This window comes from Streptomyces sp. NPDC014764 (assembly GCF_043082785.1).
GTDB lineage: Bacteria > Actinomycetota > Actinomycetes > Streptomycetales > Streptomycetaceae > Streptomyces > Streptomyces althioticus.
This window is the reverse complement of sequence record NZ_JBIBXY010000018.1, coordinates 55,670-112,245: the sequence shown is the minus strand read 5'-3', so window position 1 is coordinate 112,245 and position 56,576 is coordinate 55,670. Positions and strand designations below refer to the sequence as shown.

Genomic DNA, 56,576 nt, shown 5'->3' with positions numbered 1-56,576 from the left:
TGGAGCGCCAGACCCAGCGTGTCGGCGTACTCGGAGGCGCGTTCCACGCCGCGCGCGCCGGGCTCGGTGCCGAACACGCCGAGGGAGAGCCGACCGATGGCGCCGGCGACACACCGGCAGTAGACCTTCAGGTCGTCCCAGGTCTCGTACGTCTCGCCGCGCAGGTCCATCTGGACGCCGTCGATGAGTTCGTCCAGGCCGCCGAGCGGGATCGGGAACTGCGCCGCGGCGTGCGAGAGGGCGACGGCGACCGGGTCGGTGTCGTCCTCCTCGACCGCGCCCTCCCGGATCCGGGTGAGCAGCGCCCGGGTCTCCTCGAGGCGGGTGACCTTGACGTCCTCGGGGAGCGTGCCGTCCCCGATGTCGTCGACCCGCCGGGAGAACGCGTACAGGGCCGACATGGCGCGCCGCTTGGGCGTCGGCAGCAGCCGGATGCCGTAGGCGAAGTTGCGCGCCTGCTGGCCGGTGACCGTCTCGCAGTAGCTGTAGGCGGCGAGTACCGGTGCGGACGCGGATGGCTGGGACTCCACGGTCCGGATCACCCCTTTCCTCGCAGAGTCACGCCCGCCTCGCGCAGCAGCTGCAGCGTGCCGGGCTTGGGCGGGCCGGGAAGTACGTCGTGGTCGGCGGCCGCGATCGCGCGGACGGCCGCCCTTCCTCCCGCCACGAACCCCGCGAGCAGGAGTCTGAGCCGGCCCCGGACGCTGCCCACCAGGGGTGCGCCCTCGTCCAGCAGGTCGAGGGCGCGCTGCGCCTGGAACGCGACGAGTGCGCGCACCGAGGCGCCGGCGGTGGGCGCGGCGAGGTCGGCCTCCTGGACGTGGAAGCGCTTCATGTCCGCGGCGGGCACGTAGATGCGGTCGCGGCCGAGATCCTCGGCGACGTCCTGAAGGTGCTCGACGATCTGCAGGGCGGTGCAGATCGCGTCGGAGCGGCGGATGCGCTCCGGTGTGGCGGTCCCGGTGACGGCGAGCACGAGGCGGCCGACCGGATTGGCCGACAGCTCGCAGTAGGCGAGCAGGTCGTCGTAGGTCTCGTAGCGCGTGACCAGCTGGTCCTGGCGGTTCGCGGCGATCAGCCCGAGGAACGGCTCGGGGGTCAGCGCACGGCGGAGGACCGTGGGCTCCAGGCGGAGCAGCAGGGGGTGACGGGGGGCCGGCCCTGTCGGGTCGAACACGCGGTGGAGATCGGCTTCCAGGGCGTCGAGGAGGGTGAGGCGGTCGCCGGCCTCGTCGTCGGGGACGCCGAGGGCGCGGGCGTCGGCCCCGCCGGGGGCGAGGTCGCCGTCACCGATGTCGTCGACCAGACGGGCGAAGCCGTAGACGGCCATGAGGTCGTCGCGCCAGGCCCTGGGGAGGAAGAAGGGCGCCACCGGGAAGTTCTCGGCGGCGGCCTTGTCGAGGGTGGCCCGTTCGAGGTCGCCGGGGCGCGCCCGGTCTGCGGCCGTCATCGCGGACTGCCCGGGGAGAGGACGGCGCATGCTGAGTCCAGCCGGGGAGTCTCCGAAGCCATTGCCGTCACATCTCCCGTTCTACACTGCTGACCCAATTCACACTATTTCGGACACGCCGCCCAGGCGTCCACCCGACGGCGCCGAGGAATGGTGTCGGGCAGTATGGCCCTGATTGCCGCCTTTCGGGGACCCGTACAGCTTACGTTGTACAACGCGCCGTTCCTCGACGGGGGTCTTCCGCGCTCCACGACAACACATCGACGGGCGTCAAGATTCCACCGTGCACGAGGAGTTGACGCATCTTTTGCAGACGCGGGGCCCCGCCGGACCGTTCCGGCGGGGCCCAGGGCCGAGCGGGCTACTTGCCCGTGAACTTCTCGTACTCGCGCAGCACCTCGTCCGTCGGCCCGTCCATGCGCAGCTCGCCGCGCTCCAGCCACAGCACCCGGTCGCAGGTGTCGCGGATGGACTTGTTGTTGTGGCTGACCAGGAACACCGTGCCGGCGTGCTTGCGCAGCTCGCGGATGCGGGCCTCGGAGCGCTTCTGGAACTTCCGGTCACCGGTGGCCAGCGCCTCGTCGATCATCAGGACGTCGTGGTCCTTGGCGGCCGCGATGGAGAACCGCAGGCGGGCGGCCATGCCGGAGGAGTAGGTCCGCATCGGCAGCGTGATGAAGTCGCCCTTCTCGTTGATCCCGGAGAAGTCGACGATGTCCTCGTAGCGCTCCCTGATCTCCTCGCGGGACATGCCCATCGCGAGCCCGCCGAGGATGATGTTCCGCTCGCCGGTGAGGTCGTTCATCAGGGCCGCGTTCACGCCGAGCAGGGACGGCTGGCCGTCGGTGTAGACCTTGCCCCGCTCGGCGGGCAGCAGTCCGGCGACGGCGCGCAGCAGGGTCGACTTGCCGGAGCCGTTGGAACCGATCAGGCCGATGGCCTCGCCGCGGTACGCCACGAAGGACACTCCGCGCACGGCGTGCACCTTGCGCACGCCCCGCTCCTCGCCGCCGCGCTTGAGGATCCGGCTGAGCGCCGCGGTGGCGCTGCCCTTGCCCGACCGGGCGCCGTTCACGCGGTAGACGATGTGGAGGTCGTCCGCGATGACGGTGGGCACCCGGGCGCCCGTCTTGTCGTCAGCCACGGCCGTACCTCTCCTCTGCCTTCCAGAAGTAGACGAAGCCGACCAGTCCGGCGAGCACCGCCCATCCCAGCGCGAACGCCCAGATGTGCGGTGGCAGGTAGGACGAGTCGTACTTGTCGATCAGCGCGTACCGCACCAGGTCCATGTAGACCGCGGCCGGGTTCCACTGGAGCACGTCCGCCACCCAGGACGGCACGTTCTTGTCCTCCAGCATCGCGGGGATGGAGAACATCACCCCGGACGCGTACATCCAGGTCCGTAGCACGAACGGCATCAGCTGCGCCAGGTCGGGGGTCTTGCTGCCCATCCGCGCGAAGATCAGCGCGAGGCCGGTGTTGAAGACGAACTGCAGCGCCAGCGCCGGCACCACCAGCAGCCACGACAGGTCCGGATAGCTGCGGAACGCCACCATGACGACGACCAGGACGATCATCGAGAACAACAGCTGCTGGAGCTGCTGGAGCGCGAACGAGACCGGCAGCGACGCCCGGGGGAAGTGCAGCGCCCGCACCAGGCCGAGGTTGCCCGAGATCGCCCGGACACCGGCCAGCACGGAGCTCTGCGTGAAGGTGAACACGAACACGCCGGTCACCAGGAACGGCACGTAGACGTCGCTCGGGATGCCGCGCCGGGCGCCGAGCAGCAGGCCGAAGATGAAGAAGTACACGGCCGCGTTCAGCAGCGGTGTCGCCACCTGCCACAGCTGGCCCAGCTTCGCCTTGCTGTACTGGGCCGTCAGCTTGGCCTGGGAGAAGGCCAGGATGAAGTGCCGCCGCCCCCACAGCTGACGGACGTACTCGCCGAGGGACGGGCGGGCGCCGCTGACGGACAGCCCGTACTTGGCGGCCAGCTCGGCCGCCGTAAGGCCCTCGTCGGGCGACACGGGCGCGCCGACCGCGACCGTGCCGTCGTGCGTAGTCTCACTCACGGGTGGATCGTCTTTCGTCCTCGATGTGCGTGGCCCGCGCGGGCCTTCCGGGAGCCGGGGACCGGGTGGGGCCGGATCCCCGGACTCGAAGCTTGTCAGATCACCGGAGGCCGGCCCAGTCGGGTCAGCCGCCACACCGTACGCCACTTCATGGGGCGGCGGGGTCCGCAGGGCGAGGTCCAGCCCTCCTTGAAGCCGCCGAACCACGCCTTGAGGGCGGGGCCCGAGGGACGGCGCAGGAGGGTGAGGAGCAGCCACACGCCCAGGTACACCGGGACGAGCGGGGCGGGCAGGTTGCGCCGGGCGAGCCAGACGCGGTTGCGGGCCACCATGCGGTGGTACACCGCGTGCCGCGAGGGGGCGGTCGTCGGGTGGTACAGCACCATGTCGGACCGGTAGTCGATCATCCAGCCGGCGTCGAGGGCGCGCCAGGCCAGATCGGTCTCCTCGTGTGCGTAGAAGAACTCGCCGGGCAGGCCGCCGACCTCGGCGATGACCTGGGTGCGCACCGCGTTGGCGCCGCCGAGGAATGTGGTCACGCGGGAGGAGCGCATCGGGTCGGAGGCGCGCAGCCGGGGCACGTGCCGGCGCTGGGTGACGCCGGTGTCCGGGTCGGCGATGCGGAAGCTGATGATGCCGAGCGAGGGGTCCTCGGTGAACGCCTTCCGGCACAGTTCGGCGGTGTCGGTGTGCGCGAGCAGGCCGTCGTCGTCGAGGAAGAGCAGGATGTCCACGTCGCGGCCGCTGGGGCCGAACGCCTCGATGCCGACGTTGCGTCCGCCGGGGATGCCGAGGTTCTCGGGCAGCTCGACGGTCCTGACGCCCTCGGGGACGTCGGGCACGGGCGAGCCGTTGCCGACGACCACGACCTGGACCGGGTCGCCGTCCTGCTTGGCGACCGAGTCGAGCAGGGCCCGCAGTTCGTCGGGGCGGTTGCCCATGGTGATGATGACCGCGCCGACCTTCATGCCCGCGCTCACTTCAGCCTGCTCGAGACGAGGACGGACACGAGGTGCAGCAGGGTCTGCAGCAGGGCGATCCCGGCCAGGACGGCGGTGCCGAGGCGGGTGAAGAACAGGTCGCCCCGGGCGGAGTCGAGGATCGCGAGGAGCAGGATCAGCAGGGACGCCTCTATGCCCAGGATCAGCCGGTGGAACTTCAGGGCGGCGGCGGCCTTGCGGGCGAGCGCCATGCCGGAGGAGCGCGGCTCGGAGGCGGACTCCTTCACCGGGGGCATGCCGTTCTGGTGGCGGGCGACTCCGACCAGGTCGGTCTCCGCCTTGATGAGTATCGCGCCCAGCGCGGCGAGGGTGCCGAGGAAGGCCCACAGCCAGCCGATGCGGCCGGTGCCCCACAGGTCGGCGGCGCGCAGGCCGAGGCCGACCAGCACGGCGGCGTCGGTCAGGTAGGCGCCGACGCGGTCCATGTAGACGCCGGCGAGGGAGTACTGCTTGCGCCAGCGGGCGATCTCGCCGTCGACGCAGTCGAGCAGCAGGTAGAGCTGGACCGCGACCACCCCGAGGACCGCGCCCGTGATGCCGGGCACCAGGAGGGCGGGGGCCGCGAGGACACCGCAGAGGGTCATCAGATACGTGAGCTGGTTGGGGGTGACCCGGGTGTTCACCAGGTAGCGGTCGACCCGCAGGGACACCTCGCGCATGTAGAGGCGTCCCATCCAGTGCTCACCGCTGCGCCGGTCCTTGACCCCCGCGGGGTGCACGACCGGACGGAGTTCAGCTACCGATGGCCTTGACATAGTCGGCGTAGACGTCCTTGATCTGTTCGGTGGTCAGGGCGAGGTGTTCGAGGATGGTGAAGCGGCCGGGGCGGGTCTCGGGGGCGTACTCGACGACGCGGACGAACTCGTCGACGGAGAACCCGATCTCCTCGGGGAGCACCGGCAGCCCGTGCCGGCGCAGCACCTCGGCCATGGCCGCCGACTCCTCGTGCGCGCCGCGCAGGTACATCGCGAAGGCGGCGCCCAGTCCGCACTGCTCGCCGTGGGCGGCGGCGCGCTGCGGGTAGAGCAGGTCGAAGGCGTGGTTGATCTCGTGGCAGGCGCCGGAGGAGGGCCGGGAGTCGCCGGACACGGACATCGAGATGCCGGTGAGGACCAGGGCCTCGGCGAGCACCTGGAGGAAGCTGTCGTCGTCGACGCCGCCCGGGTGCCGCAGCACGGCCTCGCCGGCCTGGCGGGCCATGGCGGCGGCGAGTCCGTCGACCTTCTCGCCGTTGACGCGGTGGGACAGCTCCCAGTCCGCGACGGCGGAGATGTTGGAGACGACGTCGCCGATGCCCGAGCGGACGAACCGGACCGGGGCCTCACGGATGACGTTGAGGTCGATCACGACCGCGATCGGGTTCGGCACGCCGTAGGAGCCGCGGCCGGCGTCGTTGTCGAGGGTGGCGACCGGCGAGCACAGGCCGTCGTGCGCCAGGTTGGTGGCGACCGCGACCAGGGGCAGGCCGACGCGCGCCGAGGCGAACTTGGCGCAGTCGATGATCTTCCCGCCGCCGAGGCCGACGACCGCGTCGTAGCGGCCGCCCTGGATGGCGCCGGCCAGCCGGACCGCGTCGTCGATGGTGCCGCCGCCGACCTCGAACCAGTCGGCGCCGGGCAGCGACGGCGCGACGCGGTCGCGCAGCCGGGCGCCGGAGCCGCCGCTGACGGCGATGGCGAGCCGGCCGGACTGCGAGATGCGCTCGTCGGCGAGGACGCAGGCCAGGTCGTCGAGGGCGCCGGGACGGATGTCGACGACGACCGGCGAGGGGATGAGCCGGGTCAGTACTGGCACGCGATCTCCCGTCCGCGGGCGAGGTCGTCGTGGTTGTCGATCTCGACCCACGGGACGTCGCCGATCGGCGCCACGTCGATCCGGAAGCCCCGGTTGACCAGCTCCTGGTAGCCGTCCTCGTAGTACAGCTGCGGGTCCCGCTCGAAGGTCGCCCTCAGAGCGTCCGCCAGCGCCTCGGCGGCCCCGCCCTCGATCAGCGTCACGCCGATGTACTCGCCCGTCGCCTCGGCCGGGTCCATCAGCTTCGTGATCCGCCGCATCCCCTTCTCCGGGTCCACGACGACCTTCATCTCCTCGTCGGCGAGCCGCTTCACCGTGTCCAGCGCCAGGATGATCTGCTTGCCGTCACCCCGCGCCTGAAGCAGCGTCCGCTCCACCGACACCGGGTGCACCGTGTCGCCGTTCGCGAGGATCACACCGTCCTTCAGGGCGTCCCGCGCGCACCACAGCGAGTAGGCGTTGTTCCACTCCTCCGCCTTGTCGTTGTCGATGAGCGTCAGCTTCAGCCCGTACTTCGCCTCCAGCGCCGCCTGCCGCTCGTACACGGCCTCCTTGCGGTACCCGACCACGACACCGACCTCGGACAGCCCGATCTCCGCGAAATTGGCGAGCGTCAGGTCCAGGACCGTGGGCTCCCCTTCTATGCCCGCGGGCCCCACCGGCACCAACGCCTTGGGCAGCGTGTCGGTGTAGGGGCGCAGACGCCGGCCGGCGCCGGCCGCCAGCACGAGGCCGATCATGCGGGTTCTCCTTCGTCGTGTACGGCGGGCGCGCCACCCCGGTGGGCGGCGACCCAGAAGCGGATGCTCTCGGCGAGCACCACGAGAGCCACGGCCACGGCGAGGGCCGTGAGCGCGACGGTGAATCCGGACGCGGTGAGCACGGCCGCCAGGACGGCGACCGCCAGCGTGCGACCTTCGTGCCCCCCGATCGCCCGCACCAGCAGGCGCGGGGGCGCGCCCGCGTCGCCGCGGATGCGGTAGACCGTGTCGTAGTGATGGTAGGCGACCGCGGACACCAGTCCGTAGGCCGCGGGAAGGGCTCCGTTCACCTCCGCGTCGGCCGCCAGGACCAGGACGGTTCCGTACTCGGCGGCGCGGAACAGCGGGGGGACGAGCCAGTCGAGACGGCCGGTGAGGGGGCGGGCGACGGCGGCGGCGGAGCAGATCACGTAGGCGACGGCGGCCAGGACGGTCTGCCATCCGGCGCCCCACACGAGGGCGGAGCCCGTCACCAGCACCGCGCCGAGCGCGGCGACGGCCGCACCGCCGCGGGCCCAGGGGCGGCGGAGCAGTTCGGAGAGCGGTCCGCCGTCGGCGAGGTCGGCCAGGGCCCGGGCGGCCCGGTCCTCCGACCGGCCGCCGCGCAGGGAACGCAGGACGCGTCCGGCGGTGGTGTACGCGGCGGCGAAGGCGCAGCCGGCGAGCAGCACCCAGAAGGTGACGCGGGGGGTGGTGGCCGCGGTGAGGACGGCGATCAGCGCCCAGCGCTCGCCGATCGGCAGGACGATCATGCGGCGCACCCAGACCGTCCACCCGACGCGGTCCAGGCGGCCCGACAGGGAGGCGGCAGGGCCCCCCGCGGCGCCGGCCCCGGCCTCGGTGAAGGAGAAGTCGACGACGTGCCGGCAGGACTGGAGGATTATGGCGCCGAGCGCCAGGGCCCAGACGTCGTCGCCGGTACGGGCCGCGCCGAGGGCGAGGCCCGCGTAGAAGGCGTACTCCTTGGCCCGGTCGAACGTGGCGTCGAGCCAGGCGCCGAGCGTGGAGTACTGCAGCGAGTAGCGGGCGAGCTGGCCGTCGGCGCAGTCCAGTACGAACGAGCCGAGGAGCAGCACGGCGGCGGCGACGAACCCCGCGCGGGTGCCGGTGGCGGCGCAGCCGGCCGCGATCAGCGCGGTGAGCAGGGACGCGGTGGTGACCTGGTTGGGGGTCAGTCCGCGGCGGGCGCACCAGCGCGCGAGGTGGCGCGAGTAGGGGCTGACACAGAACGTGGTGAAGAAGCCGTCGCGGGCCTTGACGGCGGACCTGAGGCGTACGGCCTCCTCGTCCACGGCCGCGACGGCCTGCCGGGCCTCGTTGCGGGCCTGCGGGTCGGCGGGCACGGCGGCGACGAGGCTGCCGAGCTCGGGGCGGTGCACGTCGGTGTCGAGGGCGGCGGTGACCCGGTCCGGGAGGCCCTCGACGAGGGTGCCGTTGCCCGCGCCCTGCCCGGTCGCGGAGTTCTCGCGGGCCATCGCGCGGGTCAGGGCCTGACGGCCGGTCCGCTGGGCGGCGACGGCTCCGGGAACGGCGGAGAGCGGGAAGCGGGGGTCGGTCAGACCGAGCCGCAGGGCGTGCACGTGTCCGACGAACCGGGTGTCGACCAGGGCTACGCGTTCCTCCCCGGGGACCTCGGCGAGCAGCGTCTCGGCCTCCGCGGCGCCGGCGGCGGTCCGCACGTCGAAGCCGAGGGAGCGCAGGTCGCCCTCGAGTGACGAGCCGGGGACCGGGGGGCCGGTGACGATGGCGGTCGGCAACCGAAAACTCACTCCCTGGGGGGCGACGCGTCCACGCCGGTGATGTACACGGTGATGCGCCCGTACGGAGGCCCTGCGGGCGGCATGTCGGCAGAGGCTATCGGATACACGGAAGCCCGCGTTCACCGCCTGTTCGGCGGCCGGACCGACGCGGTTGGCCCGCTCCTGCCGCGCTCATCATCGGGGATACCGGCCCCGGCTCACAAACCGCGCCGGTGGCTCGCCTTAGGGTGGACCACCATGACGTGGCTGATCACCGGCGGAGCCGGATACATCGGGGCCCATGTGGTGCGGGCCATGACGGACGCCGGGGAGCGGGTCGTCGTGCTGGACGACCTCTCCGCCGGGGTCCCGGCGCGGCTGCCCGAGGGCGTCCCTCTGGTCCGGGGCTCGGCGCTGGACGGCGAGCTGCTGACCAAGGTGCTCGCCGAGCACGGCGCGACCGGCGTGCTGCACCTCGCCGCGCGCAAGCAGCCCGGGGAGTCGGTGGCCCAGCCGACCCGGTACTACCGGGAGAACCTGGGCGGTCTGGCGGCCCTGCTGGACGCCGTCGCGGAGGCGGGCGTGCGGCGCTTCGTCTTCTCCTCGTCCGCGGCCGTCTACGGCGACCCGCACGTGGACCTCATCACGGAGGACACGCCCTGCGCCCCCGTGAACCCCTACGGCGAGACCAAGCTCGCCGGGGAGTGGCTGGTGCGGGCGGCGGGCCGCGCGCACGGCATCGACACGGTGTGCCTGCGCTACTTCAACGTCGCGGGCGCGGCGGCCCCCGAGCTGGCCGACACCGGCGTCTTCAACATCGTGCCGATGGTCTTCGACCGGCTCACCCGCGACGAGGCCCCGCGCATCTTCGGCGACGACTACCCCACCCCGGACGGCACCTGCATCCGGGACTACATCCACGTGGCGGACCTCGCGGACGCGCACCTCGCGGCGGTGCGCGCGCTGGCGGAGGGCGGCGTCGACGGCGATCTGACGCTGAACGTCGGACGCGGCGAGGGCGTCTCCGTCCGGGAGCTGATCACGGTCGTCGGAGAGGTCACCGGCGACACCCGCACTCCGGTGGTCGAGGCGCGGCGCCCCGGCGACCCGCCCCGCGCGGTGGCCTCGGCCGCCCTCGCGAGCGAGCGCCTGGGCTGGACGGCACGCCGTTCGGTGCGCGAGATGGTCGAGTCGGCCTGGCAGGGCTGGCAGCTTCTCCAGGGCGCGCCGCAGGCCTGACCTGCGGATCGTTTCCGCAGGTCAGGGCACATGACAACGGTGTTCAGTGCCGCGTTGCCTGATACCCCTGCCCCGTAGTTCACTGTGCTCCGGAAGGGCAGCGGCACGGGCGCGACGGAAGGGCGGCGGCAGGTATGGGGGCAGGCCACGGTCACGGGCACGCGCACGGGGCGCCGCCCGGTGGCACGGTCAGCGCGGCCTATCGGGGGAGACTGCGGATCGCGCTGGCGATCACGGTCTTCGTCATGGTCGTGCAGATCGTCGGCGGCATGCTGGCCGACTCGCTCGCCCTGGTCGCGGACGCCGCCCACATGGCGACCGACGCCCTGGGGCTGGGCATGGCGCTGCTCGCCATCCACTTCGCGGGCCGCCCGCCGAGCGAGCGGCGCACCTTCGGGCTGGCCCGCGCGGAGATCCTCGCGGCGCTGGCCAACTGCCTGCTGCTGCTCGGCGCCGGCGGCTACGTGCTGTACGAGGCGGTGCAGCGGTTCATCACGCCCGCGGCCACCGAGGGCGGCCTGGCGATGGTGTTCGGCGCTATCGGCCTGGCCGCCAACCTGGTGTCGCTCTCGCTGCTGATGCGGGGGCAGAAGGAGAGCCTGAACGTGCGCGGCGCCTTCCTGGAGGTGGCGGCGGACGCGCTCGGCTCGGTCACGGTGATCGTGGCCGCGCTGGTGATCGTCACCACCGGCTGGACGGCCGCCGACCCGATCGCCTCCCTGGTCATCGCGCTGATGATCGTGCCGCGCACGCTGAAGCTGCTGCGGGAGACGCTCGACGTGCTGCTGGAGGCGGCGCCCAAGGGCGTGGACATGGCCGAGGTGCGGGCGCACATCCTGAACACGCCGGGGGTGGAGGACGTGCACGACCTGCACGCCTGGACGATCACCTCGGGGATGCCGGTGCTCTCCGCGCACGTGGTGGTCAGCGCGGACACGCTGAACGCGATAGGGCACGAGAAGATGCTGCACGAACTGCAGGACTGCCTGGGCGACCACTTCGACGTGCAGCACTGCACCTTCCAGCTGGAGCCCAGCGGGCACGCGGAGCACGAGGCGCGGCTGTGCCACTGAGGCGCCCGGATCCTCCCGATCCACCGGTGTCACTCGGCACCTAGGTGTCGCGCGGGGGGCCGCGCACGCCCCCGAGTGCGCCCACGCGCCGGGGAACGCAGCCTTCCGCCCCGGTGACGGCGTCTCCCTGTTCCGACAGGCGCCGGCGAGTGCCGTGCACGCGCGTTTTCGACGCCCGTCACGGGCACGATGAACGCGGGTCCGGTGCCGTCCCCACCGCCCGTCGCGCCGGGGGCGGGACATGCGGGAGGGGACCGGAGTGCCGGGAGTGCCGGATTCGTGCGGCAGACTGGGGCGCGAACACCGAGTGAAGGATGGGTATGCCGATCACACCTGCCACCGCGACGAACAGCCCGTCGAGCGGCACCGCCGAGCCGATTTTGCTGGAACTGGTCGACGAGGACGGCGTGACGGTCGGCACCGCGGAGAAGCTCTCCGCCCATCAGCCGCCGGGGAAGCTGCACCGGGCCTTCTCGGTGTTCCTGTTCGACGAGCGCGGCCGGCTGCTGCTCCAGCAGCGGGCGCTCGGCAAGTACCACTCCCCCGGCGTGTGGTCGAACACCTGCTGCGGCCACCCGTACCCGGGCGAGGCGCCGTTCGCGGCGGCGGCCCGGCGGACGTACGAGGAGCTGGGGGTGTCGCCGTCGCTGATGGCGGAGGCCGGCACGGTCCGCTACAACCACCCGGACCCGGCCTCGGGCCTGGTGGAGCAGGAGTACAACCACCTTTTCGTCGGCATGGTGCAGTCGTCGGTGCGGCCCGACGGGAACGAGGTCGCCGCCACGGCGTTCGTGACGCCGGAGGACCTGGCGGAGCGGCACGCGAAGGACGCCTTCTCGGCATGGTTCATGACCGTGCTGGACGCGGCGCGGCCCGCCGTGCGGGAGCTGACGGGCCCGTCGGCCGGGTGGTGACGGCGGCGCCGTAGGGCGCGTCCCGTCCCGTGCGGGACGGGACGCGGTGCGGCGGGGTCAGTAGGTCTGCGCGGGCTTGAGGGGCAGGGCGGCCCAGATCACCTTTCCGCCGGTCGAGGTGTGCTCCACCTCGCAGGCCCCGCCGGCCTCGCGGGTGATCTCGCGCACCAGCAGCAGTCCCCGGCCGCCGGTGCGGCCGTAGTCGTTCTCCAGGGCGGTGGGGCGGTACGGATGGTTGTCCTCCACGGACACCCGGATCCACTCGGCGCCCACCGCGACCTCGACGGCGAGCATCGGGGAGAGCAGCGCGGCGTGTTTGACCGCGTTGGTGACCAGCTCGGAGACGATCAGCAGCAGCCCCTGCACCACGTCGTCGGCGACCGGCACCCCCTGCCGAAGCAGCAGGTCCCGCACGGCGTGCCGGGCCTGTGGCACCGAGGCGTCCACGGCAGGGGCGGTGAACCGCCAGACACCTTCGTACGGCAGCGGGTCGCCACCCTCACGCTCGATTGTCACCACACGTCGAGTGTTGGGACCGATCGCCTCCGTCCTTCCACACTGAACACAAGTCAGCAGATATCGAGCGCTTCCCGACCGTTCGCGCCCGACTCGGTCGAACGTGGGACCGTTCGAGTCCGGTCTGTTCCGTTCCGGTTCCTCTCTCCCCGTTCTCCGCGTTCTCGCGCTCTCCGTGTTCTCCGCGTTCTCGCTGTCCCGCTGTCCCGCCACCCGCTACTTGCCGGCGACCATGCCCACGATGCGCCGGCCGCCGTAACCGGTGGCGATCAGTCCCAGCCCGTCGAACAGCAGGGACAGCGAGAAGAACGTGCCGATGACGTACTGGCTGCTGCTCGGCCAGGTGGCCAGAACCAGGATGCCGAGGAGGAGACCGAAGGCGCCCTGCAGCAGCGTCCAGCCGAACTGCGGGCCTCGCACCACCAGACTGCCCACCAGCCGGAACACCCCACCGGTCAGGAACAGCAGCGCCGCGAACATGGTCAGGGCCTCGGCCGCGGCCCCCGGGATCTTGATGATCACCACCCCGGCCGCGATGTTCAGGGCGGCGACGACCACGCCCAGCCAGAAGAAGTTCGTCTGCCGCGCCTGCACCGCGTGCAGCAGCCCGACGATGCCGCCGACCAGCAGCAGCCAGCCGAAGAGCAGCATCGTGGTGAGCGTGGCGGCGGCCGTGTAGATCAGGCCGATCAGCCCGGCGACGACGAGGATCACCCCGAGCACGGCGAGCATGCCGAAGCCTCGGTTCAGCTTCGCCGTGTCGCCTCGCCGGCCCGCGGCTCCCGTGGACCTGGTCATGGCTGCCTCCCGGGTCTGGTCCCAGCTTCCAAGACGCTCCCGCTCCCCCCGTGTCCCCCTCCCTCGGCCGTCGTAACGCCGGGTCCCGCCCACCGTCCGGGGCCGTGACCGGGGCGGATAGCATCCGGCGCATGGAGGAGCCGCAACTGCTGCACAGCGTCACCGACTCGGTCGCCACGGTCGTCATCCGTCATCCCGCGAAGCGCAACGCCATGACGGCCGCGATGTGGGCGGCGCTCCCGCCGCTGCTCGGCACGCTGGCGGAGGACCCCGCCGTGCGGGTGCTGGTGCTCACCGGGGACGGCGGCACCTTCTGCGCCGGGGCGGACATCTCCACGCTCCAGGGCTCGCCGCTCGAGGCGCAGCGGCTGGCCGTCGCCGCCGAGGAGGCCCTCGCGGCCTTCCCCAAGCCGACCCTGGCCGCCGTGCGCGGGCACTGCGTGGGCGGCGGGGCGCAGCTCGCGGCAGCCTGCGATCTTCGGTTCGCGGAGGAAGGCGCGCTCTTCGGGGTGACCCCGGCGAAGCTCGGCATCGTCTACCCGTCCTCGGCGACCCGGCGGCTGGTGTCGCTGGTGGGTCCGGCGACCGCGAAGTACCTCCTCTTCTCGGGCGAACTGATCGGCACGGAGCGGGCGCTGCGCACAGGGCTGGTGGACGAGGTGCTGCCCGCCGGCGCGCTGGACGGGCGGGTCACGGAGTTCACCCGGGTCCTGGCGTCCCGGTCGCTGCTGACGCAGGCGGCGGCGAAGGAGTTCGCCGACGGCCGCACCGACCGCGACGACCACTGGCACAAGGCGGCCGCCGCGGGCGAGGACACCGCGGAGGGGGTGGCGGCGTTCCTGGAGCGACGAGCGCCGCGCTTCACCTGGAACCTCTCCTCCTAGAACGCGTCCGCCGCGCGTGCATGTTGAAGCGTGCACGAGGTACCCGCAAGTTGTCCGGCCGGAGTGGCCGGACGGCGAAAGGGGAGATACGTGTTCCGTGCCATCGCAGACGTCCTGCGCCAGATCGGCGGCGCCGTCGCCACCGTCGTGACCCTGCCGTTCCGGGCGCTCGCCCGGCTGTTCGGAGGCGCGTCCTCCTCCGCGCGCGGGCGTCGCGCCTGAGTCCGCCCGGGGGGTCTCGGGGCGCGTCGCCGCCCTGATCCCCGATTGTCGTCGTCACCTGCCACAATTGCCGCGCAACCTCAGTGGAGAAGGCGGTACGGGAACGTGACGACACCCCTCGCAGGGTCCATCGAAGGCAGGATCGCCGAGGAACTCGGCGTACGGGAGCGGCAGGTCAGGGCCGCCGTGGAACTGCTCGACGGCGGTTCGACGGTGCCCTTCGTCGCCCGCTACCGCAAGGAAGCGACCGAGATGCTCGACGATGCGCAGCTGCGCACGATCGAGGAGCGGCTGCGCTATCTGCGGGAGCTGGAGGAGCGCCGCACGGCGATTCTCGACTCGGTGCGTGAGCAGGGCAAGCTCACCGAGGAGCTCGAGGCCCGCATCCGGGGCGCGGAGACCAAGGCGCGCCTGGAGGACGTCTACCTGCCGTTCAAGCCCAAGCGGCGCACCAAGGCGCAGATCGCCCGCGAGGCGGGTCTGGAGCCGCTGGCGGAGGGGCTGCTCGCCGATCCCGGTGTCGAGCCCCTCGCCGCGGCCGCCGCGTTCGTGGACGCCGACAAGGGCGTGGCCGATCCGCAGGCCGCGCTGGACGGCGCGCGGGCCATCCTCACCGAGCGCTTCTCCGAGGACGCCGACCTGATCGGCGAGGTGCGCGAGCGCATGTGGGTGCGCGGGCGGCTGGCGGCGAAGGTGCGGGACGGCAAGGAGGAGGCGGGCGCCAAGTTCGCCGACTACTTCGACTTCTCCGAGCCGTTCACCGAGCTGCCCTCGCACCGGGTGCTGGCGATGCTGCGCGGCGAGAAGGAGGAGGTCCTCGACCTCGTCCTGGAGCCGGAGGAGCCCACCGACGGCCCCTCCTCGTACGAGGGCATCGTCGCCCACCGGTTCGGGATCGCCGACCGGGGCCGACCGGGCGACAAGTGGCTGCTGGACACGGTCCGCTGGGCCTGGCGCACGCGCATCCTGGTGCACCTGGGCATCGACCTCCGCCTGCGGCTGCGCACCGCCGCCGAGGACGAGGCGGTGCGGGTCTTCGCCGCCAACCTGCGCGACCTGCTCCTCGCCGCCCCGGCCGGGACGCGCGCGACGCTCGGTCTCGACCCCGGTTTCCGCACGGGCGTGAAGGTCGCCGTGGTCGACGCGACCGGCAAGGTCGTCGCCACGGACGTCATCCACCCGCACGTCCCGGCGAACCGCTGGGACGAGGCGATCGCGAAGCTGGCCCGGCTGGCGAAGGAGCACGCGGTCGAGCTGATCGCCATCGGCAACGGCACGGCGTCCCGCGAGACCGACAAGCTCGCCGGTGAGCTCATCGCCAAGCACCCCGAGCTGAAGCTGACGAAGGTGATGGTGTCCGAGGCGGGCGCCTCCGTGTACTCGGCGTCCGCGTTCGCCTCGCAGGAGCTGCCGGACATGGACGTGTCGCTGCGTGGCGCGGTGTCCATCGCCCGCCGCCTCCAGGACCCGCTGGCGGAGCTGGTGAAGATCGACCCGAAGTCGATCGGCGTGGGCCAGTACCAGCACGACCTGTCCGAGGTGAAGCTGTCGCGGTCGCTGGACGCGGTCGTGGAGGACTGTGTGAACGGCGTGGGCGTGGACGTCAACACCGCGTCCGCCCCGCTGCTCGCCCGGGTGTCCGGCATCTCCTCCGGTCTCGCGGAGAACATCGTGGCGCACCGCGACTCCAACGGCCCGTTCAAGTCCCGCTCCGAGCTGAAGAAGGTGGCCCGCCTCGGCCCGAAGGCGTACGAGCAGTGCGCGGGCTTCCTGCGGATCCGCGGCGGCGACGACCCGCTGGACGCTTCCAGCGTGCACCCCGAGGCTTACCCGGTGGTCCGGAGGATGGTGAGGACCACCGGGCAGGAGGTGACCTCGCTCGTCGGCAACACGGCCGTGCTGCGCTCGCTGCGCCCGCAGGACTTCGTGGACGACTCCTTCGGTCTGCCGACCGTGTCCGACATCCTCAAGGAGTTGGAGAAGCCGGGCCGCGACCCGCGTCCGGCGTTCAGGACGGCGGCCTTCAAGGAGGGCGTGGAGAAGATCTCCGACCTGTCCTCCGGGATGATCCTGGAGGGCGTGGTGACGAATGTGGCCGCCTTCGGCGCGTTCGTCGACGTCGGCGTCCACCAGGACGGCCTGGTCCATGTGTCCGCGATGTCGAAGACGTACGTCAAGGACCCACGGGACGTGGTGAAGCCGGGTGACATCGTCAAGGTGAAGGTGCTGGACGTCGACATCCCGCGCAAGCGGATCTCGCTGACGCTGCGGCTGGACGACGAGGCGGCCCCGCAGAGCGGGCAGGAGGGCGGCGAGCGCCGGCAGCGCGGCGGGCGGCCCCCGCAGCAGCGCCAGGGCGGCCGGCAGCGCCAGGACGGCCGCGGTGGCGGCGGCAACCGTACGCGTCAGGCGCCCGCCCCGGCCAACAGCGCGATGGCGGACGCCCTGCGCCGAGCGGGTCTGGTGGACCCGAAGAGCGGCCGCCGCTGAGCGGTGGAGCGTGGTTCCGGGTCCCGGTGCGGGGCCCGGGACCCGCTCAGCGTTCGGTCACGGTGCCGTCGGTGACGTGCAGACGACGGGTCACGTGGATGGCGTCCAGCATGCGGCGGTCGTGGGTGACCAGCAGCAGCGTGCCCTCGTAGGCGTCGAGGGCGGACTCCAGCTGCTCGATGGCGGGCAGGTCGAGGTGGTTGGTCGGCTCGTCCAGGACGAGGAGGTTGACGCCCCGTCCCTGGAGCAGGGCGAGCGCGGCGCGGGTGCGCTCCCCCGGTGACAAGGTCGCCGCGGGACGCAGCACGTGCTCCGCCTTCAGACCGAACTTGGCGAGCAGCGTGCGGATGTCCGCCGGCTCCAGCTCCGGCACCGAGGGCCGGAAAGCGTCCAGCAGGGTCTCCGGACCGTGGAACAGCGCACGGGCCTGGTCGACCTCCCCCAGCAGCACGCCCGAGCCCAGGGCGGCGTGGCCCGCGTCGAGCGGCACGCGGCCCAGCAGCGCGCCGAGCAGGGTGGACTTGCCGGCGCCGTTCGCGCCGGTCACCGCGACCCGGTCGGCCCAGTCGATCTGGAGGGTCACCGGGCCGAGGGTGAAGCCGCCCCGGTGCAGGACGGCGTCCCGCAGGCTCGCGACCACAGCGCCGGAGCGCGGGGCCGCCGCGATCTCCATGCGCAGCTCCCACTCCTTGCGCGGCTCCTCGACGACCTCCAGGCGCTCGATCATCCGCTGGGTCTGGCGCGCCTTGGCGGCCTGCTTCTCGCTGGCCTCGCTGCGGAACTTGCGGCCGATCTTGTCGTTGTCGTTGCCCGCCTTGCGGCGTGCGTTCTTCACGCCCTTGTCCATCCAGGCGCGCTGCGTCTGCGCCCGGTCCTGGAGGGCGGTGCGCTTGTCCGCGTACTCCTCGTACTCGTCGCGGGCGTGACGGCGGGCCACCTCGCGCTCCTCCAGATAGGCGTCGTAGCCGCCGCCGTAGAGGTTGATCTGCCGCTGCGCCAGGTCGAGTTCCAGGACCTTGGTCACCGTGCGGGAGAGGAACTCGCGGTCGTGGCTGACGACGACCGTGCCGGCGCGCAGGCCGCTCACGAACCGTTCGAGGCGTTCGAGCCCGTCCAGGTCGAGGTCGTTGGTCGGCTCGTCGAGCAGGAAGACGTCGTAGCGGGACAGCAGCAGGGAGGCGAGTCCGGCGCGGGCCGCCTGGCCGCCCGAGAGGGCGGTCATCTGCTGGTCGAGGCCGACGTCCAGGCCGAGCGTGGCGGCGACCTCCTCGGCGCGCTCGTCGAGGTCGGCGCCGCCCAGCGCGAGCCAGCGTTCGAGGGCGGTGGCGTAGGCGTCGTCCGCGCCGGGAGCGCCGTCGACCAGACCCTGGGTCGCCTCGTCCATGGCGTGCTGCGCCTCGGCGACTCCGGTGCGGCGGGCCAGGAAGGCGCGCACGCTCTCGCCGGGCCTGCGCTCCGGCTCCTGCGGGAGGTGGCCGACCGTGGCGGTGGGCGGGGAGAGGCGCAGCTCTCCCTCCTCGGGCGCGGCGAGCCCGGCGAGCAGGCGCAGCAGCGTGGACTTGCCGGCGCCGTTGGCCCCGACCAGGCCGATCACGTCACCGGGCGCGACAACGAGGTCGAGCCCGGCGAACAGGGAGCGGTCGCCGTGTCCTGCGGCGAGGTTCTTGGCGACGAGGGTGGCAGTCATCAGACCGCCGATCCTAGAGCCTCCGCCGTACGGCTGAGGCTCAGGGGCGGACGGCGGTGACCAGCACCGTTCCGGCGGTACGGGCCACCAGGTACGCCTCGCCCTTCACCGCCGGCGGGTCCAGCGGGACGCGGTGCCGGCCGGGTTCGAGGACCGCGTCGAAGAGGTCCCGGCTGCGGGCGCGGGAGAGGCGGTCGACACGGTGCGCGGTGAGCCGGACACGGCAGGCGGAGACCACCTCGAACTCGGCGGCGCCGTCCGCCACGGTCAGGTCCGTGAGCCGCCGGTGGTCGTCCCGGCCCGCCTCCAGGGCCTGTTCGGCCTGCGCGACCAGCAGCGGGACGACGGGCGCGAGCGCGTCGACGCAGGGCACGTCCGCCCCCGCGTCGGCCAGCGCACGGCGCACGGCGTCCCGCTCGCGCGGGGGGACCGAGCGGTCGAACAACACCGCGCCGTAGGAGCGCAGTTCGTCGGCGGGGACGCCGGCGACGCTCTGGGTGGTGTCGGCGCCGATGCCGATGGCACGCAGGGCGGCGGCCGGGCGGGCGAGCAGGGCCACGCGCGCGCCGATGAACAGGACGCGGCGGCGGCTGCCGGGGAGGTCGCCGTCCAGGAGGGCTGTCAGGGCCGCGCGGTACTCGTCGCCACGGAAACGGAACGGGCCCATCCCGTGGTAGCCGTCGCGTTCCAGGTCGGCCCGGTCGCCGGTCTGCCAGGCGAAGTCCCGCCAGATGACGTCCTTCCCTTCCCGCTCGATGACGGCGGTCACGGCGCCGCAGGCGAGGTCCTCGCACTCCGGGCAGCCGTAGACGACGTACCGGCCGTCGGGCAGGGGCGCGCCGGTCTGCAGCAGCAGGCCGCGGACCTGGGCGGTGAAGAGGGACGGCGGCACGTCGGAGGCGAGCGGGGAGACGGCGTCCAGGTCGGACAGCCGGTACAGCAGCGGGCGTCCGTCGACGACGAAGTCGACGAAGTCCCGGTGCACTTGGAAGTCGCCGCCGGCGAGGAGCCCTCCGGGGCGGGTCGCCGGCGCCAGGCCGAAGGTCGCGTACTCGGCAGACATGCCGTGAGTATTCCCATCCCGGGCCGGACCCGAGCACGCGCGCGGGCATCCGCTACCGTCCGCCGGATGGGAAGCGAAACGGACAACGGTGTCGTGGTGGTCGGCGGCGGGGTGACCGGGCTGACCACGGCGGTGGTCCTCGCCGAGCGGGGCGTACGGGTGCGGCTGTGGACGCGGGACCCCGTCGGGGCGACCACCTCGGCGGTCGCGGGCGCCCTGTGGTGGCCGTACCGCATCGATCCGCCCGAGGCGGCGCAGGCGTGGGCGCTGGAATCCCTCGGCGTGTACGAGGAGATGGCGCTGCGGCCGGAGACCACAGGCGTACGGATGGTCGAGGGAGTACTGGGCGAGACGCCGATGGACGAGGTCGGCGGGTGGGCCGCGGCGCGGCTGCCGGGGCTGCGTCCGGCGACGGAGGCCGAGTACCCGGGCGGGTGGGGGCTGTGGGCGCGGCTGCCGTTGCTCGACATGACGGCCCATCTGCCCTATCTGCGGGACCGGTTGACGGCGGCGGGCGGCTCGGTGGAGACGCGCGCGGTGGCGGGTCTCGCGGAGGCCGACGCGCCGGTGGTGGTCAACTGCACGGGACTGGCGGCGCGGGAGCTGGTGCCTGACCCGTCGGTGCGGCCGGTGCGGGGGCAGCTGGTGGTCGTGGAGAATCCGGGGATCCGTACCTGGATGGTCACCGAGGGCGCGGACGGGTCGATGGCGTACTTCTTCCCGCAGCCGGGGCGGCTGCTGCTGGGCGGCACGGCCGAGGAGGACGTGTGGTCCGACCGGCCGGACCCGGCGACGGCCGAGGCGATCGTGCGGCGGTGCGCGGCGCTGCGCCCGGAGATCGCCGGCGCCCGTGTGCTGGAACACCGGGTGGGGCTGCGGCCCGCGCGGGACGCGGTCCGGCTCGAGCGCACCCGGCTGCCCGACGGGCGTGTGCTGGTGCACAACTACGGCCACGGCGGCGCGGGCGTCACCGTGGCCTGGGGGTGTGCGCGGGAGGCGGCGGGGCTGGCCGCGGCGTGAGGCGCGGGGCGGGCGTCCGGCGCCCGCCCCGCGTCACGGCATGCCCCGAGCGGGTCAGTGCTTGCCGATGGGGTCGCCCTCGACGTCCGGTCCGCGGCCGGGTCCGACGCGCAGCTCGAACTCGCCGTCGTACTTCTTGTGGCCCTCGATGACCGCGAGTTCGACCGCCTCGCTGCCCATCTTGTCGCGGACGACGAGCGGGTCGTGACGCAGGTCGCGCATGAGTGCCACGCACATGAAGATCATGACGACGACGAACGGCGCCGCGGCGAGGATGGTGAGGTTCTGCAGACCGGTCAGGGCGTCGCCCTGGCCGCTGCCGACGAGGAGCATGATGGCCGCCACCGCACCGGTCACCACGCCCCAGAACACCACGGCCCAACGGCTGGGTTCGAGGGAGCCCTTCTGCGAGAGGGTGCCCATCACGACGGAGGCCGCGTCGGCGCCCGAGACGAAGAAGATGCCCACGAGGACCATCACCAGCAGGCTGGTGGCGGTGGCGATGGGGAACTCCTGGAGCACGGCGAACAGCCGGCCCTCGGGGGTGGTCTCGTCGCCGAGCCGGTTCTGCTCCTGGAGGCGCATGGCCGAGCCGCCGAAGATGGCGAACCAGACCAGGCTGACCGCGCTGGGCACGAGGATGACGCCGCCGATGAACTGACGGATGGTCCGGCCGCGGCTGATGCGGGCGATGAACATGCCGACGAACGGCGTCCAGGAGATCCACCACGCCCAGTAGAAGACGGTCCAGCTGCCCAGCCAGGCGGGGACGCCCTCGCCGCCGCTGATCTCGGTGCGGCCGGCCATCTCCGGCAGGTCGCCGAGGTAGGTGAAGACGGAGGTCGGCAGCAGGTCCAGGACGAGGACGGTGGGGCCCGCGACGAACACGAACACGGCGAGGAGCAGCGCCAGCACCATGTTGATGTTGGACAGCCACTGGATGCCCTTCTCCACGCCGGACACCGCGGACGCCACGAACGCCACGGTCAGGACGGCGATGATGGAGACCAGCAGGCCGGTGCCGACCTTTTCCAGCCAGTTGAGCTTCTCCACACCGGAGCCGATCTGCAGCGCGCCGAGGCCGAGGGAGGCCGCCGAGCCGAAGACGGTCGCGATGATGGCGAGCACGTCGATGACCCGGCCGCCGACGCCGCTCGCGTTCTTCTCGCCGATGAGCGGGGTGAACACGGCGCTGACGGTCTGCCGGCGGCGGCGCCGGAAGGTGCTGTAGGCGATGGCGAGGCCGACCACGGCGTAGATGGCCCACGGGTGGAGTGTCCAGTGGAACAGCGTGGTGGCCATGGCCGTCGCCATCCGGTCGCCCGAGTCCTCCGGGCTGGTGCCGGGCGGCGGGGTGTCGAAGTGCGCGAGCGGTTCGCTCACGCCCCAGAACATCAGGCCGATGCCCATGCCGGCGCTGAACATCATGGCGATCCAGGACACGGTCCTGAACTCCGGCTCCTCGCCCTCGGCGCCGAGCGTGATGCGGCCGTAGCGGCTGGCGGCCAGCCACAGGGCGAAGACGACGAAGCCGGAGGCGGCCAGGACGAAGCCCCAGCCGCCGTTGTGCATCAGGCCGCCCAGCAGATCGGCGGAGACGTCCTCCAGCGAGTCCGTCCAGACGGCTCCCCACAGGACGAAGGCCAGGGTGAGCCCGGCGGTGACGCCGAACACCACCCAGTCGGTACGCGGCCTGTCCCGGCCGGGCAGGCCCGCCTCGGAGCCGGGCAGCGGGCCTGCCGTGGAGTCCTTGTCGCTTTGGTGGTCCTGCGTCACAGGCGGAACCTTTCGTCCGAGCCTTCGGGCGGAGAGCCCTCCTCCCGATAGGCCCTTACCACCGATGGCGCAAAATTCACCTCACCGACAGGACGTGATCGCCTCGCCTTCGGTCAGGTGGTACGCCGCCCGGCCGTCCAGGAGCAGCGGGACGAGCGCCCGCAACGACTGCCGCAGCGGTACGAGGACACCGTCGCCGCGTTTCTGGACGCGTACGCCGTGCAGGGCCAGCTCGTCGCCCACGTCCGCGTACTGACCTGCGGTGAGGCGGTATCCGCAGGGCGGGTCGGCGAGCACCTGGCCGGGGTCGGGCGTCTCGTTGTCGGCGCCGCCGAGGTAGACCGGGCCGCGGTCCGCGTGACCGGCGGCGCGGGCCCGGGCGGTGACCGCCTCGACCGTCCCGCGCTGCTCCGAGGAGAAACGGATCAGGCCGTTCAGCGCGGCGAGATGGGAGTCGACCCTGCGCCGGTTGTTGAGCGCCTCGTCGGCCTCCTCCTCGTCGGTGAGCGGGTCGACGCGGCTTTCGATGAGCAGGCCGACGGCGTGCTTGACGCCGGACAGGTTGCGCAGGATGCGTTCGTGGCCGTCGCCGGCGGTCTGCCGGATCGGGTCGCCGGTGGCGGGGTCGGTCCAGATGCCGTAGGTGCCGGTGGAGTATCCGGCGGCGCCGGCGGCGGGCCGGACGTGGTCCTGGGACAGCGACCGGGCGGTGGCGTGGACGGCGGGGTCGGTGTTGAGGTTGCGCGGCCACAGGTCGAACAGGTCCTTGTCGTAGTACGGCGGGGTGGCGCCGTACTCGTGCAGGTCGTAGATCACGTCGGGCCGCTCGTCGCGGATCACGGCGGCCAGCGCGCGGCCCTCGGCGGTCTTCAGGGCGACGTGGTCGCGGTTGATGTCGACGCCCTCGCTGTTGCCCCGGGTGTCGGCGGCCCGCCCGTCGGGGTTGGCGTTGGGGACGACGAGCACCGTGGTGCGGTCCAGGAAACGCTTCGTCCTCCGGTCCTCGGCGTACGCCAGGTCGCGGACGGTGGTGAGGCACGCCTCCCGGCCGGAGGGTTCGTCGCCGTGCTGACTGCACACCAGGAGGACCTTGTTGGGGGTCCGTTCGGCGCCGATGCGGACGAGCCGCAGCGGGCGCTGCTGGGCGGTGGTGCCGATGCGGGTGACGTGGACGCGGCCGCTCGCGCGGTCGACGGTTTCCAGGAGGCGCTGTTCCTCGGGCTGGGTGGTCCAGCGGGCGCCGTGGCTGAGTTCGAAGCCGGTGCGCGGCGGGGCGGCGCTGTGGTGCGCCGCCCCGGCGGCGGGGGCGGTGACGAGGGTGGCGGTGAGGCCGGTGAGGGCGGCGGCGGTGAGGAGCGTGGCGCGTCGTTTCATCGGGTCTCCCCCGGGACTCGGTGGGCCGTGGCGGCGGGCGGACGGACGCCGTCCGGTGCGGTGCGCGGGGCCGTGATCGGGGGTCCGGAGGTGGCGCGGGCGAACGCGGCGGCGCCGCCGGCGAACGGGACCCGGGCCGAGGTGCGGGCCAGGTCGAGGGTGAGCGTCGGGGTGTCGGCCGGCGGGTCGATCAGGCCGCGGTCGGTGCCGGCGACGATCAGCGCGAGGCGGTGGCCGCGGGGGACGACGTGATCGGTGGCGGCCAGGTCGAGGGCGACGGTGTAGCGCTTGCCGGGGACGAGGGGTTCACCCCGGCCGGTGCCTGCGTGTTCGCCGAGGTCGGCCCAGCCGCGGCTGACGACGGTGTGGCCCACGTCGGCGGTCTTCGCGCGGGTCTCCCGGTAGCAGGAGCTGTCGCCCTCGGTGCTCGGTCCCCAGCACGTGCTCCCGGGCAGGGTGTCGATGCCTTCCCCGGCGTCGGCGTAGTCGCGGATCGTGTCGGGGCCGAGGTCGACCAGGACGGCGGAGAGATGGGCCGTCGGGGTGCTGGGTGTGACGGTGACGGTCACTCGGGAGGATCCGGCGAGGCGCAGGTCGCGGGTGAGCGGCCGGGTGACGAAGCCCGCCTTCTCCGGGGTGGGGGTGTCGATCCGGGCCGCCCAGTCGGTCTCGTCCAGCGCGGGGTCGTCGGTGAAGGAGGCGGTGCCCCGGCCGGGGCGCAGGCCGAGCGTGCCGACGCCGTCCTGGGCGCCGTGTGCGGGGCGCAGGGTGACGGTGCGGGTGCCGCGCGGGGGCCAGGCGGTGGAGGTGACCCACTCGTCGGGCGCGCGCTCGATGTCGGCGACCGGTTCGCGGTCGATGCCGTTGTCGATGCCCTTGAGTTCGTGGTCGAACCAGCGGTGCAGGGTGCGCACCCACTCGGCGCGGCGGAAGTCGAAGGGGTCGACGTGGCCGGTCTGCGACAGCCAGATCTTGCGCCGCACACCGTTCTTGCCGAGGGCGTCCCACCAGGGGCCGACGTGCTGCATGCGGACGTTGAGGTCCTGCATGCCGTGCACCAGGAAGACGCTGGCGCGGACCTTCTTCGCGGCGCGGACGTAGTCGCGTTCGGTCCACAGCGGGGTGCGGTCGCCGGTGCGCGGGGCGCCGTCGGTGAGCTTCCGGGCGACCTCCGTGCAGTTCTCGCGGGCCTCGGGTGTCTGCACGTAGCGGGCGAGCCAGTCGGGGCCGGAGTCGTAGAGCGGGGCGCCCTGGGAGAAGTAGTAGTCGTACCAGGTGGAGATGGCGGCGATGGGGACGATGGTCTTCAGTCCCTCGACGCCGGTGGCGGCCACGCCGTTGGCGATGGTGCCGTCCCAGCTCTTGCCGATCATGCCGGTGCTGCCGTCGGTCCAGTCGGCGCGGACCCGCTCGCCGCCGGTGCGGCTGGAGTACGCCTTCGCCCGGCCGTTCAGCCAGTCGACGACCGCCTTGGCCGACCGGATGTCGGAGCGGCCGCCGACGTCGACGCAGCCGTCGGAGCGGCTGGTGCCGGCGAGGTCGACGCCGACCACGGCGTAACCCCGTGGCACGAACCAGTTGTCGTAGAACAGCGGCATCCGCACGATGTCGCCGTCTCCGTCGTAGGTCTTGGTCTGGCTCTCGTTGCCCCGCCCGCAGCAGGAGTAGTACGGGCTGGCGTCCATGATGACGGGGACCTTGCGGCCCTTCCGGTCGGCCTCGCGGGGCCGGACGATGTCGACGGCTACCCGGTCTGTGCGTCCGTCGCGGTCCTCGTCGAGGCCTGTGTCCACCCAGACGGCCTCGCGGATCGCGTCGGCGTAGGAGTGGACGGGGCGGCTCTCCCGGGGAGCGGCGGCGTCCGCCGCGGCGGGGGTGAGCAGGGTGGCCGTCAGGGCGGCGGTGGCCGCCGTCGCGAGCGTTCTCCAGGTCGTGGGGCGCGTGCGTATCGGCATGCGCCGGACGGTACCCCGGTGAACTCCGGTGCAGAAGAGGGCGTTTGACGGCGCGTGGGCCCGAGGGGGTGTCAGTCGTGGTCGTACACCGTGACCGTTACCCCCCGCTCGACCAGCCGTTCCTCGACGAGCGGCTCGACGCGGGACCACCTGCCTCCGGCCAGACCGCAGCCGATGCGCGGCATGTGGACCGACGCGCCGAGCTCCAGCGCGTGCCCGGCGAGGCGGTCCAGGGCCGTGTCGACGGCCTCGTAACGGACCGGGACGCCCTTGCTGCCGGTACGGACGCCTCGCTGGCCGATCATGTTGGCCACCCACACGTACCGCTCGGCCTGGACGAGCTGGACCGCGCCCAGGCCGAAGTCGTTCGCGGCGCGGCCGCGGTGCCAGGCGCGGTACGCCGCCTCCGGCTCGGGCCAGCGGCGGGACAGGGCGAGGACGAAGCCCTTGCCCCACCCGCCGATGTCGTTGCAGACGTGGGCGATGACCTTGACGCCCTTCACCGGAGGAGCGGTGGCGTCACCCCGTACGTACCTGATCTCGGCCATGACGGCACCGTACCGGCGGCCACCGACAACGGCCGCCGGTGATTCACCGGCCGGCGCCGGCCTTGCGGCGGACGCCGCCGCACCAGCCGGCGACCAGGGCCACCGCGATGACCGGGACGAGCAGCAGCGTCTTGCGGCCCACCTCCGGGTCGTTCCACATGAGGACGATCACCGACGCAAGGAAGGCGATGGTGACGATCTCGGTGACCGGGCTGCCGGGCAGCCGGAACGAGGGCCGGGTGAGCAGACCCGCGCGGGCACGGCGGACGAACACCAGGTGACAGATCATGATGATCACCCAGGTGCTGATGATGCCGAGCGAGGCGACGTTCAGCACGATCTCGAACGCCTGCGCCGGCACGAGGAAGTTGAGGCCGACGCCGAGCACGCACACCGCGCAGGTCAGCAGGATGCCGCCGTAGGGCACCTGGCTGCGGTTCATGCGGGCGGTGAACGCGGGCGCGGAGCCCGCCGACGCCATGGAGCGCAGGATGCGGCCGGTGGAGTACAGGCCGGAGTTCAGCGAAGACATGGCGGCCGTGAGGACCACCAGGTTCATCACGTCACCGGCGGCCGGGACGCCGATCTTCGACAGCACGGTGACGAAGGGACTCTCCCCCGCCGAGTACATCGAGCCCGGCAGCAGGAGCGCCAGCAGGGCGACGGAGCCGACGTAGAAGAGGCCGACGCGCCACATGATCGAGTTCACCGCTCGCGGGACGACCTTCTCCGGCTCGGCGGTCTCGCCCGCGGCGACGCCGACGAGTTCCAGGGCCGCGTAGGCGAAGATCACGCCCTGCATCACCAGGACGACCGGCAGCACACCGTGCGGGAGGACGCCCCCGTGGTCGGTGATCATGCTCAGGCCGGGCGTGCCGCCGCCCACCTCGTGCCGGGTGGCGAGCAGGAAGACGCCGACCAGCATGAAGGCGACGAGGGTGGCGACCTTGACGATCGCGAACCAGAACTCCATCTCGCCGAAGATCTTCACCGAGATCAGGTTCACGGCCAGCACCACCGCGAGGGCGATCAGCGCCAGCACCCATTGCGGGATGTCGGTGAACGCGCTCCAGTAGTGCGTGTAGAGCGCGATCGCGGTGATGTCGGCGATACCGGTGGTCGACCAGTTCAGGAAGTACATCCAGCCGGCGACGTAGGCGCCCTTCTCGCCGAGGAACTCGCGCGCGTACGACACGAAGGAGCCCGAGGACGGGCGGTACAGGACCAGCTCGCCGAGGGCGCGGACCACGAAGAAGGCGAAGACGCCGCAGACCAGGTAGGCCAGCGCCAGGGCGGGGCCCGCGTCGCGCAGGCGTCCTCCCGCGCCCAGGAACAGGCCGGTGCCGATCGCGCCGCCGATGGCGATCATGTTGACGTGGCGGGCCTTGAGGTCCTTGCTGTAACCGGCGTCGCCCGCGTCGGCGGGCGATCCGGCCGCGGTGGGTGGTGCGGCCGTTGCCGTGGTGACGGCGTCCTTGCTCACGCGTGGTTCCACTCTCTGGTGCGCCCGGGCGGATCGCGCCCGGTTGTCCGAACTGCTTTCGGCCTGCGCGCTGTGATCACGGCACGGACCGACGGGGCACCTTTCCTGATGTGCGGGTGCGCATGCGATGGTCTGCGTCACACCGTGGACCTCCTCACACGCCGCCGCCCGCGCGGCTTGACTGACAGCAGAGATGTCACAGCGGCGGTGGGACAGCGATACTGCTGCACATGACGACCGAGACCGAGGCCCTGACGATCGACGAACTGGCGGCCCGGGCCGGGGTCACCGTGCGCACGGTCCGCTTCTACGGCACCAAGGGCCTGCTGCCGCCCCCGGTGCTCGGTCCCCGGCGGGTCGGCCGCTACGGCAGGGAGCACCTGGCGCGCCTCGAGCTGATCGAGGAGCTGCAGAGCCGGGGCATGACCCTGGCCGCGATCGAACGCTATCTGGCGCAGCTGCCGCCTGACCTGAGCGTGCGGGACCTGGCCCTGCAGCGGGCGGTGGTCGCGTCCTGGGCGCCGGGCACGGTGGAGACGGTGTCCCGCGCGGAGCTGGAGCGCAGGGCGGGGCGCGCGCTGGGCGAGGAGGAGCTGAAGCGGCTGGCGGCGATGGACGTCGTGGAGCGGACCGGCGATGCGGGGGCCGCCCCGGAGGAGGAGCGCTTCCGGGTGGACGCCGGGCTGCTGCGGCTCGGGGTGGAGCTGCTGGACGTGCCGCTGTCGCACGAGTCGGTGCTGGCCGCCCGCGCGGTGCTCACCGAGCACTCCCGCGCGGCGGCCCAGGAGTTGTCGCGGCTGCTGCGCGACGCGGTGGCGGACGGGGACGCGCGCGACCGGCGGACCCTGTCGGCGCGGATGCATCCGCTGGTGGTGCAGGCGCTGCTCACCACCTTCCAGCGGTCGCTGAAGGAGGAGCTGCGGGAGTGGCTCGACGAGGACGGCTGAGCCGCCGCCCGTCGAGCCACCGCCGCGGGGTTCAGCGGGCGTCGGTGAAGACCTCGCCCTTCTCCGCCTTCTCCACCAGCAGGGCGGGCGGGGTAAACCGCTCGCCGTAGCGCTCTGCCAGCTCGCGGGCGCGGGCGACGAAGCCGGGCAGGCCACCCTCGTAGCCGTTGATGTACTGCAGGACGCCGCCGGTCCAGCCGGGGAAGCCGATGCCGAGGATGGAGCCGATGTTGGCGTCGGCGACGGAGGTCAGGACGCCCTCCTCCAGCAGCCGGACGGTGTCCAGCGCCTCCGAGAACAGCATCCGCTCCTGCATGTCGCGGAACGGGACGGTGTGCCCCGGCTTGGTGAAGTGCTCGCGCAGCCCCGGCCACAGCAGGCCGCGCCTGCCCGTCTCGTCGTAGTCGTAGAAGCCGGCGCCGCCGGAGCGGCCGGTGCGGCCGAACTCGTCGACCATGCGGTCCACGACCGCCTCGGCCGGGTGCGGGGTCCAGGCGCCGCCGGCCTCCTCGACGGCCCGCTGGGTCTCGCGGCGGATCTTGCGCGGGAGGGTGAGGGTGAGCTCGTCCATCAGGGAGAGCACCTTCGCCGGGTAGCCCGCCTGGGCCGCCGCCTGCTCGACCGACGCGGGCTCGACGCCCTCGCCGACCATCGCCACGCCCTCGTTGATGAAGTGGCCGATGACCCGGGAGGTGAAGAAGCCGCGGGAGTCGTTCACCACGATCGGGGTCTTGTTGATCTGGCGGACCAGGTCGAAGGCGCGGGCGAGCGCCTCCTCGCCGGTGCGCCGCCCCTTGATGATCTCGACGAGCGGCATCTTGTCGACGGGCGAGAAGAAGTGCAGTCCGATGAAGTCCTCCTGCCGCTCGACGCCGTCGGCGAGCGCGGTGATGGGCAGGGTGGAGGTGTTGGAGCAGAGCAGCGCGTCGGGTGCGACGACGTTCTGCACCTCCTGGAAGACCTTGTGCTTGAGGGAGGTGTCCTCGAAGACGGCCTCGATCACCGCGTCGCAGCCGGCGAGGTCGGACACCTCGGCGGTGGGCGTGATCCGCGCGAGGAGCGCGTCGGCCTTGTCCTGGCTGGTGCGGCCGCGCGAGACGGCCTTGGCGCACAGCTTCTCGGAGTAGGCCTTGCCCTTGAGCGCGGATTCGAGGGTGACGTCCTTGAGGACGACGTCGATGCCGGCGCGGGCGCAGGAGTAGGCGATGCCGGCGCCCATCATCCCGGCGCCGAGGACGGCGACCTTGGTGACCTTGTGGGCGGGAACGTCCTTCGGGCGTCCGGCACCGGAGTTGACGGCCTGGAGGTCGAAGAAGAACGCCTGGATCATGTTCTTCGAGGTCTGTCCGGCGGCCAGCTCCACGAAGTAGCGCGCCTCGATGACCTGGGCGGTCTCGAAGTCGACCTGGGCGCCCTCGACGGCGGCGGCCATGATGTTGCGCGGGGCCGGGTAGGGGGCGCCGCCGGTCTGCTTGCGCAGGCTCGCCGGGAAGGCGGGCAGGTTGGCGGCGAACTTGGGGTGCGACGGGGTGCCGCCGGGGATGCGGTAGCCGGGGCGGTCCCAGGGCTGCGCCGACTCGGGGTGGGCGTCGATGAAGGCGCGGGCCTTGGCGAGCATCTCCTCGCGGGTCTCGGCGACCTCGTCGACCAGGCCGTTCTCCAGGGCGCGGCGCGGGTTGTACTGGGTGCCCTGGAGGAGCACCTTCAGCAGCGCGTCGGTGATGCCGAGCAGACGCACGGTGCGGACGACGCCGCCGCCTCCGGGCAGCAGGCCCAGGGTGACCTCGGGGCAGCCGATCTTGGAGCCGGGGGCGTCCAGGGCGATGCGGTGGTGGCAGGCGAGGGCGATCTCGTAACCGCCGCCGAGAGCCGCGCCGTTGATGGCGGCGACGACCGGCTTGCCGAGGGTCTCCATGCGGCGCAGCTGGCGCTTGAAGGCCAGTCCGCCGTCGAACAGGTCCTGGGCGGTGTCGGGGGTGACGCGGATCAGGTCGCGCAGGTCGCCGCCGGCGAAGAAGGTCTTCTTGGCGGAGGTGAGGATGACGCCGCGGATGGAGTCCTTCTCCGCCTCCAGACGGTCGGTGATCGCGGCGAAGGACTCGCGGAACGCCTTGTTGACGGTGTTCGCGGACTGGTCGGGGTCGTCGAGGACGAGGGTGACGACGCCGGTGTCGTCCTGCTCCCAGCGGATGGTGGTGGACTCGCTGCTCATGAGGGTGTGCTCCAGGTGATCCGTCGGGAGGGGGTCAGATGCGCTCGACGATGGTGGCGATGCCCATGCCGCCGCCCACGCAGAGCGTGGCGAGCCCGTAGCGCTTGTCCTGGCGCTCCAGTTCGTCGACGAGGGTGCCGAGGATCATCGCGCCGGTGGCACCGAGCGGGTGGCCCAGGGCGATGGCGCCGCCGTTGACGTTGACCTTGTCCAGCGACAGGCCCATGTCCTTCACGAAGCGGAGCACGACGGCGGCGAACGCCTCGTTGATCTCCACGAGGTCGATGTCGTCGACGGTCAGTCCGGCCTTGGCGAGCGCCTTGCGGGTGGCGGGCGCGGGGCCGGTGAGCATGATGGTCGGCTCGGAGCCGGAGACGGCGGCGGAGACGATGCGGGCGCGCGGGGTGAGGCCGTAGCGCTCGCCGACCTCCTTGGAGCCGATCGCGACGAGGGCGGCGCCGTCGACGATGCCGGAGGAGTTGCCCGCGTGGTGGACGTGGTCGATCTTCTCGACCCAGTGGTACTCCTGGAGCGCGACGGCGTCGAAGCCGCCCAGCTCGCCGATGTCCGCGAAGGACGGCTTGAGCTTGCCGAGGGAGTCGGCGGTGGTGCCGGGGCGCATGTGCTCGTCGTGGTCGAGGACGACGAGGCCGCTGCGGTCCTTCACCGGGACGACGGACCGCTCGAAGCGGTTCTCCTTCCAGGCGTTGGCGGCGCGCTCCTGGGAGAGGGCGGCGTACTCGTCGACGTCTCGGCGGGAGAAGCCCTCGATGGTGGCGATGAGGTCGGCGCCGATGCCCTGCGGCACGAAGTTGACGTCGAGGTTGGTCATCGGGTCGTTGAACCAGGCGCCGCCGTCCGAGGCCATCGGCACGCGGGACATGGACTCCACGCCGCCCGCCAGGACCAGGTCCTCCCAGCCCGAACGGACCTTCATCGCGGCCATGTTGACGGCTTCGAGTCCGGAGGCGCAGAAGCGGTTCTCCTGGACGCCGGCCACCGTGTCGGGCAGGCCCGCGGCGATGGCGGCGATCCGGGCGATGTCGGAGCCCTGGTCGCCGACCGGGCCGACGACGCCGAGCACGATGTCGTCGACGGCGGCCGGGTCGAGTCCCGGGAACCGGGCGCGGATCTCGTGGATCAGCCCGACGACCAGGTCGATGGGCTTGGTGCCGTGCAGGGCGCCGTTCGCCTTGCCGCGCCCGCGCGGGGTGCGGATCGCGTCGTACACATACGCTTCGGTGCTCACGAGGAGGCCTTTCGCTGAGGGTTCGGGGGCGGGGACACCAGGCCGGGTACGTCCCAGTCGCGGGCCACGTCCTCGGTGTCGGCGCCCGGCCGGGCGGGCCCGGTGCGGACGGTGGCGGGCGTCGCGGAGAACCGCGGCGCCGGGGCGGGCTGGGTGATGCCCGCGTGGTCGGTGAAGGTGGTGCGGGCGGCGAGGTGCGGGTGGTGCGGCGCCTCCCGCAGCGACAGCACCGGCGCCACGCACGCGTCGGTGCCCTCGAAGACGGCCGTCCAGGCGTCGCGGGGGCGGGAGGCGAACCGCTCGGCGACCCGGGCGCGCAGCTCGGGCCAGCGGGAGACGTCGGCGTGCGCCCCTTCGAGGCCGGGGAGGTCCAGCAGGCGCAGGAACTCGGCGTAGAAGCGCGGCTCCAGGGCGCCGACGGCCATGTGCCCGCCGTCGGAGGTCTCGTAGGTGCCGTAGTAGGGGCAGCCGCCGTCGAGGAGGTTCGCCCCGCGGCGGTCCTGCCAGGCGCCGGCGGCGAGCATGCCGTGGATCATCGACGTGAGATGGGCGGTGCCGTCGACGATGGCGGCGTCGACGACCTGTCCGGTGCCGGTGGCGCGGGCGTGGTGGAGGGCGGCGAGGACGCCCACGACCAGGTAGAGGGAGCCGCCGGCGTAGTCGCCGAGGAGGTTGGCGGGGGCGACCGGGGGCCTGCCGGGCTCGCCGGTCATGCCGAGGGCGCCGGTGACGGCGATGTAGCCGATGTCGTGTCCGGCGCGGTCGGCGAGGGGGCCTTCCTGTCCCCAGCCGGTCATCCGGCCGTAGACCAGGCGCGGGTTGCGGGCCCGGCAGTCCTCGGGGCCGACACCGAGGCGCTCGGCGACGCCGGGGCGGTAGCCCTCGATCAGGATGTCGGCGCGCCCGGCGAGGTCCAGGACGTGCTGCACGCCGTCGGACGTCTTGAGGTCGACGACCACCGAGCGCTTGTTGCGGTTGGTGATGTCGCGGGCGGGGTCGATACCGAGTCCGGGGCCGCCGGGGCGGTCGACGCGTACGACGTCGGCGCCCAGGTCGGCGAGAAGCATGGCCGCGAACGGGCCGGGGCCGATGCCGGCCAGCTCGACCACGCGCACGCCGCTGAGCGGGCCGTGGTCCGGCGCCGTCGCCTCCGTCATCGAGCCCCCATCGGCTGTGACACTTCTGGTGTAACACTTGCGATGTTAGGAACACCGCGCACCCGGCACAAGGGCGGGCGAGCAAGCGCTTGGCCACAGTAGCGGGGGCGGTCGGCGGGGCGGTCCGCGGCACGGACGCCGGGCCGACGGCCGACCGCGGCCGGGGGGTCACCTCCGCACCGGCGTCCCGACAGGTCTGCGAGCCGGAAAACGGCCTTGACCCGGCCGGGGGACGGCCGGCCGACCGCGGGGTCGGCCGCGGCAAGGACGCCGAGCCGACGGCCGACCGCGACCGGGGTCTCGCCCCCGCACCGGCGTCCCGCCCGGTCTGCGAGCCGGAAAACGGCCTTGACCCGGCCGGGGGACGGCCCTGCGCCGGCCAGGGTGCATCCATCGCACCGGGCGCGGCCTCCTGCGGGCCGGTCACCGAGGCGTTCGAGCCACCACCGCGGGCGTCCGGCTTCGCCGCCCCCGCGTCCGGCCGCTCGCCGGGCGCGCCCTTCTCCGCCGCCCGGGCGCCCCGCTGCTCGCCGGGCGCGGCCTCCCGCGGGCCGGTCACGGCCGCGGTCGGGCCGTCTCAGCGGGCCGCCCGCTCGGCCGCCCGCGCGTCCAGCTCGGCCGCCCGGCGTCTGGCGGCGACCGTGCGGTAGCTCTCCTCGACCCAGTCGCGGAGCAGCTCCGCCGCCGGGGCGCCCGCGGGTTCCAGCGGGACCCGCACCCAGCCGGCCTTGCCGAGGCCGTACCCGGCGGGCTCGGCACCCGGGCAGGCGAGCGCGTGGGCGTGCGCCGTCTCGTCCGTCAGCTTCACGGTGACCCCGAGCGGGTGACTCCCGTCGGCGGCGCCGAGGAAGACGAACACCTTCCGGTCGACCTTGGCGACCGTGTCGCCCCATGGATGCTCCTCGACCGCGCCCGGCAGGCTCAGGGCCCACTCGCGCACTTTCTCCCACTTCCGCAGGGCGTTCCGTGGCACGGCCATCGCTTACCTCCGGGCTCGTCGTCGGGCTCCGCACCCCTCACGCTAGCCTCGGCCACCGACAGCGGCGCGGCTGCACGACCAAGGGGTGTCATGAGCAGGCTGAGCAGGACGGACCGTCCGTACGACATCGTGCTCTTCGGAGCGACCGGTTTCGCCGGGACGCTGACCGCGGAGTACCTGGCCGCCCACGCGCCGGAGGGACTGCGCTGGGCGGTCGCGGGCCGCAGCGAGCGGAAACTTGAGCAACTGCGCGAGCGGCTGCCCGACGGCGAGAAGGTGGGTGCGCTGCGGGCGGACGTGTCCGAGCCGGCCACGCTGCGCGCCCTCGCCGAACAGGCGCGGGTGGTCGCCACCACGGTGGGCCCTTACGTGGAGTACGGCGAGGAACTCGTCGCCGCCTGCGCGGACACCGGCACGGACTACGCCGACCTGACCGGTGAGCCGGAGTTCGTGGACCTGATGTACGTCCGTCATGACGCCCGCGCGCGGGAGACGGGGGCGCGGCTGGTGCACGCCTGCGGCTTCGACTCGGTGCCGCACGACCTGGGCGCGTACTTCACGGTGCGGCAGCTGCCGGAGGACGTGCCGTTGACGGTCGACGGGTACGTCACCGCCGACGCGGCCTTCTCGGGCGGCACCTTCGCCTCGGCGCTGAACCAGTTCGGCCGGCCGGGCGCGCTGCGGGCCGCCGCACGGGACCGCCGGCGCCACGAGCCCCGGCTGGTGGGCCGCCGCGCCTCCGCCCCGACGGGCGCCCCGCGTTACGCGCCGGAGGTGGACGCCTGGGCGCTGCCCCTGCCGACGATCGACGGCCGGATCGTGCGCCGCTCGGCGAAGGCGCTGCCCCGCTACGGCCCGGACTTCCGCTACCGCCACTACGCCGCGGTGCGCAGCTTGCCGATGGCCCTCGGCGGGGTGGCCGCGGTCGGCGCGCTGGTCGCTGCGGCCCAGGTCCCGCCGCTGCGCCGCGCCCTGTCCGCCCGCCTCGAGCCCGGCGAGGGACCGAGCCCCGAGAAGCGGGCGCGCAGCTGGTTCACGGTCCGCTTCGTCGGCGAGGGCGGCGGCCGCCGGGTCTGCACGGAGGTCTCGGGCGGCGACCCCGGCTACGACGAGACGGCGAAGATGCTCGCCGAGAGCGCGCTGAGCCTGGCCCTCGACGACCTGCCCCCGACGTCGGGCCAGGTCACGACGGCGGCGGCGATGGGCGACGCCCTGATCGACCGCCTCCAGAAGGCGGGGATCCGGTTCCGGGTGGCGGCGGTGCGGTGAGGAGTGTTTCGCGGCGGACGCGCCCTCGCCGGGGCGCGGCCTGCGGGAGGTGGGCGTGAGGTGTCGCGGCCGGCGGGTCGGTTCAGGGCTGCGGGCGGCTCGGACCGACCGCCCGGCTCAGGGCCGCGGGCGGATCGCGCAGGCGGGGTGACACTCCGCAGGTGTACGCGGCTGTATGCGGCGGCTGCGGCCGTCGGGCCGGCCGAGGGCGTGCGAGCGGGTCACACAACGGGCGGGCCGGTCAGGCGGCGGGCGGGCGGGCGCTCCGCCGGAGCCGGGGTGCGGTACCCGGCGGAGCACCCGCCCGCCCCTCGGCAGCGCGCTCGACGGCCGAAGCGGCGCGTCGAGGCTGGTTGTGCGGGCGTCGCGCCACGGCGCGGGCACCCGCGCGGCGCACGCCCGGTCAGAGCCGCCAGGTGATCAGCGTGTAGACCATCCCCGCGAGCCACCCCGCGCCCGCCAGGACCCCGAGGGTGAGGCCGAGTGTGACGGCTCGGCCGGTGGGGCGGGCGGGGGCGCGGGTGGAGTGGTGTGTCGGCATGGCGAACACCCTGCCGTCGGACGGGCGTTCGGGCATCCGTACGCGTACTCAGTCCGCCGTGAGTGCGGGTGCTGCCTCGCGGAGGGCGCGGCGGCACAGGGCGTCCGCCCTGCGGGTGGTCTCGGGGAGGCGGTAGGCGGGGGCCAGGGCGAGCGTGTGGGCGCAGGCGTTGTCCAGGCTGACCCGGTGGCCCACCGACACGAACACCGGCTTGACGCCGTCCCGGGTGCGCAGGGCGCGGCCCACTTCCTCGGCGCCGGCGAGCAGCGGCGAGGAGCTGCCGCGCGGGGCGGCGGGCTCGTCGTAGGTGAAGGTGAAGGGGTTCTTGGCCACACCGATCGTCGGGAGTCCGGTGAGGACGCCGAGGTGGACGGCGAGGCCGAAGCGGCGCGGGTGGGCGAGGCCGTAGCCGTCGCAGACCACCAGGCCGGGCGCGCAGGGCAGCGCCTCCAGGGCTGCCAGCACCGCGGGGATCTCGCGGAAGGCCAGCAGTCCGGGCACGTACGGGAAGGAGATCCGGCCGACGGCCGTGGACTCGGCGACGACGTCCAGGGTGGCCGCGTCCAGTACGACGGCCGCGGCGGCGACCGCGTCCCGCTCGTCGTCGTAGGCGACGTCGACGCCGGTCACGTGGCCGGTGCCGGGCGGCGGGCCCGGTTCGCCGAGCACCACCTTCGTGCGCAGCTCGTCCTGGACCGCGCGGGCCTCTTCCTCGGTGGCCGGCCAGCCGGCCGGTGTGCGTACCGTCGTCATGGTGCCCCGAGCCTACGGGGCGGGGCGCTCCGCGCGGAGAGGGCCGGCCTCCCGGCCGCGGCCCCGCGCGGAGGCACGGGGCTCACTTGCCGAGCGCCCGCTGCAGCTGGCCCTTGTTCATGCTCGAACGGCCCTCGATGTTCCGCTTCTTGGCCTCTTCGTAGAGCTGGTCGCGGGTCGGGCCCTGGGGGCCCTTGCCGGACCGCTGGCCGCCGCGCTTGCCGGAGGACATGTCCTGCGTCGACGTCCGGCTCGCGGTCTTCGACTCGCCGGACCGGGCGCGTTCCTTGTTCACCGTCCGGGCGGCGATCTCCTTGGCGCGCCCGGTGCTCTCGCCCCGGTCCTTCGCGCTCTCCTTGATGTGCTCGTACTGACGCTCCCGCTTGGGGCTGGAACCGCTGGGCATGTCCGCTCACTTTCTCTCGCGCTCGGCGAGCGCTCGGTCGCGTACAGCGGTCGGGTACCCCGGACTGCGGAATGCAGTGCCCCCGCCCGGGTCACTGCTCCAGCCGGGCGACCCTGCCCTTCTCCCCCGCCGCCCAGCAGCTCCGGCCGGGCGTGCAGTCGACGGTGTCGTACGAGCCGGTGTCGACGGTGCGCCAGGTGCGGCCGCCGTCGGTGGTCAGATCGGTGCCGGTGGGGCCGACGGCGAGGGCGGCGGTGCGGCTGTGCGGGAGCCAGGCGACGCCGGAACGGTAGGCCGGCGGGGGCCCCGCCGCCGGGCGCCACCCGCGGCCGCCGTCCGTGGTGCGCGCGGCGGCGTCGGGCGACGGCAGGCCGGGGTTGAAGTCGCCGCCGACGGCGAGACCGTGGTGGCGGTCGCGGAAGGCGAGGGCGAAGACGCCGCGCGCCGGGTCGCCGGCGGGGACCGGGGTGTCGGTGGCCGTCCAGGTGCGGCCGCGGTCGGCGGAGTGCAGCACGCGGGCGCGGTCCGCTCCCCCGGTGGCCAGCCACACGTCCTTCGGCCCGGACGACACCAGGCACTGGCCGCTCGCGGCGAACCCGGCCTCGCCCTCCAGCGCCGGCGGCATGCCGGTGTCCGGGAGCACGGTCCAGGAACGGCCGCCGTCGCGGGTCGACAGGATGCGGAACTTCCCGTCCACGGGGTCGCTCATGGCGAGACCGTGACGGTGGTCGAAGAAGGTGACGCAGTCGTAGAAGGCGCGGGGATCCGGGTTGCGGAAGGTCTCGGTCCAGGTGGTTCCGCCGTCGTCGGTGCGGTAGACGCGCGAGTCCTCGCCCTCCCCGATCGCCAGCACCACGGCCCGGCGCGCGTCGAACGCCTCGACGTCCCGGAACTGCAACTCCCCCGCGCCGGGCGGCGAGACGTCCCGCCAGGTCCGTCCGCCGTCGGTGGTGCGCAGTACGGTGCCGAGGGTTCCGGCCACCCACGCGGTGTCGCGGCTGACGGCGGCCAGACCGCGGAACCGCACGTCGGGGGCTCCGGTGTCCTTCAACGACCAGTGCGGTGCGCGCCCCTGGTGCGCCGGGCCCTGTGCCTGGGCGGGTACGACGGTGAGCGCGGCGAGTGCCGCCGCGCAGGCGGCCGCCGCCGTCGCCCGGCGGAGGCGCCGTCCCGTGCGTCCCGTCGTCACCGGCCGTCGCGTACTTCCCCAGCGCCCCATGGCGGGCGAAGCTAGCCCACCGGCGGGACGGCGTCCAGAGCGCCCTCCGGCGGCGGCCGCTCCAAGTGGCCCGCGCGGCACGGCAGGAGAGACGTGTCACTCGGGTGCATGAAGGCGGTGACAGAGGTCACTCGCACTCCATGCGCACGGAATGGCCGATTCCAGCGTCTCCTCAAGTAGCCGACAGACACGAACCGCCCGGAAGCCAGCCCAGCCGTCACGAGGGAGCAAGGCGTTGTCCACCGTCATCGAGCAGTCCGTAGAGGCCCGCCTGGTCGCAGCAGCGCCGCGGATGCCCAACATCCCCGCCACGCTCCACTACGACGGCGCCGACCCGTTCGCCGTCCGCATGACCTTCCCCGCGCCCGCCACGCTCGAAGGCGTCGACGTGTGCTGGACGTTCGCCCGTGACCTGCTCGCGGCGGGCATGGAGGCCCCGGAGGGCGACGGCGACGTCCGGGTGCGCCCGTACGGATACGACCGCACGGTGATGGAGTTCCACGCCCCGGAGGGCACGGCCGTCATCCACGTCCGTTCCGGCGAACTGCGCCGCTTCCTGGAGGCGACGAGCGAACTCGTCCCCACCGGCCTCGAACACCTCCACCTCGACCTCGACCACGACCTCGCGGAACTGATGCGGGACGCGTGAGCTCACGGCGGACGGCCAGGACCCCGGGTGACGCGGGGTCCTGGCCGTCCGCCGTTCGTCGTTCTCGGGCCGTCGTGCCTCAGGGGCCCTTCGGCAGCGAAGCCGCCGGAGCCGCGTCGCGCAGGCCCCGCTCCAGTTCGTGGAGGATCGCGGTGAAGCCCGGGTCCGCCGGCACGGCCGGCGCTGTGCCCGGGGCCGGGAGGGGGAGGTCGGCCGCCATGGCGAGGGCGAGGGTCGTCGCGGTGGTGGCGGAGACCTCTGCGGGAGCCGTGGCACCGGAGAGGACCTGGCGGGCCTCCGTCCGCAGGGCGTCCGCGCGGGCCCTGTCGGCGAGGACGTGGTCCACGGACGGGAACACGCCGAGCACCCGGTGCTTCTCGGCCCGCAGCACGCCCTCGGCGACCAGGTGCTCGCGGACCGCGTCCAGGGTGTGCCGGGCGTGCAGCGTCACCCAGGTGCGCCAGTCGTGCGGGAAGGACTCGCTGACCAGTTCGAGGAGCCCGTCGAGGGACGGGTCGCCGGTGCGGGAGTCCAGGTCGCGCGGGGTCGCGATGCCGTCGTCGTCGACCAGCAGGCCGCGCCGCGCAAGATCGGCCAGGGCGCCGGCCCGAACCACGGGGGCGGCCCGGGTGGGGTCGAGGTCCCAGGCCAGCAGGCACAGGCGGGCCGGCAGGGAGAGCGGGCCGTTGGGCACGAGGCCTCCTCGGTGCGGGGACACGGGGTCCACGATGTCCAAAAATCGCGTTGCCGGCCCGTGGGGCCGCGCGTAAAGTCGTCAGCGGTTCTGTTGCCGCCGATAGGAGAAGGACGTTGCTCGTCTGAGGTTCTGAGACACCGCCTCACACCGGTCAGGTGTGTGCGCTGCGTGCGACCTCGGCGTTCGAGCCGTCCTTGCGGTCCCTCCGCAACGGGGCTTTTCTCATGCCACGGATTCCTCCCCGGCTGCCGGTCGTCGTCCCGCGGTGTCTCGATACGCGTGTGCCCCTGATCGAACCGTGCAACCGCGGAGGCCCGCATGTCAGCTTCTCTCACCTGTCACTCCCTCTCCTTCACCTGGCCCGACGGCACCGTCGTCTTCGAAGAACTCGACGCGGCCTTCGGCCCGGGCCGCACCGGCCTGGTCGGACTCAACGGTTCGGGCAAGTCGACGCTGCTCAAGCTGATCGCCGGGGAGCTCACCCCCACGGAAGGCTCCGTCAAGGTGTCCGGCGAGGTGGGCCGGCTGCCGCAGACCGTGACGCTGGACACCTCGCTGCGGGTCGACGAGGCCCTCGGCATCGCCGCGAAGCGGGCAGCGCTGCACGCCATCGAGGCGGGCGACGTGGCGGAGGAGCACTTCGAGACCGTCGGCGACGACTGGGACGTCGAGGAGCGCGCCGTGGCCACGCTCGGCGAGCTGGGTCTCGGCCACATCGGCCTGGACCGCACCGTCGGCGAGGTGTCCGGCGGCGAGTCGGTCATGCTGCGGCTGGCCGCGCTGCTGCTCAGCCGGCCCGACGTGCTGCTGCTCGACGAACCCACCAACAACCTCGACCTGTACGCCCGCAGACGGCTGTACGCGGCCGTCAAGAGCTGGCAGGGCGTCCTCGTCGTGGTGAGCCACGACCGGGAACTGCTCGACCTGGTCGACCAGATCGCGGACCTGCGCGCGGGCGGGATCACCTGGTACGGCGGCAACTACACCGCGTACGAGGAGGCGTTGGCCGTGGAGCAGGAGGCCGCGGAGCGCATGGTGCGCGTCGCCGAGGCCGATCTGCGCAAGCAGAAGCGCGAACTGGCCGACGCGCAGGTCAAGCTGGCCCGCCGCAAGCGCTACGGCCAGAAGATGTGGGACAACAAACGCGAGCCCAAGGTCGTCATGGGCGAACGCAAGCGCCAGGCTCAGGTCGCGGCCGGCAAGCACCGCATCATGCACGAGGAGAAGCTCGCCGAGGCCAAGGAGCGGCTCGACGACGCGGTGGATGCGGTGCGGGACGACGACGAGATCCGCGTCGACCTGCCGTTCACCGCCGTGCCGCCGGGGCGCCAGGTCCTCACGGTAATGGATCTGGAGCCGGTCTACGGCGCCCGGGTGAAGGGGCTCGACCTGCGGGGCCCGGAGCGGGTGGCGCTGATCGGACGCAACGGCGCCGGGAAGACGACGCTGCTGCGCACGATCGCCGGGGAGCTGGCCCCGGAGTCGGGCGAGGCGACGGCGCACGTCCCGCTGCGGTTCCTGCCGCAGCGGCTCGACGTCCTGGACCCGGAGCTGACGGTGGCGGAGAACGTGGCGCGGTTCGCGCCGGGCGCCACCAACAACCGGATCCGGGCGCGGCTCGCCCGCTTCCTGTTCCGGGGCGCCCGCGCCGACCAGCAGGCGTCGACCCTGTCCGGCGGCGAGCGGTTCCGGGCGACCCTGGCGGCGCTGATGCTGGCGGAGCCCGCGCCGCAGCTGCTGATGCTGGACGAGCCGACGAACAACCTGGACATCGCGAGCGTCCGGCAGCTCACCACGGCGCTGGAGTCGTTCGAGGGGGCGCTGGTCGTGGCCAGTCACGACCTGCCGTTCCTGGAGTCGATCGGCATCACGCGCTGGCTGATGATGGAGGGAGGAGAGCTGAAGGAAATCACGCCAGAAGCTGTCGGGTATTCCGCCTAGCGTCGAGGGCATGACCCAGCAGGACAGCTTCATCTCCATCACCGGGGCCACCGAGAACAACCTCAGGGACGTCTCGCTCCGCATCCCGAAGGGCCGGCTGACCGTGTTCACCGGCGTCTCGGGGTCGGGGAAGTCGTCGGTCGTCTTCGACACGATCGCGGTCGAGTCGCAGCGGCAGCTGAACGAGACGTACACCTGGTTCGTGCGCAACCGGCTGCCCAAGTACGAGCGGCCGCACGCACGGGCGCTGGAGAACCTGACGCCGGTGATCATCGTCGACCAGCGGCCGGTCGGCGGCCACTCCCGGTCGACGGTGGGCACGATGACGGACGTGCACTCGGTGCTGCGGGTGCTGTTCTCCCGGCACGGCACCCCGAGTGCGGGCCCGGCGACCGCGTACTCGTTCAACGACCCGTCGGGCATGTGTCCCGGCTGCGACGGTCTGGGCCGGACCGTGCGGCCGGACTGGGACCGCATCCTCGACCCGGACCGCTCCCTCGCCGAGGGGGCGGTCCGGTTCCCGCCGTTCGCGCCGGGCACCTGGCAGGGACAGGCGTACACCAACAGCGAGGACCTGGACCCGCTCCAGCCGGTGCGTGAGTTCACAGCCGCCGAGCGGGAGTTCCTGATGCGGGGGCGGCCCGGCAGCAAGGTCACCGTGCAGGGCACGGGCGGCACGTGGACCACCGAGTACGAAGGGCTGGCCGACCGCTTCGAACGGCTGTACCTGAAGCGGGACCTGGAGGGGATGAGCCAGAAGACCCGCGACCTGGTACGGGAGTTCCTCACCGAGGGCGTCTGTCCCGACTGCGGCGGCGCCCGGCTCAACCGGGCTGCCCTGGCCTCCCGGATCGGCGGCCGGAACATCGCCGAGCTCTCGGCGATGCAGGTGTGCGACCTGATCCCGGTGCTGCGGGAGATCGACGACCCGGTGGCGGGCCCGGTCGCCGCGGCCGCCGTCGCCGCGCTGGAGCGGATCGACCGCATCGGCCTCGGCTACCTCTCGCTCGACCGGGAGACGGCGACGCTGTCAGGCGGCGAGGGCCAGCGGCTGAAGACCGTACGGCACCTCGGCTCCAGCCTGTCCGGGATGACGTACGTCTTCGACGAGCCGAGCGTCGGGCTGCACCCGCGGGACGTGCACCGGCTGGGCGAACTGCTGCTGCGCCTGCGGGACAAGGGCAACACCGTGCTGGTCGTCGAGCACGACCCGGACGTCATGGCGCTGGCCGACCACGTGGTCGACATGGGCCCGGGCGGGGGCAGCGAGGGCGGCAGGGTCGTCTTCGAGGGGACGCCGGCGGAGCTGGCCGCCTCCGGCACCCTCACGGGACGCTGCCTCGGGCGGCGTACGGAGGTGAGGACCCAGGTGCGCACGCCGTCCGGCGAGCTGTGGGTGAAGGGAGCGGACCGGCACAATCTGCGGGACGTCACCGTGTGCTTCCCGGCCGGGGTACTGACCACGGTGACCGGAGTGGCGGGGTCGGGGAAGAGCACCCTGGTCGCCGAGTTCACCGACGCGCACCCCGAGGCCGTGGTGGTCGACCAGTCGTCCGTCGGCATCTCCGGACGGTCCACTCCGGCCACCTATCTGGGGTTCATGGACATCGTGCGGAAGATCTTCGCGCGGGGGACGGGTGCGGAACCGGGGCTGTTCAGCTTCAACTCCACCGGCGCCTGCCGGACCTGCGGCGGTCGGGGGATCCTGTACACCGACCTGGCGTTCATGGACCCGGTGACCACCACCTGCCCGGACTGCGAGGGACGGCGGTTCGGCGAGGAGGTGCTGCGGCTGACCGTCGGCGGGCGGTCCGTCGCCGACGTGCTGGAGATGACCGCCGGCGAGGCCCTGGACTTCTTCCACGACGAGGGCGCACGGCGACGGCTGCGCGCGCTGCGGGACGTCGGGCTGACCTACCTCACGCTGGGCCAGCCGCTGTCCACCCTGTCCGGCGGCGAGCGGCAGCGGCTGAAGCTGGCCACCCGGCTGCACCGGGACGGCGCGGTGTTCGTGCTGGACGAGCCGACGACCGGACTGCACATGGCGGACGTGGACGGGCTGCTCGGCCTGCTGGACCGGCTGGTGGACGGGGGCAACACGGTGATCGTGGTCGAGCACAGCCTCCAGGTGGTGGCGCACGCGGACCACGTGGTCGACCTGGGTCCGGGCGGCGGACGCGACGGCGGCCGGGTGGTGTTCGAGGGCACGCCGGCCGAGCTGCTGCGGGCACCGGGGTCGTACACCGGGGAGCATCTGCGGCGGGCCGTGGGCTGAACCGGGTTACCCGTGGTACATCTCATCGGGGCCCGGGGTGGTCCCGCCGGGCGGCGGACTGCATGATGGCGGGGCCGGGGCCCGTGGCCCGCCGGTCCCGCCAGGGCCCGGACGCCCCGAGAACCAGCACGTCCGATCCGAAAGGCGAACCCGTGCCCAGCAAGAAGGCCCTCGTCCGCCGTCCCGCGCCCAGCCTCGCCGAAGGGCTGGTGACCCATGCCGAGCGGGAGGAGGTGGACGTCGACCTCGCCGTGCGGCAGTGGGAGACGTACACGGAGGCGTTGCGGGCGCACGGCTGGGAGACCGTCGAGGTGGACCCGGCCGACGACTGTCCGGACTCCGTGTTCGTGGAGGACACGGTGGTGATGTTCCGCAACGTGGCGCTGATCGCCCGCTCCGGCGCCGAGTCGCGGCGTGCGGAGACCCTCGGTGTCGAGGAGGCCGTGGCGTCCCTGGGCTGCTCGGTGAACTGGGTGTGGGAGCCGGGCACGCTGGACGGCGGCGACGTCCTGAAGATCGGCGGCACGGTGTACGTGGGCCGCGGCGGGCGCACCAACGCGGCCGGGGTGCAGCAGGTGCGGGCCGCTTTCGAGCCGTTGGGCGCGCGGGTGGTCGCCGTGCCCGTCGCCAAGGTGCTGCATCTGAAGTCGGCGGTCACCGCGCTGCCCGACGGGACGGTCGTCGGGCACATTCCGCACATGGACGCCCCGTCGCTGTTCCCGCGGTTCCTGCCGGTGCCCGAGCCGTCCGGGGCGCACGTGGTGTGCCTGGGGGGCGACAAGCTCCTGATGGCGGCGAGCGCCCCGAAGACGGCGGAGCTGTTCGCGGACCTCGGGTACGAGCCGGTGCCGGTGGACATCGGCGAGTTCGAGAAGCTCGAGGGCTGCGTGACCTGCCTGTCGGTGCGGCTGCGGGACCTGTACGCCTGACCGGCCGTTCCGGGGTGAAAGGTTCCGCTGGTCAGCGGCCTTTTACGGTGCTCTTAACCTACGGCTTCGTAACCTACGGGTACGTAGCCTACGATGCCGTAGGTCGACCGGCACCGCTCGCCGGCGCGTCCGCATGTCCCCGTCCCCCTGGAGCCACCCGTGACGATCACTCCTGCCCACCTCGGCAGCCCCTCCGTCTGGACCGACGCCCGGCTGCTGTACGCGCTGGAGGAAGTGGTCGAGAAGGAGCTCAACCGGCACCTGAAGGTCGCCAAGGACTGGATGCCGCACGAGTACGTGCCGTGGAGCGACGGGCGCAACTTCCCGGGCTTCTACGAGGACGGCGAGGCCTGGGACAAGGAGCAGTCGAAGGTCACCGAGGTCGGCCGGATCGCGCTCGTGGTGAACCTGCTGACGGAGGACAACCTCCCCAGCTACCACCACGAGATCGCCTCCCTGTTCGGCCGCGACGGCGCCTGGGGCACCTGGGTGCACCGCTGGACCGCCGAGGAGGGCCGTCACGGCATCGTGATGCGCGACTACCTGCTCGCCTCGCGCGCCGTGGACCCGGACAAGCTCGAAGAGTTCCGCATGTCGCACATGAGCGAGGGCTTCGAGTCGGACAACCGGCACTCGATGCTGCACTCGGTCGCCTACGTGGCCTTCCAGGAGCTGGCCACCCGCATCTCGCACCGCAACACCGGCCACCAGTCCGGCGACCCGGTCTGCGACCGCATGCTGGCCCGCATCGCGACCGACGAGAACCTGCACATGGTGTTCTACCGGAACCTGCTGAAGGCGGCGTTCGAGCTCGCTCCCGACCTGACGATGCAGGCCGTCCGCGACGTGGTGGTGAACTTCCGCATGCCCGGCCACGGCATCCCCGGCTTCGAGCGCGCCGCCGCCCAGATGGCGATCGGCGAGGTCTACAACATGCGCATCCACCACGACGACGTGCTGCAGCCCGTGCTGCGCTTCCTGAAGATCATGGAGATGGATGGGCTGGGCCCGGAGGGCCTGAAGGCGCAGGAGGAGCTCGGTGTGTTCCTCGGCGGGCTGGACTCGGAGGCGCGCAAGTTCGACGAGAAGCTCGCCGCCCGCAAGGCCCGGATGGCGGCCCGCGCCGCCGGCTGACCCTGGCCGGGGCGGTTCTAGCGGGAGTCGGTGCGCCGCAGGGCGTGGCGTTCCTTCTCCGACAGGCCGCCCCATACGCCGAAGCGCATGTCGTGCGTGAGGGCGTACTCCAGGCAGGTGGCGCGGATCGGGCACAGGCCGCAGATGCGCTTGGCCTCACGGACCGAGCTGCCGGGCTCGGGGAAGAAGAAGTCTCCCCCGGTCTGCGCGCACAGCGCCTCCTCCTGCCAGGAGAGGTCGGGCGGCGTCAAAGTGTCGGTGTGCATGGCCGGAAGCGTGCCCGAGCGTGAAAAACGTTCGATCAACGCGGCATCAACGCCGGGGCCCCGGGGCGGCGGCCCCGCCCCGGCGGAACCGCGCGGCGGCCACGATGATGACGTCCGGTCGCCCGGTCGCGCACGGCGGCGCGCCGGGAATCAGGTCTCGCGCGGGTCGCCCCTGAGCACCGCGAAGCGCGCGCCGTACGGATCCTCCAGGCGGGCCAGCCGGCCCACGCCCGGGACCGAGGTGGGGGGCATCCGCACCCGGCCGCCCAGCTCGGCGGCGCGCGCGGCCACGGCGTCCGGGTCCTCGGCGCCGATGTACGGCAGCCAGTGGGGGCGGCTCTCCTCCGCCTCGACGGGGTCGTCGGCGAGCGGCACCATCCCGCCGAATGCGCCCTCCTCCGCCGTCCCCGGCGAGCTGACGGACGTGTAGACGCCGCCGGGGAAGGTCACCGCGGACGTCTCCCAGCCGAGGACCGCGCGGTAGAAGGCGGCGGCGCGGGCGATGTCCGGCGTGTACAGCTCGGCCCAGCAGAGGCTGCCCGCCTCGCCGACCGACTCCAGTCCCTGGCGCTCTCCCGGCTGCCACACGCCGAAGGCGGCGCCCATCTGGTCGGCGAGGACCGCCGCCCTGCCCTGCTCCCCCACGGAGACCGGCGGTGCGGGCACACTTCCCCTGGCCTTGCGGACCGCGTCGGCGGCGGCGTCGGCGTCGGAGGCCCGGAAGTACACGGTCCAGGCGGCCGGGCCCTGTCCGCCGGTGAGCGGGGCGCAGCCCGCGACGATCCGGCCCGCCCGCTCGAGGAAGCCGTAACCGCCGCCCTCGGGTCCCGCGGAGCGGTACGTCCAGCCGAACAGGGCGCCGTAGAAGGACGCGGCGCCCTCCGGGTCGGGCGTGGTGACGTCGATCCAGCAGGGCGCGCCGTCGACGAAGCGGGTGGTGAGCATGGTGCCTCCTGAGGGGAGTCCCGTCGCCTGCTCCGCCGAGTCTTCCACCCTCCACCGACAATCGCCCGGACAGCACCCGGACGGCCCACGGCCGGCAGGGGCCGGAAGGTCAGGCGGAGTTCCTGCGGACCAGCGTGACCGGCAGCACCACCCCGGACGGCCCGGTGCCGTCGTTCTCGGCGGGTGCGGTGCCGCGGTCCAGGTCGCGGAGCAGCAGGCGGGCCATCAGGCGGCCCATCTTCTCGATGTCCTGACGGACCGTGGTGAGCGGGGGCTCGGTCTGCTCGGCGATGGGCAGCATGTCGTCGAAGCCGGCCACGGCGACGTCGTCGGGCACGCGCCGGCCTTGGTCGCGCAGGGCTCGCAGGGCGCCCGCCGCCATCAGGTCGTTGCCGGCGAACACCGCGTCCAGGTCGGGACGGCGGGCGAGCAGGGCCCGCATCGCCCGCTCGCCGCTGGCGGCGGTGAAGTCGCCCTCCTCGACCAGGGCCGGGTCGGGGTCGGCGACGACGTCCCGGAAGCCGTCGAGCCGGTCGACGGCCGAGGTCTGGTCGAGGGCGCCGGTGATGTGCGCGATCCGGCGGCGGCCGAGGCCGAGGAGATGCCGTACGGCGTCGCGGGCGCCGCCCCGGTTGTCGGTGTCGACGTAGCGGACGCCGTCCTCGCCGCCGTTCCAGTGCGGACGGCCTCCGAACACCGTCGGCAGTCCGGCGCGCTGGATCAGTCCGGGCAGCGGGTCGTCGATGTGCAGGGAGAACACCAGGGCACCGTCGACGTGTCCGCCGGCCAGGTAGCGGGCGACGCGCGCGTGGTCGTCACGGTCCTCGGTGAGCAGCAGCACCAGCTGGTTGTCGTGGGCCGTGAGTTCCTTGCTGATGCCGCGCAGCTGCCGGGCGAAGAAGGGGTCGGCGAAGACACGGGTCTCCGGTTCGGCCACGATGACGGCGACCGCGTCGTGGCGCCGGGTGACGAGACTGCGGGCGGCCTGGTTGGGGACGTAGCCGAGTTCGTCGACCGCGCGCCGGACACGTTCGGCCAAGGGCTCGCGCACTCCGTCGGAGCCGTTGACCACACGGGACACCGTGGCCCGGGAGACCCCGGCCCGCGCGGCCACGGCCTCCAGCGTGGGACGTGGCGCACTCTCGCTCACTTCGGGGCTCCTCACCTGGCGGTTGGCCGAAAGGATAGCCCCGACCGGCCCGGCGGCGAGAGCGCTCTCGCCGCGTGCGGGCCGTCCGTCAGTGCGCGTGCCCGGACTTCTCTTCCGAGGAAGCGGTGTGGGCGTGTTCGTGCGGGTCGTAGCCGGGGATGGTTCCGTCCGGTTTCTTGACCAGGAACAGGCCGACCATGCCCATGTCGGAGTGACTCTGGACGTGGCAGTGGTACATCCAGGCGCCCGCGCCCACCCCCTCCCCCGCGATCACCTGGAATCCGAAGGAGTCGGCGGGCCCGCAGATCTTGGTGTCGACGACCCGGGTGGGGTCGTCGGGCCCGGTGAGGATGCCGGTGCGGTTGTCCGCCCAGCGGTGACCGTGCATGTGGAAGGTGTGGTAGTACTCGCCGTGCGTGATCATGACGATCTCGACCCGGTCGCCCACGGTGGCCTCGAAGTCGGGCCCGGTGTGCGCCGGCTTGTTGTTGATCGTCATGTCGTTGAAGACGATGGTGTGGGTGGCGTCCGGCAGGATGTCGCCCTTGCGGCGCACGACGACCGGGCCGTAGAGCCCGTTGCGGATGCCGCCGGTGCCGTGCACGGTGCCGACGACGTGGTCGTGGTAGTGCCAGTAACCGGCGCTGCCCGCCCGCCAGGTGCCGTCCTCGCGCCGGCCGGGCCTGTGGGTGCGCCAGGTGTAGGTGCGGGTGCCGCCGGGCTCGACGGCGCTCTTGTTCTGCTGGGTGCCGTCGCTGGAGATCTCGTAGTCGACTCCGTGGACGTGCAGGCTGACGGGGACGTCCATGGTGTTCTCGAACTCGATGTGCAGGGTGTCGCCCTCGTTGAGCTCGATGAGCGGGCCGGGGATCGTCGCCTTGCCCTTCTCGAAGCCGTAGCCCATCTGCCCGCCGTCCAGGCGTTCGGCGTACATCTTGATCCGGCGCACCTCGCCCCCGGCGGGCGCGGTTCTCGCCGTCGCGGCGGCGCTCGCGGCCTCGGATGCGGTGGACAACGATGTCGTCGCCACCGCGGCGCCGCCCAGGAGTACCCGTCGGTTGAAACCGCGTCTGTCCATGCCGAACTCCCCATTTGGCTGTCATGAACCTGTGAAACCGTAGCGGCCACCCCAGGGTTTATCCACACTCAGGACAAAGTTCGTTTCTTTGCTGCGATAGGTATTGGCGTCTGACGCAAAGAGGTCTAGCTTCCTTGTCGCTGTTGCTGCGACCGAGGAGGGTGGGTGGCCGCGTGCGGTCCACATCGCATCAAGAACCCCCGTACATGAGCGGGTTGAGCACAACGAGCACCTCGAACGCACGAAGGACGAGAACGAGACGACGCGCCTGGGCCGCCACCGTGGCCGCCGGTGTCGTCGCCGCCGGCCTGCTGTCGGGTCCCGCCGCCAGCGCGCGCACGGCCCCGGATCCGTCCCTGACAACGATGTCCATCACGTCGCCCCCCGGCGGCGCCGACGTACGTGTGCTGTTGTTCCACGGCTCGGCGGCCGGCGGTGACGAGTCACCTCTGGTGAACGCCGGGATCGCGGCGATCGAGCGGATCGGCCAGACCGGCCCGGAGAACCAGCGCTTCACGGTGACCGCCACCGGCAACCCGTCGGTCTTCACCAACGACAAGAAGCTGAGCCGCTTCAACACGATCGTGTTCCTCACCGGCGGCGGGGACGTCCTCGACCCGGAGCAGGAGGCGGGTCTCGAGGCGTACATGGAGGCCGGCGGCGGGTTCGTCGGTCTGCACGACGCGGCCCGCGCGGAGCCGTACTCGGACTGGTTCACCGGTCTGATCGGCGCCCGGCCCGCCGCGGGGCAGGCCACGGTGCAGCGGGCGACCGTGGAGATCGGCGACCGGGTGCACCCGGCCACCAAGAGCCTGCCGATGGAGTGGAAACGGCCCGACAAGTGGCTGAACTGGGTCAAGAACCCGTCCGGCGACGTCCACACCGTCGCCCGGGTGCGCGAGTCGACCTACCGGCCCGGCACCGGCGCCAACGGCTGGGACCACCCGGTCAGCTGGTGCCGTGACTACGACGGCGGCCGCTCCTTCTACACCGGCATGGGCGGCACGGTGTCGTCCTACGACGAGACCGACTTCCGCGAGCATCTGCGCGGCGCCCTGCTGTGGACCACCCGCCTGGTGCGGGCCGACTGCAAGGCGACCATCACCGGCAACTACAAGGCGGAGCGGCTCACGCAGCCCAACCAGCCCGGGCAGAACGACCAGATCGGCGAACCGCACGGTCTGGTCACCGCGCCCGACGGCCGCGTGTTCTACATCGGCCGGGGCGGCGCCGACGCATCGCAGCCGGTCGTCACCGACTGGAACGACCCGGATGTCGGCAAGGGCACGGGCGAGATCCACGTCTACGACCCCGGGACCGAGAAGGTCACGCTCGCCGGAGCGCTCACCGTCTTCGGCAACAAGGGCGGCGGCGACGAGCTGACCAAGGTCGAGGAGGGCCTGCTCGGCATCGAACTCGACCCGCAGTTCGCGCGGAACGGGTGGGTGTACCTGCACTGGACGCCGCACTCGGGGATCGACCGGGACACGCGCATGGCCGATCGGCGGGTCTCCCGCTTCACTCTCGACCACGCCACGAACAAGCTGGACCCGGGGAGCGAGAAGGTGCTGCTGGAGTGGCCGGTGCAGATCCACAGCTGCTGCCACGCGGGCGGCGGGATGGCCTGGGACTCCAAGGGCAACCTGTACATCGCCACCGGTGACAACAACTCCAGCGGCTTCAGCGACGGTTACTCGGGCAACAACCCGCAGCCCAACTACAAGGGCGTGTCCTTCGCCGACGCGCGCCGTACCGCCGGCAACACCAACAACCTCAACGGCAAGATCCTGCGCATCCACCCGGAGCCGGACGGCACGTACACCCTCCCCGAGGGCAACCTGTTCACGGGCAGGGAGACCGACGAGGGCGGCGGCAAGACCCGCGGCGAGATCTACGTGATGGGCGTGCGCAATCCGGCGCGGATCTCGGTCGACAAGGAGACCGACGTCCTCTACGCCGGCTGGGTCGGCCCCGATGCGGGCGCCCCGTCGGCGACCTGGGGACCGGCCAAGTACGACACCTTCGCCGTCATCACCAAGGCGTCGAACCGCGGCTGGCCGTACTGCATGGGCAACAAGCAGCCCTACCGGGACCGCAACCTGCCCGACCCGTCCAAGCCGCTGGGCTGGTACGACTGCGACCACCCGAAGAACGAGTCGCCGAACAACGACGGCCTGGTCAACCTGCCGCCGGTGACCGGCAACAACATCTGGTACTCGCCGCAGGGCGGCGGCCCGGACTTCCCGCGCGACGAGAACGGCGTCCCCTCCTACGAGCAGGACGAGGCGACGTACCGGCTGCCCTGGCTCAAGGGCGGCGGGCAGGCCGCGATGAACGGCCCGGTCTACCGCTACGACGACACGAACTCCAGTGACGTCAAGTGGCCCGCGTACTGGGACGGCAAGTGGTTCGTCGGCGACTTCTACGACGCCGACCAGCCGCGCAACGCCGTGCTGATGGACCCGAGGACGCAGGGCGACGGCGGTCTGCCGGTGCACTCGGAGTCCCTGAAGAAGATCGTGCCGGTCGGCAACGACGGCATCAAGAACCTGATGGGCTGGACGTTCGGCCCGGACGGTGCGCTGTACGTGCTGGACTACGGGCGCGGGTTCTTCACCTCCGACGCCAAGTCCGCGCTGTGGCGCGTCACCTACACGGGCGGCGGGCCGACCCCGGCCGCCGGCCGGCTGGCGAGGGGGACGCAGTGACACGACGACCGAGAGTGTGGGCCGCGCTGCTGGCGGGCCTGATGATGGTGCTCGGCCTCCAGGCGCTGCCCGCCGCCGGGCAGCCGAAGGCCGAGGGCGGCCGCGCGGCGGCCCAGGTTCTCACCTGGACCGCCGGCAACGACATCGACAAGTACCTGTCCGCGCCGGCCACCGCGGTGGCCGGTCCCGCGACGATCGTCTTCGAGAACAGTGAGGCCACCGGCAACACCACCGGCATGCCGCACACCCTGACGTTCGCCACCTCCGACCCGGAGTACAACAGCGACGTCCAGCTGAACATCCTGGCCAACCCGTCCGACGCGCAGGGCGGCCGGCACACCGCCGAGGTGACGCTCACTCCGGGCAGGTACTTCTACCACTGCACCATCCCCGGCCACGGGTCGATGCAGGGCGTGCTGACGGTCACCGAGGGCGGCGGCGAGGACACCACCGCGCCGGAGGCCACGGCGAAGGTGACCGGCACGCAGAACGGCCAGGGCGAGTTCGTCGGGTCCGCGAGCGTGACCCTCGAGGCCACGGACGAGGGGTCGGGCGTCGACCGGATCGAGTACGCGCTCGGTGACGACGACACCTGGCAGCCGTACACCGCCCCGGTCGTGGTCGACCAGGTCGGCACGCACACCCTCCGCTACCGCGCCCTGGACAAGGCGGGCAACGTGTCGGAGGAGAAGAGCGTCGAGTTCACCGTCGTCGCGCCGCCGACGGACGACACCACGCCGCCGGAGACCTCGGCGACCGTGGACGGCGAGAAGAACGCCGACGGCCACTACATCGACATGGCGACGGTCACCGTCACCGCGTCCGACACCGGCTCAGGCGTCAACACCATCGAGTACGCGCTCGGCGCGGACGGCGCCTGGCAGCCGTACTCCGGTCCGGTGATGGTGCACGAGGCGGGCACCCACACCGTCCGCTACCGGGCCACCGACAAGGCGGGCAACGCCGCGGCGGGGAAGAGCGTGGAGTTCACGGTCGTCGCCGCTCCCCCGCAGGACACCACCCCGCCCACCACCGGTGTCACCGTGCAGGGCACGAAGAACTCCGACGGCGCCTACGTCGGCCGCGCCACGGTGACGGTCAGCGCCGACGACGGGCACGGCGGGTCCGGTGTGGCACGCGTCGAGTACTCGCTCGACGCCGGGCCGTACCTGGCATACACCGCGCCCGTGATCGTGGACCGGGCGGGCCGGCACACGCTCGCCTACCGGGCCACCGACGAGGCCGGCAACACCTCCGAGCCGCTCACGGTGAGCTTCACGGTGGTGTCCGGCGGGGTGCCGGCGCCGCCCTGCCCCGAGTACGACGAGCGGCTGACGGTGATCGTCGGCACCGTCGACTCGGGCGTGCCGAACCGCGTCACCAACAACCGCTGCCGGATCGGTGAGCTGATCGAGGACGAGAAGGAGTGGACCTCGCAGGCGCTGTTCCTGAAGCACGTCAGGACGGTGACGGACGCGCTGAGGAAGGAAGGGGTCGTCGACCGGCGCGAGTACCGGGCGGTCAACCAGGCGGCCAAGCAGTCCGGTATCGGCACGCCCGGCCAGACCGAGGGGTACCGCGCCATCCTGGACGGAACCGAGGCGTCGTTCGCCAAGTGGGAGCAGGTGGGCGGAGGTTCCTTCAGCCTGAACCCGGACGGGTCGATCACCTCGGGCACCACCCGGGACGGACTCGGCATGCTGTGGTTCCCGGAGCGCAAGTACGGCGACTTCTCGCTGAAGCTCCAGTGGCGTGACGACGCCCCGGGCACCGGCAACGCCAACGGCGGCGTGTTCGTGCGGTTCCCGCAGATCCACGACCACCCGGAGGAGTCCCGGCCCGAGTGGGCCGCCATCAAGTTCGGGCACGAGATCCAGGCGTTCGACTCGCCCACCGGCGACATGTACAAGACGGGCTCGGTGTACGGCTTCGACCGTGTGGGCCTGGCCGGCGCGGGCGTGACGCAGAAGGGCACCTGGAACGACTACGAGATCCGGGTGGTGGACCAGCACTACGAGGTCTACCGCAACGGCGTGCTGATCAACGAGTTCGACAACATCGGCGGTCTGGACTTCTCCCCGCCGCGCTCGGACGACCCGGGCACGGACGGGCGGCGGTACGCCTCCGGCTACATCGGACTGCAGGTGCACGGCACGACGGACGTCATCTCCTACCGGGACGTGCGGATCAAGGATCTGTGACCGGACGCCCGATGCGCGGGCCGGGTCAGGAGGCCGAGGGTTTCGGCTTCCTGGCCCGGCTCGGCTGTACCCGGCTGGGCTCTCCCGGCATCTTCGGGTACTCGGGCGGGTAGGGCAGGTCGCCGAGGCCGTGGTCCTGCTCGTCGCGGCGGGCCAGCTCCAGCAGGGGTTCCAGGGAGAAGGCGTGGTCGTCCATGTCCGCGTGCACGTCGCCGAGTTCGGCGAAGCGCGCGGGCATCGTCGTGATGTCGAAGTCCTGCGGATGGGCGACGCCCACCTCGTCCCAGCGCAGCGGGGCGGAGACGGGGGCGTGCGGGCGGGGCCGGACCGAGTAGGCGGAGGCGATGGTGCGGTCGCGGGCGGTCTGGTTGTAGTCGATGAAGATGCGCTCCCCGCGCTCCTCCTTCCACCACTTGATGGTCACCTGCTCCGGCATCCGCCGTTCCATCTCACGGCCCACGGCGATGGCCGCGCGGCGGACCTGGGTGAAGGTCCAGCGGGGCTCGATCGGCACGAAGACGTGCAGTCCGCGGCCGCCGGATGTCTTGGGCCAGCCGCGCAGTCCGTACTCGTCGAGGACGGCGCGCAGTTCACGGGCGGCGCGGGCCGCGTCGTCGTAGTCGGTGCCGGGCTGCGGGTCGAGATCGATGCGCAGTTCGTCGGGGTGGTCGACGTCCGTGCGGCGCACCGGCCAGGGGTGGAAGGTGAGCGTGCCGTACTGGGCCGCCCACACCACGGCGCCCTCCTCGGTGGGACACATCTCGTCGGCGCTGCGCCCGCTGGGGAAGGTGATGTGGGCGGTGGGGATCCAGTCGGGCATGCTCTTGGGGGCGCGCTTCTGGTAGAACCACTCGCCCTCGACGCCGTCCGGGTAGCGCTGGAGGGTGGTGGGGCGTTCGCGCAGGGCGCGCAGGATGCCGGGGGCGACCGCCTGGTAGTAGCGGGCGACGTCCAGCTTGGTGTAGCCGCGCTCCGGGAAGAACACCTTGTCCGGGCTGGACAGCCGCACCGTCCGGCCGGCGACCTCCAGCTCCACCGCATCACCCATGCGGCCACGGTAGGCGCGGGGACCCGGGCCCGCACACCGAGCGCGACCGCCCCGGCGCCCCGAAGGGGCGCGGGGAACCGCGCGACTTGCCACCGAGGGGCCGCGCCCGGCCCACGACAAGGCGCCGCAGGCCGCGACGATGCCGCGTCTCGAGGCGCGGAGCACCGTGTCCGTCCTTACAGTCGAGCCATGGACCTCCCGGTGATGCCGCCCGTCAAGCCGATGCTCGCCAAGTCGGTGGCGAAGATCCCGCCGGGTATGCAGTACGAGGCGAAGTGGGACGGCTTCCGGGCGATCGTGTTCCGGGACGGCGACGAGGTGGAGCTGGGCAGCCGTACGGGCAAGCCGCTCACCCGTTACTTCCCCGAGCTGGTCGAGGCGCTGCGGGAGCGGCTGCCCGAGCGGTGCGTGGTGGACGGGGAGATCGTCGTCGCCCGCGAAGGGCACCTGGACTTCGACGCGCTGACCGAGCGCATCCATCCCGCGGACTCCCGGGTGCGGACGCTCGCCGAGCGGACCCCGGCGTCGTTCGTGGCGTTCGACCTGTTGGCCCTCGCGGACGAGTCGCTGCTGGACGTGCCGCTCACCGACCGGCGGAAGCTGCTGGTGCGGGCGCTGCGGGACGTCACCCCGCCGGTGCACGTGGCGCCGGCGACCACGGACGTCGAGGTGGCGCAGGGCTGGTTCGAGCAGTACGAGGGGGCGGGTCTGGACGGGGTGGTGGCCAAGCCTCTCGACCTGCCGTACCGGCAGGACGAGAGGGCCATGTTCAAGATCAAGCACGAGCGCACGGCGGACGTGGTGGTCGCCGGGTACCGGCTGCACAAGAGCGGCCCGGTGGTGGGCTCGCTGCTCCTCGGTCTGTACGACGCTCAGGGCGCCCTCCAGCACGTGGGCGTGTCGGCCGCCTTCCCGATGAAACGGCGGGCCGAGCTGGTGGAGGAGCTCGAGCCGCTGCGGCTGG

General features: G+C 72.6%; 49 protein-coding genes (2 of these 49 running past the window's edge). 17 read left to right on the top strand and 32 right to left on the bottom strand.

Features of this window, described 5'->3' with window-relative positions; genetic code table 11:
* The 9 genes from hpnD to ACF1AG_RS29510 form a co-directional block, all read right to left on the bottom strand.
* Positions 1–542 carry the 5' portion of a presqualene diphosphate synthase HpnD gene (hpnD, locus tag ACF1AG_RS29550; RefSeq protein WP_359602725.1) on the bottom strand. It extends 409 nt beyond the left edge of the window, so the window shows 542 of its 951 coding nt (coding positions 1–542); its start codon is at positions 540–542; its stop codon lies off the left edge, out of view.
* Positions 539–1,450 carry a squalene synthase HpnC gene (gene hpnC, locus ACF1AG_RS29545; RefSeq protein ID WP_391810677.1) on the bottom strand — a complete coding sequence of 304 codons (912 nt, stop codon included), beginning with the start codon at positions 1,448–1,450 and terminating at the stop codon, positions 539–541. Before hpnC ends, hpnD begins: the two co-directional genes overlap by 4 nt.
* Positions 1,451–1,811: 361 nt before the next feature.
* On the bottom strand, positions 1,812–2,594 hold the full coding sequence (locus ACF1AG_RS29540; RefSeq protein ID WP_391810670.1) for an ABC transporter ATP-binding protein: 783 nt from the start codon (positions 2,592–2,594) through the stop codon (positions 1,812–1,814).
* The gene (locus tag ACF1AG_RS29535; RefSeq protein WP_370405438.1) at positions 2,587–3,522 is read right to left on the bottom strand and encodes an ABC transporter permease; all 936 of its coding nucleotides are present in this window, start codon (positions 3,520–3,522) and stop codon (positions 2,587–2,589) included. Before ACF1AG_RS29535 ends, ACF1AG_RS29540 begins: the two co-directional genes overlap by 8 nt.
* 95 nt (positions 3,523–3,617) lie before the next feature.
* Positions 3,618–4,490: a glycosyltransferase family 2 protein gene (locus ACF1AG_RS29530; protein ID WP_370405441.1), complete on the bottom strand. Its 873-nt coding sequence runs from the start codon at positions 4,488–4,490 to the stop codon at positions 3,618–3,620.
* An 8-nt stretch (positions 4,491–4,498) separates the two neighbouring features.
* Positions 4,499–5,242: a CDP-alcohol phosphatidyltransferase family protein gene (locus tag ACF1AG_RS29525; RefSeq protein ID WP_391810669.1), complete on the bottom strand. Its 744-nt coding sequence runs from the start codon at positions 5,240–5,242 to the stop codon at positions 4,499–4,501.
* A gap of 13 nt (positions 5,243–5,255) precedes the next feature.
* Entirely contained in the window at positions 5,256–6,317 is a 1,062-nt protein-coding gene (locus tag ACF1AG_RS29520) for an iron-containing alcohol dehydrogenase family protein (RefSeq protein ID WP_048460824.1), read from the bottom strand.
* Complete coding sequence (locus tag ACF1AG_RS29515) at positions 6,305–7,057, bottom strand: sugar phosphate nucleotidyltransferase (protein WP_391810668.1); 753 nt, start codon at positions 7,055–7,057, stop codon at positions 6,305–6,307. Before ACF1AG_RS29515 ends, ACF1AG_RS29520 begins: the two co-directional genes overlap by 13 nt.
* Positions 7,054–8,835 carry a DUF5941 domain-containing protein gene (locus ACF1AG_RS29510; protein ID WP_391810667.1) on the bottom strand — a complete coding sequence of 594 codons (1,782 nt, stop codon included), beginning with the start codon at positions 8,833–8,835 and terminating at the stop codon, positions 7,054–7,056. The genes ACF1AG_RS29515 and ACF1AG_RS29510 overlap by 4 nt, the downstream gene beginning before the upstream one ends.
* Before the next feature lie 240 nt (positions 8,836–9,075).
* Between ACF1AG_RS29510 and galE the strand changes: the two genes are divergently transcribed.
* The 3 genes from galE to idi all read left to right on the top strand — a co-directional run bounded on the left by galE (position 9,076) and on the right by idi (position 12,043).
* Positions 9,076–10,056 carry a UDP-glucose 4-epimerase GalE gene (galE, locus tag ACF1AG_RS29505; RefSeq protein WP_391810666.1) on the top strand — a complete coding sequence of 327 codons (981 nt, stop codon included), beginning with the start codon at positions 9,076–9,078 and terminating at the stop codon, positions 10,054–10,056.
* Between the two features lie 134 nt (positions 10,057–10,190).
* Complete coding sequence (locus tag ACF1AG_RS29500) at positions 10,191–11,129, top strand: cation diffusion facilitator family transporter (protein ID WP_387797517.1); 939 nt, start codon at positions 10,191–10,193, stop codon at positions 11,127–11,129.
* A gap of 320 nt (positions 11,130–11,449) precedes the next feature.
* On the top strand, positions 11,450–12,043 hold the full coding sequence (gene idi, locus ACF1AG_RS29495; RefSeq protein WP_359602742.1) for an isopentenyl-diphosphate Delta-isomerase: 594 nt from the start codon (positions 11,450–11,452) through the stop codon (positions 12,041–12,043).
* Positions 12,044–12,100: 57 nt separating this feature from the next.
* Here the strand turns inward: idi and ACF1AG_RS29490 are convergent, their stop codons facing one another.
* Positions 12,101–12,562 (bottom strand): ATP-binding protein, encoded by a 462-nt coding sequence (locus ACF1AG_RS29490; RefSeq protein ID WP_359602744.1) that lies wholly within the window; start codon positions 12,560–12,562, stop codon positions 12,101–12,103.
* Positions 12,563–12,775: 213 nt separating this feature from the next.
* Entirely contained in the window at positions 12,776–13,357 is a 582-nt protein-coding gene (locus ACF1AG_RS29485; protein ID WP_359602746.1) for a DUF308 domain-containing protein, read from the bottom strand.
* 131 nt (positions 13,358–13,488) lie between these two features.
* On the opposite strand from ACF1AG_RS29485, the gene ACF1AG_RS29480 reads away from it, so the two are divergent.
* From ACF1AG_RS29480 to ACF1AG_RS29470, 3 genes are all read left to right on the top strand, one after another.
* A complete protein-coding gene (locus tag ACF1AG_RS29480) occupies positions 13,489–14,241 on the top strand; it encodes an enoyl-CoA hydratase-related protein (RefSeq protein WP_359602748.1) in 753 nt (250 codons plus the stop codon).
* Positions 14,242–14,331: 90 nt separating this feature from the next.
* Positions 14,332–14,463, top strand: a complete 132-nt coding sequence (locus ACF1AG_RS29475; RefSeq protein WP_006133333.1) for an LPFR motif small protein — start codon at positions 14,332–14,334, stop codon at positions 14,461–14,463.
* 105 nt (positions 14,464–14,568) lie between these two features.
* Positions 14,569–16,953 carry a Tex family protein gene (locus tag ACF1AG_RS29470; protein WP_391810665.1) on the top strand — a complete coding sequence of 795 codons (2,385 nt, stop codon included), beginning with the start codon at positions 14,569–14,571 and terminating at the stop codon, positions 16,951–16,953.
* A gap of 46 nt (positions 16,954–16,999) precedes the next feature.
* On the opposite strand, the gene ACF1AG_RS29465 is transcribed toward ACF1AG_RS29470, so the two are convergent.
* Positions 17,000–18,640 carry an ABC-F family ATP-binding cassette domain-containing protein gene (locus tag ACF1AG_RS29465; RefSeq protein WP_387797510.1) on the bottom strand — a complete coding sequence of 547 codons (1,641 nt, stop codon included), beginning with the start codon at positions 18,638–18,640 and terminating at the stop codon, positions 17,000–17,002.
* 40 nt (positions 18,641–18,680) lie between these two features.
* Entirely contained in the window at positions 18,681–19,703 is a 1,023-nt protein-coding gene (locus ACF1AG_RS29460; protein ID WP_387797509.1) for an oxidoreductase, read from the bottom strand.
* A gap of 66 nt (positions 19,704–19,769) precedes the next feature.
* Here ACF1AG_RS29460 and ACF1AG_RS29455 point away from each other — a divergent pair, with 66 nt between their 5' ends.
* Positions 19,770–20,723: an FAD-dependent oxidoreductase gene (locus ACF1AG_RS29455; RefSeq protein ID WP_391810664.1), complete on the top strand. Its 954-nt coding sequence runs from the start codon at positions 19,770–19,772 to the stop codon at positions 20,721–20,723.
* A 54-nt stretch (positions 20,724–20,777) separates the two neighbouring features.
* On the opposite strand, the gene ACF1AG_RS29450 is transcribed toward ACF1AG_RS29455, so the two are convergent.
* From ACF1AG_RS29450 to ACF1AG_RS29430, 5 genes are all read right to left on the bottom strand, one after another.
* Positions 20,778–22,499, bottom strand: a complete 1,722-nt coding sequence (locus tag ACF1AG_RS29450; protein ID WP_359602756.1) for a BCCT family transporter — start codon at positions 22,497–22,499, stop codon at positions 20,778–20,780.
* Between the two features lie 81 nt (positions 22,500–22,580).
* A complete protein-coding gene (locus ACF1AG_RS29445) occupies positions 22,581–23,873 on the bottom strand; it encodes a M14 family metallocarboxypeptidase (protein WP_391810663.1) in 1,293 nt (430 codons plus the stop codon).
* Positions 23,870–25,828: a Xaa-Pro dipeptidyl-peptidase gene (locus ACF1AG_RS29440; protein ID WP_359602759.1), complete on the bottom strand. Its 1,959-nt coding sequence runs from the start codon at positions 25,826–25,828 to the stop codon at positions 23,870–23,872. Before ACF1AG_RS29440 ends, ACF1AG_RS29445 begins: the two co-directional genes overlap by 4 nt.
* Positions 25,829–25,899: 71 nt before the next feature.
* Positions 25,900–26,376: a macro domain-containing protein gene (locus tag ACF1AG_RS29435; protein WP_391810662.1), complete on the bottom strand. Its 477-nt coding sequence runs from the start codon at positions 26,374–26,376 to the stop codon at positions 25,900–25,902.
* A 43-nt stretch (positions 26,377–26,419) separates the two neighbouring features.
* A complete protein-coding gene (locus ACF1AG_RS29430) occupies positions 26,420–27,859 on the bottom strand; it encodes an amino acid permease (protein WP_391810661.1) in 1,440 nt (479 codons plus the stop codon).
* A gap of 230 nt (positions 27,860–28,089) precedes the next feature.
* Between ACF1AG_RS29430 and ACF1AG_RS29425 the strand changes: the two genes are divergently transcribed.
* Complete coding sequence (locus tag ACF1AG_RS29425; protein WP_391810660.1) at positions 28,090–28,806, top strand: MerR family transcriptional regulator; 717 nt, start codon at positions 28,090–28,092, stop codon at positions 28,804–28,806.
* 31 nt (positions 28,807–28,837) lie between these two features.
* On the opposite strand, the gene ACF1AG_RS29420 is transcribed toward ACF1AG_RS29425, so the two are convergent.
* The 4 genes from ACF1AG_RS29420 to ACF1AG_RS29405 form a co-directional block, all read right to left on the bottom strand.
* The gene (locus tag ACF1AG_RS29420; protein WP_391810659.1) at positions 28,838–31,018 is read right to left on the bottom strand and encodes a 3-hydroxyacyl-CoA dehydrogenase NAD-binding domain-containing protein; all 2,181 of its coding nucleotides are present in this window, start codon (positions 31,016–31,018) and stop codon (positions 28,838–28,840) included.
* Positions 31,019–31,052: 34 nt separating this feature from the next.
* Positions 31,053–32,267, bottom strand: a complete 1,215-nt coding sequence (locus ACF1AG_RS29415) for an acetyl-CoA C-acetyltransferase (protein WP_359607641.1) — start codon at positions 32,265–32,267, stop codon at positions 31,053–31,055.
* Positions 32,264–33,424: a CaiB/BaiF CoA-transferase family protein gene (locus ACF1AG_RS29410; RefSeq protein ID WP_359607643.1), complete on the bottom strand. Its 1,161-nt coding sequence runs from the start codon at positions 33,422–33,424 to the stop codon at positions 32,264–32,266. Before ACF1AG_RS29410 ends, ACF1AG_RS29415 begins: the two co-directional genes overlap by 4 nt.
* Positions 33,425–34,001: 577 nt before the next feature.
* The gene (locus ACF1AG_RS29405) at positions 34,002–34,403 is read right to left on the bottom strand and encodes an MmcQ/YjbR family DNA-binding protein (RefSeq protein ID WP_359607645.1); all 402 of its coding nucleotides are present in this window, start codon (positions 34,401–34,403) and stop codon (positions 34,002–34,004) included.
* A gap of 90 nt (positions 34,404–34,493) precedes the next feature.
* Between ACF1AG_RS29405 and ACF1AG_RS29400 the strand changes: the two genes are divergently transcribed.
* The gene (locus ACF1AG_RS29400) at positions 34,494–35,672 is read left to right on the top strand and encodes a saccharopine dehydrogenase NADP-binding domain-containing protein (protein ID WP_359607647.1); all 1,179 of its coding nucleotides are present in this window, start codon (positions 34,494–34,496) and stop codon (positions 35,670–35,672) included.
* A 403-nt stretch (positions 35,673–36,075) separates the two neighbouring features.
* Here the strand turns inward: ACF1AG_RS29400 and mmpA are convergent, their stop codons facing one another.
* The 4 genes from mmpA to ACF1AG_RS29380 all read right to left on the bottom strand — a co-directional run bounded on the left by mmpA (position 36,076) and on the right by ACF1AG_RS29380 (position 38,561).
* Positions 36,076–36,213 carry a morphogenic membrane protein MmpA gene (gene mmpA, locus ACF1AG_RS29395; protein ID WP_387797493.1) on the bottom strand — a complete coding sequence of 46 codons (138 nt, stop codon included), beginning with the start codon at positions 36,211–36,213 and terminating at the stop codon, positions 36,076–36,078.
* Between the two features lie 48 nt (positions 36,214–36,261).
* Positions 36,262–36,966 carry an endonuclease V gene (locus ACF1AG_RS29390; RefSeq protein ID WP_359608024.1) on the bottom strand — a complete coding sequence of 235 codons (705 nt, stop codon included), beginning with the start codon at positions 36,964–36,966 and terminating at the stop codon, positions 36,262–36,264.
* An 82-nt stretch (positions 36,967–37,048) separates the two neighbouring features.
* Positions 37,049–37,372, bottom strand: coding sequence for a plasmid stabilization protein (locus ACF1AG_RS29385; protein WP_359608026.1), 324 nt, complete (start codon positions 37,370–37,372; stop codon positions 37,049–37,051).
* A gap of 91 nt (positions 37,373–37,463) precedes the next feature.
* On the bottom strand, positions 37,464–38,561 hold the full coding sequence (locus ACF1AG_RS29380; protein WP_391810658.1) for a WD40/YVTN/BNR-like repeat-containing protein: 1,098 nt from the start codon (positions 38,559–38,561) through the stop codon (positions 37,464–37,466).
* Between the two features lie 265 nt (positions 38,562–38,826).
* Here ACF1AG_RS29380 and ACF1AG_RS29375 point away from each other — a divergent pair, with 265 nt between their 5' ends.
* Positions 38,827–39,240 carry an SsgA family sporulation/cell division regulator gene (locus ACF1AG_RS29375; protein ID WP_359608030.1) on the top strand — a complete coding sequence of 138 codons (414 nt, stop codon included), beginning with the start codon at positions 38,827–38,829 and terminating at the stop codon, positions 39,238–39,240.
* Positions 39,241–39,319: 79 nt separating this feature from the next.
* On the opposite strand, the gene ACF1AG_RS29370 is transcribed toward ACF1AG_RS29375, so the two are convergent.
* Positions 39,320–39,934: a GPP34 family phosphoprotein gene (locus ACF1AG_RS29370; RefSeq protein ID WP_359606636.1), complete on the bottom strand. Its 615-nt coding sequence runs from the start codon at positions 39,932–39,934 to the stop codon at positions 39,320–39,322.
* Positions 39,935–40,255: 321 nt separating this feature from the next.
* On the opposite strand from ACF1AG_RS29370, the gene ACF1AG_RS29365 reads away from it, so the two are divergent.
* From ACF1AG_RS29365 to ACF1AG_RS29350, 4 genes are all read left to right on the top strand, one after another.
* Positions 40,256–41,878 carry an ABC-F family ATP-binding cassette domain-containing protein gene (locus ACF1AG_RS29365; protein WP_359606634.1) on the top strand — a complete coding sequence of 541 codons (1,623 nt, stop codon included), beginning with the start codon at positions 40,256–40,258 and terminating at the stop codon, positions 41,876–41,878.
* A gap of 10 nt (positions 41,879–41,888) precedes the next feature.
* The gene (locus tag ACF1AG_RS29360; protein ID WP_391810657.1) at positions 41,889–44,153 is read left to right on the top strand and encodes an ATP-binding cassette domain-containing protein; all 2,265 of its coding nucleotides are present in this window, start codon (positions 41,889–41,891) and stop codon (positions 44,151–44,153) included.
* A gap of 152 nt (positions 44,154–44,305) precedes the next feature.
* The gene (gene ddaH / locus ACF1AG_RS29355; protein WP_391810656.1) at positions 44,306–45,082 is read left to right on the top strand and encodes a dimethylargininase; all 777 of its coding nucleotides are present in this window, start codon (positions 44,306–44,308) and stop codon (positions 45,080–45,082) included.
* A gap of 159 nt (positions 45,083–45,241) precedes the next feature.
* Positions 45,242–46,216, top strand: a complete 975-nt coding sequence (locus ACF1AG_RS29350; protein ID WP_391810655.1) for an acyl-ACP desaturase — start codon at positions 45,242–45,244, stop codon at positions 46,214–46,216.
* A gap of 17 nt (positions 46,217–46,233) precedes the next feature.
* Here the strand turns inward: ACF1AG_RS29350 and ACF1AG_RS29345 are convergent, their stop codons facing one another.
* The 4 genes from ACF1AG_RS29345 to ACF1AG_RS29330 form a co-directional block, all read right to left on the bottom strand.
* A complete protein-coding gene (locus ACF1AG_RS29345) occupies positions 46,234–46,482 on the bottom strand; it encodes a WhiB family transcriptional regulator (RefSeq protein WP_048460172.1) in 249 nt (82 codons plus the stop codon).
* Positions 46,483–46,632: 150 nt separating this feature from the next.
* Positions 46,633–47,427, bottom strand: coding sequence for a VOC family protein (locus ACF1AG_RS29340; protein WP_387797484.1), 795 nt, complete (start codon positions 47,425–47,427; stop codon positions 46,633–46,635).
* Between the two features lie 109 nt (positions 47,428–47,536).
* On the bottom strand, positions 47,537–48,577 hold the full coding sequence (locus ACF1AG_RS29335; RefSeq protein ID WP_387797483.1) for a LacI family DNA-binding transcriptional regulator: 1,041 nt from the start codon (positions 48,575–48,577) through the stop codon (positions 47,537–47,539).
* An 88-nt stretch (positions 48,578–48,665) separates the two neighbouring features.
* The gene (locus ACF1AG_RS29330) at positions 48,666–49,655 is read right to left on the bottom strand and encodes a multicopper oxidase domain-containing protein (protein ID WP_391810654.1); all 990 of its coding nucleotides are present in this window, start codon (positions 49,653–49,655) and stop codon (positions 48,666–48,668) included.
* 206 nt (positions 49,656–49,861) lie between these two features.
* On the opposite strand from ACF1AG_RS29330, the gene ACF1AG_RS29325 reads away from it, so the two are divergent.
* Positions 49,862–52,363, top strand: a complete 2,502-nt coding sequence (locus ACF1AG_RS29325) for a ThuA domain-containing protein (protein ID WP_391810653.1) — start codon at positions 49,862–49,864, stop codon at positions 52,361–52,363.
* Between the two features lie 14 nt (positions 52,364–52,377).
* On the top strand, positions 52,378–54,564 hold the full coding sequence (locus tag ACF1AG_RS29320) for an OmpL47-type beta-barrel domain-containing protein (RefSeq protein WP_391810676.1): 2,187 nt from the start codon (positions 52,378–52,380) through the stop codon (positions 54,562–54,564).
* Between the two features lie 25 nt (positions 54,565–54,589).
* On the opposite strand, the gene ligD is transcribed toward ACF1AG_RS29320, so the two are convergent.
* Positions 54,590–55,612: a non-homologous end-joining DNA ligase gene (ligD, locus tag ACF1AG_RS29315; protein WP_391810652.1), complete on the bottom strand. Its 1,023-nt coding sequence runs from the start codon at positions 55,610–55,612 to the stop codon at positions 54,590–54,592.
* A 189-nt stretch (positions 55,613–55,801) separates the two neighbouring features.
* On the opposite strand from ligD, the gene ACF1AG_RS29310 reads away from it, so the two are divergent.
* A protein-coding gene (locus tag ACF1AG_RS29310) for an ATP-dependent DNA ligase (protein ID WP_387797478.1) crosses the window boundary here: on the top strand, positions 55,802–56,576 show its 5' portion. The gene runs 293 nt beyond the window's last position; 775 of the gene's 1,068 nt are visible here — the first part of the coding sequence; its start codon is at positions 55,802–55,804; its stop codon lies beyond the right edge, outside the window.

Excerpts from the sequence above, each read along its gene's own strand:
- ACF1AG_RS29410 (WP_359607643.1), bottom strand. The coding sequence starts at position 33,424 with ATGACGGAGGCGACGGCGCCGGACCACGGCCCGCTCAGCGGCGTGCGC.
- ligD (WP_391810652.1), bottom strand. The coding sequence starts at position 55,612 with ATGGGTGATGCGGTGGAGCTGGAGGTCGCCGGCCGGACGGTGCGGCTG.
- ACF1AG_RS29385 (WP_359608026.1), bottom strand. The coding sequence starts at position 37,372 with ATGCCCAGCGGTTCCAGCCCCAAGCGGGAGCGTCAGTACGAGCACATC.
- ACF1AG_RS29455 (WP_391810664.1), top strand. The coding sequence starts at position 19,770 with ATGGGAAGCGAAACGGACAACGGTGTCGTGGTGGTCGGCGGCGGGGTG.
- ACF1AG_RS29480 (WP_359602748.1), top strand. The coding sequence starts at position 13,489 with ATGGAGGAGCCGCAACTGCTGCACAGCGTCACCGACTCGGTCGCCACG.
- ACF1AG_RS29325 (WP_391810653.1), top strand. The coding sequence starts at position 49,862 with ATGAGCGGGTTGAGCACAACGAGCACCTCGAACGCACGAAGGACGAGA.
- ACF1AG_RS29400 (WP_359607647.1), top strand. The coding sequence starts at position 34,494 with ATGAGCAGGCTGAGCAGGACGGACCGTCCGTACGACATCGTGCTCTTC.
- ACF1AG_RS29360 (WP_391810657.1), top strand. The coding sequence starts at position 41,889 with ATGACCCAGCAGGACAGCTTCATCTCCATCACCGGGGCCACCGAGAAC.
- ACF1AG_RS29425 (WP_391810660.1), top strand. The coding sequence starts at position 28,090 with ATGACGACCGAGACCGAGGCCCTGACGATCGACGAACTGGCGGCCCGG.
- ACF1AG_RS29445 (WP_391810663.1), bottom strand. The coding sequence starts at position 23,873 with ATGAAACGACGCGCCACGCTCCTCACCGCCGCCGCCCTCACCGGCCTC.
- idi (WP_359602742.1), top strand. The coding sequence starts at position 11,450 with ATGCCGATCACACCTGCCACCGCGACGAACAGCCCGTCGAGCGGCACC.
- hpnC (WP_391810677.1), bottom strand. The coding sequence starts at position 1,450 with ATGACGGCCGCAGACCGGGCGCGCCCCGGCGACCTCGAACGGGCCACC.
- mmpA (WP_387797493.1), bottom strand. The coding sequence starts at position 36,213 with ATGCCGACACACCACTCCACCCGCGCCCCCGCCCGCCCCACCGGCCGA.
- ACF1AG_RS29440 (WP_359602759.1), bottom strand. The coding sequence starts at position 25,828 with ATGCCGATACGCACGCGCCCCACGACCTGGAGAACGCTCGCGACGGCG.
- ACF1AG_RS29435 (WP_391810662.1), bottom strand. The coding sequence starts at position 26,376 with ATGGCCGAGATCAGGTACGTACGGGGTGACGCCACCGCTCCTCCGGTG.
- galE (WP_391810666.1), top strand. The coding sequence starts at position 9,076 with ATGACGTGGCTGATCACCGGCGGAGCCGGATACATCGGGGCCCATGTG.
- ACF1AG_RS29405 (WP_359607645.1), bottom strand. The coding sequence starts at position 34,403 with ATGGCCGTGCCACGGAACGCCCTGCGGAAGTGGGAGAAAGTGCGCGAG.
- ACF1AG_RS29530 (WP_370405441.1), bottom strand. The coding sequence starts at position 4,490 with ATGAAGGTCGGCGCGGTCATCATCACCATGGGCAACCGCCCCGACGAA.
- ACF1AG_RS29340 (WP_387797484.1), bottom strand. The coding sequence starts at position 47,427 with ATGCTCACCACCCGCTTCGTCGACGGCGCGCCCTGCTGGATCGACGTC.
- ACF1AG_RS29485 (WP_359602746.1), bottom strand. The coding sequence starts at position 13,357 with ATGACCAGGTCCACGGGAGCCGCGGGCCGGCGAGGCGACACGGCGAAG.
- ACF1AG_RS29420 (WP_391810659.1), bottom strand. The coding sequence starts at position 31,018 with ATGAGCAGCGAGTCCACCACCATCCGCTGGGAGCAGGACGACACCGGC.
- ACF1AG_RS29500 (WP_387797517.1), top strand. The coding sequence starts at position 10,191 with ATGGGGGCAGGCCACGGTCACGGGCACGCGCACGGGGCGCCGCCCGGT.
- ACF1AG_RS29515 (WP_391810668.1), bottom strand. The coding sequence starts at position 7,057 with ATGATCGGCCTCGTGCTGGCGGCCGGCGCCGGCCGGCGTCTGCGCCCC.
- ACF1AG_RS29390 (WP_359608024.1), bottom strand. The coding sequence starts at position 36,966 with ATGACGACGGTACGCACACCGGCCGGCTGGCCGGCCACCGAGGAAGAG.
- ACF1AG_RS29465 (WP_387797510.1), bottom strand. The coding sequence starts at position 18,640 with ATGACTGCCACCCTCGTCGCCAAGAACCTCGCCGCAGGACACGGCGAC.
- ACF1AG_RS29460 (WP_387797509.1), bottom strand. The coding sequence starts at position 19,703 with ATGTCTGCCGAGTACGCGACCTTCGGCCTGGCGCCGGCGACCCGCCCC.
- ACF1AG_RS29365 (WP_359606634.1), top strand. The coding sequence starts at position 40,256 with ATGTCAGCTTCTCTCACCTGTCACTCCCTCTCCTTCACCTGGCCCGAC.
- ACF1AG_RS29330 (WP_391810654.1), bottom strand. The coding sequence starts at position 49,655 with ATGGACAGACGCGGTTTCAACCGACGGGTACTCCTGGGCGGCGCCGCG.
- ACF1AG_RS29345 (WP_048460172.1), bottom strand. The coding sequence starts at position 46,482 with ATGCACACCGACACTTTGACGCCGCCCGACCTCTCCTGGCAGGAGGAG.